Source organism: Caproiciproducens puteiluti, from assembly GCF_052442865.1.
In the GTDB taxonomy this organism is placed as follows: Bacteria; Bacillota; Clostridia; order Oscillospirales; family Acutalibacteraceae; genus Caproiciproducens.
In genome coordinates this window covers 572,667-630,337 of sequence record NZ_CP194790.1, presented here as the reverse complement: position 1 = coordinate 630,337, position 57,671 = coordinate 572,667, and the positions used below count along the sequence as shown (strand labels likewise).

The 57,671-nt window shown below is 47.4% G+C and carries 52 protein-coding genes and 1 pseudogene (1 of these 53 only partly in view); 16 read left to right on the top strand and 37 right to left on the bottom strand.

The features are described 5' to 3' along the window. From ACRQU7_RS03090 to ACRQU7_RS03075, 4 genes are all read right to left on the bottom strand, one after another. Positions 1-1,556 carry the 5' portion of a sensor histidine kinase gene (locus ACRQU7_RS03090; RefSeq protein ID WP_444643608.1) on the bottom strand. 199 nt of this gene lie to the left of the window's left edge, so only the first 1,556 of its 1,755 coding nucleotides appear in the window; the start codon lies at positions 1,554-1,556; its stop codon lies off the left edge, out of view. 339 nt (positions 1,557-1,895) lie between these two features. Continuing rightward, entirely contained in the window at positions 1,896-3,311 is a 1,416-nt protein-coding gene (locus tag ACRQU7_RS03085; RefSeq protein WP_444643606.1) for a phosphoglucomutase/phosphomannomutase family protein, read from the bottom strand. Positions 3,312-3,370: 59 nt separating this feature from the next. Continuing rightward, entirely contained in the window at positions 3,371-5,767 is a 2,397-nt protein-coding gene (locus tag ACRQU7_RS03080; protein WP_444643604.1) for a GH36-type glycosyl hydrolase domain-containing protein, read from the bottom strand. Between the two features lie 257 nt (positions 5,768-6,024). Beyond that, entirely contained in the window at positions 6,025-6,996 is a 972-nt protein-coding gene (locus ACRQU7_RS03075; RefSeq protein ID WP_444643602.1) for a carbohydrate kinase family protein, read from the bottom strand. A 162-nt stretch (positions 6,997-7,158) separates the two neighbouring features. Between ACRQU7_RS03075 and ACRQU7_RS03070 the strand changes: the two genes are divergently transcribed. After that, on the top strand, positions 7,159-8,109 hold the full coding sequence (locus ACRQU7_RS03070) for a 2-hydroxyacid dehydrogenase (RefSeq protein ID WP_444643600.1): 951 nt from the start codon (positions 7,159-7,161) through the stop codon (positions 8,107-8,109). Between the two features lie 165 nt (positions 8,110-8,274). Here the strand turns inward: ACRQU7_RS03070 and ACRQU7_RS03065 are convergent, their stop codons facing one another. The 7 genes from ACRQU7_RS03065 to ACRQU7_RS03035 form a co-directional block, all read right to left on the bottom strand. Next, positions 8,275-8,625, bottom strand: coding sequence for a DUF2200 domain-containing protein (locus tag ACRQU7_RS03065; RefSeq protein ID WP_444643598.1), 351 nt, complete (start codon positions 8,623-8,625; stop codon positions 8,275-8,277). Further along, positions 8,622-9,041, bottom strand: a complete 420-nt coding sequence (locus ACRQU7_RS03060) for an iron chaperone (RefSeq protein WP_444643596.1) — start codon at positions 9,039-9,041, stop codon at positions 8,622-8,624. The genes ACRQU7_RS03065 and ACRQU7_RS03060 overlap by 4 nt, the downstream gene beginning before the upstream one ends. 186 nt (positions 9,042-9,227) lie before the next feature. Further along, positions 9,228-9,989, bottom strand: coding sequence for an MBL fold metallo-hydrolase (locus tag ACRQU7_RS03055; RefSeq protein WP_141827080.1), 762 nt, complete (start codon positions 9,987-9,989; stop codon positions 9,228-9,230). A gap of 47 nt (positions 9,990-10,036) precedes the next feature. Then, positions 10,037-10,732, bottom strand: a complete 696-nt coding sequence (locus ACRQU7_RS03050; protein ID WP_444643593.1) for an alpha/beta hydrolase — start codon at positions 10,730-10,732, stop codon at positions 10,037-10,039. An 81-nt stretch (positions 10,733-10,813) separates the two neighbouring features. Continuing rightward, positions 10,814-11,416, bottom strand: a complete 603-nt coding sequence (locus tag ACRQU7_RS03045) for a class I SAM-dependent methyltransferase (protein WP_444643591.1) — start codon at positions 11,414-11,416, stop codon at positions 10,814-10,816. A gap of 69 nt (positions 11,417-11,485) precedes the next feature. Then, on the bottom strand, positions 11,486-11,671 hold the full coding sequence (locus ACRQU7_RS03040; RefSeq protein ID WP_038322440.1) for a hypothetical protein: 186 nt from the start codon (positions 11,669-11,671) through the stop codon (positions 11,486-11,488). A gap of 162 nt (positions 11,672-11,833) precedes the next feature. Then, positions 11,834-12,388, bottom strand: coding sequence for a TetR/AcrR family transcriptional regulator (locus ACRQU7_RS03035; RefSeq protein ID WP_444643589.1), 555 nt, complete (start codon positions 12,386-12,388; stop codon positions 11,834-11,836). 159 nt (positions 12,389-12,547) lie between these two features. Between ACRQU7_RS03035 and ACRQU7_RS03030 the strand changes: the two genes are divergently transcribed. Then, positions 12,548-13,480 (top strand): ketopantoate reductase family protein, encoded by a 933-nt coding sequence (locus tag ACRQU7_RS03030; RefSeq protein ID WP_444643587.1) that lies wholly within the window; start codon positions 12,548-12,550, stop codon positions 13,478-13,480. Between the two features lie 286 nt (positions 13,481-13,766). On the opposite strand, the gene ACRQU7_RS03025 is transcribed toward ACRQU7_RS03030, so the two are convergent. From ACRQU7_RS03025 to ACRQU7_RS02960, 14 genes and pseudogenes are all read right to left on the bottom strand, one after another. After that, positions 13,767-14,093: a hypothetical protein gene (locus ACRQU7_RS03025; protein ID WP_339060199.1), complete on the bottom strand. Its 327-nt coding sequence runs from the start codon at positions 14,091-14,093 to the stop codon at positions 13,767-13,769. Next, positions 14,080-14,784 carry a helix-turn-helix domain-containing protein gene (locus tag ACRQU7_RS03020; RefSeq protein ID WP_444643584.1) on the bottom strand — a complete coding sequence of 235 codons (705 nt, stop codon included), beginning with the start codon at positions 14,782-14,784 and terminating at the stop codon, positions 14,080-14,082. Before ACRQU7_RS03020 ends, ACRQU7_RS03025 begins: the two co-directional genes overlap by 14 nt. A 230-nt stretch (positions 14,785-15,014) precedes the next feature. Then, the gene (locus tag ACRQU7_RS03015; RefSeq protein ID WP_444643582.1) at positions 15,015-17,144 is read right to left on the bottom strand and encodes a hypothetical protein; all 2,130 of its coding nucleotides are present in this window, start codon (positions 17,142-17,144) and stop codon (positions 15,015-15,017) included. Next, entirely contained in the window at positions 17,141-17,581 is a 441-nt protein-coding gene (locus ACRQU7_RS03010) for a phage holin family protein (protein WP_444643580.1), read from the bottom strand. Before ACRQU7_RS03010 ends, ACRQU7_RS03015 begins: the two co-directional genes overlap by 4 nt. A gap of 80 nt (positions 17,582-17,661) precedes the next feature. Then, positions 17,662-20,133 (bottom strand): hypothetical protein, encoded by a 2,472-nt coding sequence (locus ACRQU7_RS03005; protein WP_444643578.1) that lies wholly within the window; start codon positions 20,131-20,133, stop codon positions 17,662-17,664. An 11-nt stretch (positions 20,134-20,144) separates the two neighbouring features. Beyond that, positions 20,145-20,648 carry a hypothetical protein gene (locus ACRQU7_RS03000; protein ID WP_444643576.1) on the bottom strand — a complete coding sequence of 168 codons (504 nt, stop codon included), beginning with the start codon at positions 20,646-20,648 and terminating at the stop codon, positions 20,145-20,147. A gap of 18 nt (positions 20,649-20,666) precedes the next feature. Beyond that, complete coding sequence (locus tag ACRQU7_RS02995; RefSeq protein WP_444643574.1) at positions 20,667-22,400, bottom strand: siphovirus ReqiPepy6 Gp37-like family protein; 1,734 nt, start codon at positions 22,398-22,400, stop codon at positions 20,667-20,669. A 130-nt stretch (positions 22,401-22,530) separates the two neighbouring features. Beyond that, positions 22,531-23,772 carry a site-specific DNA-methyltransferase gene (locus ACRQU7_RS02990; RefSeq protein WP_444643572.1) on the bottom strand — a complete coding sequence of 414 codons (1,242 nt, stop codon included), beginning with the start codon at positions 23,770-23,772 and terminating at the stop codon, positions 22,531-22,533. Beyond that, on the bottom strand, positions 23,747-24,925 hold the full coding sequence (gene metK, locus ACRQU7_RS02985; protein WP_444643570.1) for a methionine adenosyltransferase: 1,179 nt from the start codon (positions 24,923-24,925) through the stop codon (positions 23,747-23,749). Before metK ends, ACRQU7_RS02990 begins: the two co-directional genes overlap by 26 nt. An 18-nt stretch (positions 24,926-24,943) precedes the next feature. After that, positions 24,944-25,495 (bottom strand): P27 family phage terminase small subunit, encoded by a 552-nt coding sequence (locus ACRQU7_RS02980; protein ID WP_444643568.1) that lies wholly within the window; start codon positions 25,493-25,495, stop codon positions 24,944-24,946. A gap of 95 nt (positions 25,496-25,590) precedes the next feature. Beyond that, entirely contained in the window at positions 25,591-25,959 is a 369-nt protein-coding gene (locus ACRQU7_RS02975) for an HNH endonuclease (protein ID WP_444643566.1), read from the bottom strand. A 119-nt stretch (positions 25,960-26,078) separates the two neighbouring features. Further along, positions 26,079-26,495: a hypothetical protein gene (locus tag ACRQU7_RS02970; protein ID WP_073587013.1), complete on the bottom strand. Its 417-nt coding sequence runs from the start codon at positions 26,493-26,495 to the stop codon at positions 26,079-26,081. Then, the gene (locus ACRQU7_RS02965) at positions 26,492-26,719 is read right to left on the bottom strand and encodes a hypothetical protein (RefSeq protein WP_444643564.1); all 228 of its coding nucleotides are present in this window, start codon (positions 26,717-26,719) and stop codon (positions 26,492-26,494) included. Before ACRQU7_RS02965 ends, ACRQU7_RS02970 begins: the two co-directional genes overlap by 4 nt. Before the next feature lie 45 nt (positions 26,720-26,764). Then, a pseudogene (locus tag ACRQU7_RS02960) lies at positions 26,765-27,265 on the bottom strand (helicase-related protein); the annotation flags it as partial. Between ACRQU7_RS02960 and ACRQU7_RS02955 the strand changes: the two are divergent. The 6 genes from ACRQU7_RS02955 (at position 27,230) to ACRQU7_RS02930 (ending at position 34,541) form a co-directional block, all read left to right on the top strand. Then, positions 27,230-28,216, top strand: coding sequence for a DUF2800 domain-containing protein (locus ACRQU7_RS02955; RefSeq protein WP_444643562.1), 987 nt, complete (start codon positions 27,230-27,232; stop codon positions 28,214-28,216). The pseudogene ACRQU7_RS02960 and the gene ACRQU7_RS02955 sit on opposite strands and share 36 nt — an antisense overlap. Before the next feature lie 14 nt (positions 28,217-28,230). Then, positions 28,231-28,794 (top strand): DUF2815 family protein, encoded by a 564-nt coding sequence (locus ACRQU7_RS02950; protein ID WP_444643560.1) that lies wholly within the window; start codon positions 28,231-28,233, stop codon positions 28,792-28,794. A 70-nt stretch (positions 28,795-28,864) separates the two neighbouring features. After that, on the top strand, positions 28,865-29,017 hold the full coding sequence (locus ACRQU7_RS02945; RefSeq protein WP_444643558.1) for a hypothetical protein: 153 nt from the start codon (positions 28,865-28,867) through the stop codon (positions 29,015-29,017). A 65-nt stretch (positions 29,018-29,082) separates the two neighbouring features. After that, entirely contained in the window at positions 29,083-31,065 is a 1,983-nt protein-coding gene (locus tag ACRQU7_RS02940; protein WP_444645491.1) for a DNA polymerase, read from the top strand. Between the two features lie 84 nt (positions 31,066-31,149). Then, positions 31,150-33,201 (top strand): DNA methyltransferase, encoded by a 2,052-nt coding sequence (locus tag ACRQU7_RS02935; protein WP_444643556.1) that lies wholly within the window; start codon positions 31,150-31,152, stop codon positions 33,199-33,201. Next, positions 33,198-34,541 carry a DNA methyltransferase gene (locus tag ACRQU7_RS02930; protein WP_444643554.1) on the top strand — a complete coding sequence of 448 codons (1,344 nt, stop codon included), beginning with the start codon at positions 33,198-33,200 and terminating at the stop codon, positions 34,539-34,541. Before ACRQU7_RS02935 ends, ACRQU7_RS02930 begins: the two co-directional genes overlap by 4 nt. 37 nt (positions 34,542-34,578) lie before the next feature. On the opposite strand, the gene ACRQU7_RS02925 is transcribed toward ACRQU7_RS02930, so the two are convergent. From ACRQU7_RS02925 to ACRQU7_RS02915, 3 genes are read right to left on the bottom strand one after another with little or no spacing between them, the layout of a single operon-like run. Continuing rightward, entirely contained in the window at positions 34,579-37,413 is a 2,835-nt protein-coding gene (locus ACRQU7_RS02925) for a DEAD/DEAH box helicase family protein (RefSeq protein ID WP_444643549.1), read from the bottom strand. Continuing rightward, positions 37,403-38,656: an ImmA/IrrE family metallo-endopeptidase gene (locus tag ACRQU7_RS02920; protein WP_444643547.1), complete on the bottom strand. Its 1,254-nt coding sequence runs from the start codon at positions 38,654-38,656 to the stop codon at positions 37,403-37,405. The genes ACRQU7_RS02925 and ACRQU7_RS02920 overlap by 11 nt, the downstream gene beginning before the upstream one ends. A 12-nt stretch (positions 38,657-38,668) precedes the next feature. Beyond that, positions 38,669-39,058 (bottom strand): helix-turn-helix domain-containing protein, encoded by a 390-nt coding sequence (locus ACRQU7_RS02915; RefSeq protein ID WP_444643545.1) that lies wholly within the window; start codon positions 39,056-39,058, stop codon positions 38,669-38,671. A 731-nt stretch (positions 39,059-39,789) separates the two neighbouring features. Here ACRQU7_RS02915 and ACRQU7_RS02910 point away from each other — a divergent pair. Further along, the gene (locus ACRQU7_RS02910) at positions 39,790-40,377 is read left to right on the top strand and encodes an RNA polymerase sigma factor (RefSeq protein ID WP_444643543.1); all 588 of its coding nucleotides are present in this window, start codon (positions 39,790-39,792) and stop codon (positions 40,375-40,377) included. A gap of 254 nt (positions 40,378-40,631) precedes the next feature. Here the strand turns inward: ACRQU7_RS02910 and rlmD are convergent, their stop codons facing one another. Then, complete coding sequence (gene rlmD / locus ACRQU7_RS02905; protein ID WP_444643541.1) at positions 40,632-41,999, bottom strand: 23S rRNA (uracil(1939)-C(5))-methyltransferase RlmD; 1,368 nt, start codon at positions 41,997-41,999, stop codon at positions 40,632-40,634. A 466-nt stretch (positions 42,000-42,465) separates the two neighbouring features. Between rlmD and ACRQU7_RS02900 the strand changes: the two genes are divergently transcribed. The 6 genes from ACRQU7_RS02900 to ACRQU7_RS02875 all read left to right on the top strand — a co-directional run bounded on the left by ACRQU7_RS02900 (position 42,466) and on the right by ACRQU7_RS02875 (position 50,220). Beyond that, positions 42,466-43,848: a TrpB-like pyridoxal phosphate-dependent enzyme gene (locus tag ACRQU7_RS02900; protein WP_444643539.1), complete on the top strand. Its 1,383-nt coding sequence runs from the start codon at positions 42,466-42,468 to the stop codon at positions 43,846-43,848. Positions 43,849-44,248: 400 nt separating this feature from the next. Then, positions 44,249-45,358 carry a hypothetical protein gene (locus ACRQU7_RS02895; RefSeq protein WP_444643537.1) on the top strand — a complete coding sequence of 370 codons (1,110 nt, stop codon included), beginning with the start codon at positions 44,249-44,251 and terminating at the stop codon, positions 45,356-45,358. Positions 45,359-45,432: 74 nt separating this feature from the next. Beyond that, on the top strand, positions 45,433-46,101 hold the full coding sequence (locus ACRQU7_RS02890) for an acyltransferase (protein WP_444643535.1): 669 nt from the start codon (positions 45,433-45,435) through the stop codon (positions 46,099-46,101). A 77-nt stretch (positions 46,102-46,178) separates the two neighbouring features. Further along, complete coding sequence (locus ACRQU7_RS02885; RefSeq protein ID WP_141827074.1) at positions 46,179-47,033, top strand: pyridoxamine kinase; 855 nt, start codon at positions 46,179-46,181, stop codon at positions 47,031-47,033. A 125-nt stretch (positions 47,034-47,158) separates the two neighbouring features. Beyond that, positions 47,159-48,835: an FtsW/RodA/SpoVE family cell cycle protein gene (locus ACRQU7_RS02880; RefSeq protein WP_444643533.1), complete on the top strand. Its 1,677-nt coding sequence runs from the start codon at positions 47,159-47,161 to the stop codon at positions 48,833-48,835. Beyond that, positions 48,835-50,220 carry a penicillin-binding transpeptidase domain-containing protein gene (locus tag ACRQU7_RS02875; protein WP_444643531.1) on the top strand — a complete coding sequence of 462 codons (1,386 nt, stop codon included), beginning with the start codon at positions 48,835-48,837 and terminating at the stop codon, positions 50,218-50,220. The genes ACRQU7_RS02880 and ACRQU7_RS02875 overlap by 1 nt, the downstream gene beginning before the upstream one ends. Positions 50,221-50,243: 23 nt before the next feature. On the opposite strand, the gene ACRQU7_RS02870 is transcribed toward ACRQU7_RS02875, so the two are convergent. The 4 genes from ACRQU7_RS02870 to ACRQU7_RS02855 all read right to left on the bottom strand — a co-directional run bounded on the left by ACRQU7_RS02870 (position 50,244) and on the right by ACRQU7_RS02855 (position 53,375). After that, on the bottom strand, positions 50,244-51,080 hold the full coding sequence (locus ACRQU7_RS02870) for an FUSC family protein (RefSeq protein ID WP_141827072.1): 837 nt from the start codon (positions 51,078-51,080) through the stop codon (positions 50,244-50,246). A gap of 3 nt (positions 51,081-51,083) precedes the next feature. Then, entirely contained in the window at positions 51,084-51,758 is a 675-nt protein-coding gene (locus ACRQU7_RS02865) for an HAD family hydrolase (protein WP_444643528.1), read from the bottom strand. A gap of 164 nt (positions 51,759-51,922) precedes the next feature. Beyond that, positions 51,923-52,360, bottom strand: a complete 438-nt coding sequence (locus ACRQU7_RS02860; protein ID WP_243122564.1) for a hypothetical protein — start codon at positions 52,358-52,360, stop codon at positions 51,923-51,925. 271 nt (positions 52,361-52,631) lie between these two features. After that, on the bottom strand, positions 52,632-53,375 hold the full coding sequence (locus ACRQU7_RS02855) for a M23 family metallopeptidase (protein WP_141827069.1): 744 nt from the start codon (positions 53,373-53,375) through the stop codon (positions 52,632-52,634). 338 nt (positions 53,376-53,713) lie between these two features. On the opposite strand from ACRQU7_RS02855, the gene lexA reads away from it, so the two are divergent. Beyond that, entirely contained in the window at positions 53,714-54,295 is a 582-nt protein-coding gene (gene lexA / locus ACRQU7_RS02850) for a transcriptional repressor LexA (RefSeq protein ID WP_444643525.1), read from the top strand. 81 nt (positions 54,296-54,376) lie between these two features. On the opposite strand, the gene ACRQU7_RS02845 is transcribed toward lexA, so the two are convergent. From ACRQU7_RS02845 to ACRQU7_RS02830, 4 genes are all read right to left on the bottom strand, one after another. Then, positions 54,377-55,147, bottom strand: a complete 771-nt coding sequence (locus tag ACRQU7_RS02845) for a GNAT family N-acetyltransferase (RefSeq protein ID WP_444643523.1) — start codon at positions 55,145-55,147, stop codon at positions 54,377-54,379. Continuing rightward, positions 55,122-55,736, bottom strand: coding sequence for a cyclase family protein (locus ACRQU7_RS02840; protein WP_444643521.1), 615 nt, complete (start codon positions 55,734-55,736; stop codon positions 55,122-55,124). The genes ACRQU7_RS02845 and ACRQU7_RS02840 overlap by 26 nt, the downstream gene beginning before the upstream one ends. Before the next feature lie 16 nt (positions 55,737-55,752). Beyond that, positions 55,753-56,442, bottom strand: a complete 690-nt coding sequence (locus ACRQU7_RS02835; protein ID WP_444643519.1) for a 5'-methylthioadenosine/adenosylhomocysteine nucleosidase — start codon at positions 56,440-56,442, stop codon at positions 55,753-55,755. Positions 56,443-56,511: 69 nt separating this feature from the next. Further along, positions 56,512-57,129, bottom strand: a complete 618-nt coding sequence (locus tag ACRQU7_RS02830; protein ID WP_444643517.1) for an HAD family hydrolase — start codon at positions 57,127-57,129, stop codon at positions 56,512-56,514. Positions 57,130-57,671 lie beyond the last annotated feature (542 nt).

The following is a 57,671-nucleotide window of genomic DNA, read 5'->3' as shown; positions in this document are numbered from 1 at the left end:
TCCGGCGACATCGCGCCGTCGTTCTCCACCTCAAGGATCAGGTTGTCTGCTTCGCGGAAAATACGGATGACGATGACTCCCTTCTGCTGCGGCTGGATTCCATGCTCGACAGCGTTTTCGATAATCGGCTGCATAATCAAACGCGGCGCGTACAAGTCCAAAAGAGAAGGATCGATTTCTTTTCTTACGGTCAGCCGTTTCCCGAGCCGTTCCGAAATGATGTACAGATACGCGTCCACATACATCATTTCTTCGGAAACATGGACAACCGGCCTGCCTTTGCGGTCTATTGCGGCGTCAAGCATGGTGGAGAGCGCTTCAATCATACGGGAAACCTTGACATTATCGGAGAGCCTTGCCTCCCAATTGATAATTTCCAGCGTGTTGTTCAGAAAATGCGGATTGATCTGCGATTGAAGCGCCATGATACGGGCGTCGCGAAGAGCCAGCTCTTCCCTGTAAATCCGGTCGAACTGATACTTCAGCTTGGACGACATGCTGTTGAACGCATCCGTCAGGTACTGAAATTCGATACTGCGGGAGTCGCCCGAAACCTGAACGCCGAAATTGCCCTCTTCTATATTTCCCGCTTCCACGATCAGCCGGTCGATCGGGCGTGACACGTTCCGGGTAAAAAACCAGATTACAAGAGCAAGCAGCGGAACAATCAGAATTCCCATCCATACGAGGACGATTTTAAATCGGTTCAGCTCTGCCGCAAGGGGAGAAATGTCCACCGCGATTACATAGGAAATCCGGTACACTCCGGTCCGGTTCATTCCGTAAAGGTAGGTACGGTCTCCAATGCTCCGGAACGTCTGGCTGTTTGCCTTAAACGCGATCCCCAGCCGCTGGGGCGAGAGCTGTTCTCCGTTCAGCACGACCGGCGTGTCGTTGAGCCAGATTGTCGTGTCCTTTCCCCAGACAATATTCTTGATACCGGCAAACATGCCCGCGGTATCCAACTGCATCGTCAGCACCGCATAGGGTTTATAATCCCCGTCAAGGATATTTCTGACCATATAAGTCCTTCCGTCGGCGTTGATGAAACCAATATCGCTTCCCAGCGTTTCCGACAATTCGCGCACCTGCTGATGCGCGTGATTTCTGTATTCCTGTACGGCGGAGGTTGCGTTGTAGGTTGCGTTAAACGTGTAATAAACGTTGTCGGGCTGCCCGCAGAAATACAGTGCCGTAATGAGAAATTTATCGTCGTATTTGTACTGCTGCGATAAAAACGCCGTGACCCGGTCGTACAGCTCATTGGCGTCCCCTGTCCGATTGAAACTGCCGTATGCGTTTTTAACCGCCGGGTTGTAGGACGCATACCTTGAGGAAGAAATGGCGGAATCGAGCTGATTGACCGCGATTTTCAGGGAATTATTAGCGGAAGTCGTAATGGTTTCCGTAATCTGGTCATTGATATTGTGCGTAATATAATACCCGGTTGCACCGCTGATGAGAGCAATCGGCAAAATCCAGCATGCTATAATGATACAGACCAGTCCCCACTTGAGAGAGAATTGCTGAGAATTCCTCTTCGTCTTCATTTTCATAGCCTTTCTCCGCTTCCATAAACTCAAAATACAGCATTTCCAGTTGATTCTGCAACAAGGCTGCGTCACTCCCCCGCCTTCGGCGGTCTCGCAAACTGAAATGGAATTGCTGTAGATTTCCTTTTGCGAATATAATTCCGTATGTCCAATTATAACATAGTCCCTTCCAAAAGGGCAGGCGCAATTTCAATCCTTCCGGCGCACCGGGCGCGCCTTCTCCCCCATGGAAGGAGGCAAAGGGTGCGGAAAGCAAACCGCTTTGCAATTTTGCGGCTGCGCGGCTTTGCCGTCAGTTTAAAGAAGGCAGCCGCGAATTCCGGCTGCCTTCTTCAGGAGTAGTTATGAAAGAGAAAGGAATTGTTTGAAAACATCGCTGGTTTCCCGCGCGGCCTGGAGGGTAGGCATCTCGCAAAAAATCCGCAGCAGCGGCTCCGTACCGGAAAAGCGCGCAATAATCCAGCCCTGATTTTTAAAATAAACCTTACAGCCGTCCATATAGGACACCTTTTCGATTTCGTACGGAAAATCCGGCAGCAGCTTATCCTGAAGCAGGATCTCTGTTATTTTATCTTTTCCTTCCTGTGAAAACCGAAAGTCGCACTCGTCCATTTCGCAGCTCCCGTATTGATCGGTAATCTCATTGTATATTTCCGACAGCCTGCGGCCCGTGGTCGCGATCATTTCCACCAACAGCGCGGCCGCATAAATGCCGTCCTTGCCCTGAATATGTCCGCGCACGGTAAGCCCGCCGGAGGATTCCCCCCCGATAATCGCGTTTGTTTCCGCCATTTTTGAGGAAACATATTTAAATCCCACCGGAACCTCATAACAGGTTTCCCCAAAATCCTCGGCAATGCGGTCAAGCAGATGGGTTGTGGCAATGTTTCTCACCGCCGCCCCGTGCCATCCTTTGAACTTCATCAGGTAATAATAAAGCATGGTCAGTATTTTGTTCGGATGCAGGAACTCGGCCCTGTCGTTGATCACACCGAGTCTGTCCGCATCGCCGTCGGTTGCGATTCCAATGTCGCAGTGATTCTCCTCGACATAATTCATCAGCCCGGCAAGCGTTTTGCTGTTCGGCGCGGGCAGCCTGCCCCCGAACAGCGCATCGTGCCGCTCGTGGATGACATCCACATTGCACCGGGCCGTGAGCAGAATGGTTTGCAGTGCCGTTTTACTGACCCCATACATCGGGTCAAGTACGATTTTGAGGCCGCGGCTCCGGATCGCGTCCATGTTAATGGAACGGATAATGCTGTCAATATATTGATTTATCGGATCGATCAGCTCAATTCTGCCGCTCCTTACCCCGTCTTCAAACGGTATCCGCCTGATCTGAGCCGGGTCGATGTCCTTCATGTACTGTTCCAGTTCCCCTGTCAGAATTTCGTCGGCATCCCGCCCGTCCTTCATGAAAACCTTGATCCCATTGTAAATGGCAGGATTATGGCTGGCGGTGACCGCCATGCCGTATGGCAGTCCATAATACTGCACCGCAAACATAATCAATGGAGTGGGCGATTCCCTGTCAATCAGCCGACAGGGGATTCCCTCCCCCGCCATCACCTCCGCCGCCCATTTGGCCGCCTCTTCCGACAGGAACCTCCGGTCGTATCCGATTACGAATCCATTTGCTGTTTTCTCCTGAGCTTTCAGCTTTCCGGCGATCGCAGCCGTTAACAGCTGGACGTTGGCTTTGGTAAATTCCTCGCCGATGACTGCGCGCCATCCGCCTGTTCCAAATTTTATCATATCTTCACCGCACTTTTCTCCGTACACAAAACCGCTCTGCACGGCGAGCGCCGACTCCCTTATCCCATCACAACGTTCACCCGGTGCCGTGTTCCCGCCTTCTGTACCGGAATCCCGCCGGAAACGGTTTTTCCGTCCAGTTCCATTGTTTTCACTCCCTTGCTGACGCCGTGCGGATTCTCAACATGGATTTCATAGACAGCGCCACGCCAGACGCGGGTAACATCGAAGCTGCTCCAATTCTTTGGAATGCATGGGTCGACAATCAGGCGGTCGAAATCCGGTCTTATCCCAAGAAGGTAACGGGTTGCGGCAAAATACGCCCAGCCGCCCGAGCCGGTCATGAACGGGTGCCTTGCCCGTCCGAAAGCGGTATGGTCTTTTCCCATTACGAACTGGCAGTAAGAGTAGGGCTCCGACTGCCGGACTTCTATTTCATCATTCTGGTTATAGGGAAGCAGGGCGTTGTAAAATTTCATGGCCCGGTCGCCCCGCCCAAGAGTCGCCTCGGCGCACCATGCCCACGGATTCGGATGACTGAAAATCGAACCGTTTTCCTTAACGCCGGGATACACCCGCGTGACAAACCCGATTTCGTCGTCACTCTTTGTATAGGACGGCGCATTGAGCATCAGTCCATATTGCGTATAGAGGTATTTGTCGACAGAATCCATCGCCCTGACCGCGCGGTCACGGTCGGCCACGCCGGAAAAAACCGCCCAGGTGTTGGACTCGATATGTACCTTGCCTTCCCGATCGTTATGGGTACCGATTTTCCTGCCGTTGGCGGTAATCCCGCGGATATACCACTCCCCGTCCCACAGGTTATCGTTGCATGCCTTTTTCACCTTTTCGGCCATCTTTTCATATTTTTCTGCTTCCTCGTTTTTTCCGATAAACCGGGACAAATGAAGAAAATGTTGGATAGCCCAGTAGTGCAGGAACGAGACCATTGCACTTTCCCCGCCGCCTAAATTCAGGCAGTCATTCCAGTCGGCGCGAAGCCCCTTGCAAATGCCGGTGGAGCCAACCTGTTTGTCGGAAAAGTCAAGAATCCGCATCATGTGCTGATAGACCGTATCCTCTCCGCCGTCGGCGTAGCTAACCGTTTCCTCCAGAAGGGAAGCTTCCCCTGTTTCCTTAACGTATTCGCTGATTGCGGCAATCAGCCACAGTGCGTCGTCAGAGCAGGCGTCCTTGATCCCGTGAATCATTTCCTCCCTGCTGGGAGTGGGAACCACGGTGGGGGATTGGAAGCTTTGCTGTTTTCCCCGGAGCTCGGGGTCAAACCACTCCGGCTGGAACAGGTGCAGCCCGTAGCCCTGCTGTGTAAGGCCCCTGCAAAGCTCGATAATACGCTTCCTGCACTTTTCCGGATTGGAGGACGCGATGGTCATCGCGTCCTGGGAAGTATCGCGGAAGCCCAGGCCGGTTCTGCCGCCCACTTCAATAAACGAGGCGAACCGTGAAAACAGAATGTTGATTTCGGACTGATACAGGTTCCAGATATTCAACGAAGTGTTCATTCCCTGATTTGGGGTGCTGACCTGCAGCTTCCCGAGCTTTTCCTGCCAGAAAGCCGCGAGGTCAGAAAACGCTTTGTCCACATTGGCCGGATCGGAATATTTTCTCCTTACAGGGACAGCCGCTTCCCGTTTTCCGTCCCCCAGCAGAAAGGTAAGCCGAACCTCCTCCCCCGGCTGCAAAACGAGCTTTTTTTGCAGAACGGCACAGTGGTTGCCTGTTTTTTCAAAGCTGCCGGAGCATTCCCCTTTTTCGACCGCAACCGGGTTGCTTTCGTCGCGGTAAGCGCCCAAAAAGCAATCGCGCAGGCAGTCGAACCCATCCGGTTCAAAGCTGGAGGTAAACCACTGGTACCCCGATTCTTCATAATAGAGGTCATATTCAATGATGCCGTCGGCATAGCTGGAGCCCGAGGCATACAGGCTCATCTGAAAATTCTGATTGTCCATATCGATCTGGTGGAACGAAAACTCAAGGTAAGAGTAAACGCTGAGGCGGCGCGGCCGGGCCCCGTCGTTTTTCAGCGCCACATCCCACAACTCGACCGGCTCGTTCAGAGGAATAAACACCGTCTGGCAGGCGGAAATGTCCTGATAATCACAGCGGTATTTCGAGTAGGAAAGCCCGTGCCTGCATTCATATTTCGCTTTGGTCAGGTCCTTCGCGACAGGCTGCCACGAAATGCTCCAATACTCGCCGGTCTCGTCGTCACGGAGATACACATAATGGCCGGGACGGCTGACCGGCGCATTCGGGCGGAAACGCGTAATGCGGTGGTACTGCGGAGATTGATAAAAAACATAACCGTCCGCGGTTTGGCTGAGAACAGCGCACATATCGTTTACACCGATATAATTTGTCCAGGGAACCGGTGTGTTTACGCGATCAATGACATATTCTTTCTTTTCATCATCAAAATAGCCGTATCTCATTCTCCCAATTCTCCTCCGGTTTTCATTCTGAATCAATTATAAAGCAGATCCGGAACTGAATAAATAACAGATGTTGTACTTAATTGTATATTCTTGTGTAGCTTCGCAGAGAGCGGAGCAGGCGCCTCCACACTTGCCCAATCATCTGCCGAAGCACAGCAATATGAAAAGACGCCGGCTGGGCCGGCGTCTTTTCATGATTCAGTTATTCTAAGAAAAAGAGCGTAAAAGCAAAATTGCTTTTACGCTCTCAGGGTTTATTCATCGTTATTCCTTTTTCGGTTGAGAAAATCCCTGACCATATCGATTGTGGGCATCGCCGGTATTCCTCCGCGCTTTTGAACGCACAGCGAGGCGACCGCGTTGGCAAATCCGGTAAAATCCCGGAGCTGTGCTTCACCAAGCTCACCGGGGCGAAGCCCGCTCAAAGCCAGCTTATAGAGGAAACCGCCCCAGAAAGCGTCCCCCGCGCTTGTGGTGTCAACCACCGGAACATCGGGAACAGGAACGAGCGCAGACGCTCCTCTCACTGCGGCATAGGCGCCGTTGCTGCCAAGCGTGACCACCGCACAGGAGACTCCCTTTTGAAAAAGGTACCCGGCGGCGGCCTCGGAAGAAGACTCGCCTGTGATCAGCCCGATTTCCTCGTCGCTGATTTTTACAATGTCCGCAAAAGGAAGGACGCTCTGCATGATTCCGGCGGCTTCGTCCTCGCTTTTCCAGAGCGGCGCACGGTAATTCGGGTCGTAAGAAAGAATGGCCCCCGCCTTTTTCGCGGCCTTAACCGCTTCTATTGTCGCGGAACGCGACGGCTCATCGGTCAGTGAGAGGGATCCGAAGTGGAAAATCCTGCACCCCTCTGTCAGCTCACGCTTAACCTCGCACGCTGAAAGGCAGGTATCCGCGCCGGGCTTGCGTGCAAACGAGAATTTGCGCTCGCCTGTTTCTGACAGCTCAACAAACGCAAGCGTCGTAAACACATTCTCCGCGCTGATCAGCCCGCTGGTGTCGACACCCTTTTCTTCAAGCGCCCTGCGCAGGTAATCTCCGTGCATATCCTTGCCCACCTTGCCGATAAACGAAGTGCTCAAGCCTAAGTTCGAAGCGGCACAGAGCACGTTCGCGGGCGCACCGCCGGGGTTTTGCTCAAACAGGCGCATCCCGTTTTCGCTTTTGCCGTGGTATGTAAAGTCAATCAGCAGTTCGCCCAACGCGACTAAATCAAACATTCGCTCACTCCCCGAGAAAAATTAATCCTTCTTTTTTACTCATAAGCGCTGTTCAACAGGATTATGAGTATATTAAGAATGATGATTGTAATGCCTGATGAAAAACGCTACAATATGGATATGAGGAATTAAAAAATCAAATTATATAAAGGAGAAAAAATTATGAAGGACAGAACTGTGGTATTGAATGCCGGTCTGGTAAATTATGATGGAAACATTGACTACTCACAAATTGCATCTGAAGTCGTAATCTATGATGAAACGCCCGAAGATAAAATTTTGGAGCGGGTTGACGGTTTTACCATTGTTGTAACGAAAGAAATGAAAGTCAGCGGCGACATTATCAGAAAATTCCCTGACAGTGTAAAAATGATCTGTGAAGCCGGGACCGGATATAATAATATCAATTTGGATGCGGTCCATGAAAAGAGGATCCTATTATGCAACATTCCCGCTTACAGCAGTGAAAGAGTGGCACACACGGCAATCCTTTTGATTTTAAACTTAGCAAGCTCCATGCAGAAACAGATTCGTATGCTTTCGCAGGGAAATCATGATAATTTCCATAAGCACTTAATGGTAGACCATGTAGAAGTAAACGGTAAAACACTGGGAGTGATCGGCTATGGCAATATCGCAAAAGAAATCATCAAAGTTGCACAAGCACTCGGAATGAAAATTTCAGTATCTACCCGAACCCCCAGAGCGGATACAGAGAAAATTCACTTTACAACCAATGAAGAGGTTTTTAAGCAAAGCGATTTTATTTCTCTGAATTGTCCTTTGAACGAATCAACAAGGCATATGATCAATAAAGAGACATTGGCCATGATGAAGCCAACCGCATATTTAATCAATACTGCACGGGGAGCCCTGATTGATGAAAAAGCATTGATCGGCGCATTGCAGAATAATGCAATTGCAGGTGCGGGACTGGATGTTCAGGAAGTCGAGCCATTAGATGATGCAAGTCCCTTGTATACAATGGAGAATGTGATCATCACTCCGCACATGGGGTGGCGGGGACTAGAAACAAGACAGCGCTTAATATCATTGATCCGGGATAATATCCGTGCTTTTTCTAAAGGGCAGCCCATTAACAGAGTAGATTAAACGAGATCATAACAATACCGTATCGTTATAGCGCAGAGCTTCCGAAAATTCTGTAATATCACCACTGATACTGGACTGGAGATGGACCGGCATTCCTCTGAACAGGTCAGGGTATTGTGCAGGTCCATGTCCTATCATCTGCGCTGTCATGGAAACTAGACACCCTCAACTCCTCAAAACCTTCTCCATGGGTTTCCCTTTTGCCAGTTCATCCACCAGTTTATCTAACCAGCGTATCTTCTGCATAAGCGGGTCTTCGATTTCCTCTACGCGAATGCCGCAGACTACGCCCGTGATTTTATGGGCGTTTGGGTTGATTTGCGGAGCTTCGGCAAAGAATGTTTCGTAATCGCTATTTTTCACAATCTGTGCTTGCAAGCCATGCTCGTCATACCCCGTCAGCCATTGAACGACGGTATCGACTTCCGCTTTGGTGCGCCCTTTGCGCTCCGCCTTCTGGACAAGCAGCGGGTAGACGCTCGAAAACGCCATCTTGAACACGCGCTCGTTTGTCATAAGGTGTCACTCCCTTTCTCTTTCCGCTTTACTCTCCATCGCACGATGTCGGTGATGAGTTCATAATCGATCGGCTTGTCGAGCGGAAGCTGAATCGTCCCTTTACTGGTCTTATATCCTGCGAGCTGCTCTGCAAACTCAGCAGTAGCCTCGCCGCCGGGGTATAGCCCAATATGTTTTTTGAACGCCGCAAAGTGGATAAGGTTCTCACCCTGCCAAAACGTCGGCATCTGCCACGAGATTTTCTCTGTGGCTTGGGGCGCGGCGGCGCGGATGGTTTCGCGGATTTTTTGCAACAGGGGCTGCACATCTTCCCGCTGTGCGGCGATGTATTCGCCAATGCTGTTCGGTTTCACGCAAAAGTGATCTTGTTCCGTGTTTTTGAACTCACGGCCGCATTTCGGGCATTTCCACATTTAACCCACGCTCCTTGTTATTTTATCACTGATGCCTATTGGATACGAACCCATCGGTGACTCATCAATAGCATAGCGACTAGGAATCCTGCCAAAACGGTGAATACCACGGCAAATACATTGATAATCTTATTTGTTTTTCCTTTCAGGACCTTGGACAGCAAGTGCCGTGAACCCTGACACCCACTACAGCCATACCGACCAGTCACCGTAATCAAATGTTCCGCTCCCGTGGTGGAGTTTGCCATCCGCCTTTAGCTGTCTGAAAGTATCACGCATCTGTATTAAAATTTCGGGTTGTATATCCAAGCTGTGATGTGCGGGAAATACTTGCTTTACCGGCAAAACGGATATTTTTTCCAGAGAATCCAGATAAGCCGCCGGGTCCGTGGACGGATAGTATGCAAATAAGGTGCCTTTATAAACCAAATCGCCGGTAAACAAATACCCGCGCTCCTTTTCCCAGAAACACATGTGTCCCGGAGAATGCCCCGGCGTATGCAACACATCAACCACGCGGCCCCCAATGTCAATCTTATTGCCATCATATAATGCCCTTGTAGGCGTTCCCTGAAAAAACTTATAATTCTTTACGTCGTAACCATCCGGTAAATCACATCGGTCAACCACCATATTCCGAATCGTATCCATCGTCAGAGGAAATTCACCGGACAGCCAATTCAGTTCTGCTGCATGGGCATAAAAATCCGGATAGTATTTGTGTCCTCCAATGTGATCCCAATGAATGTGGGTTGCCACGGCAGTCACGGGTTTATCCGTCAGTTTTTCTACCTTTTCAGAAATATTACAAATACCAAGCCCGGTGTCAATCAGCAGACTTCGTTCCGTACCGTTCAGAAGGTAGCAGTGCGTTTCCTCCCAATGCCTGTATTCGCTGATGATATACGTATCCGCATCAAGTCGGTCTATTGTAAACCAATCACTCATAAATAATTCTCCCGGTTAGAACGCTGCCGCCTGTTATCGGACGAAAATCAACAGTTCTCCTGCTCCCATTTATTTAAAAAGGCCAGCTGATCCTTGTCATGAAACCAATGCTCTCCGTTTTCCATAACTGTCAATCCGCAGTGGAAATGCTCAACGAATCCATCCACTATATAACGTTCCGTCAGATTGTCTTTACTTCCATAGAGCACTTTGGTATCGCTGTCCCATACTGGAACGGGGTTCTGTTTTGCATAGAGATAATATTCCCATGACAAAGTCTGCCCAAAGTTTGTCGGTATGATCTTTTTCGCTTCCAATTCGTCCTTTGTTACTCCGGCCCATTGCATCATGTTTTCAATAAGATGAACCATATCAAGAATCGGGGAAACGAACAGACTCTTTTCGATATGTTTGTCCTGAAAGGCAAGCATACTAAACCAGGCCCCGATACTGGTTGCCCTGAGGGCCATGCGCTTCCAGCGAGAATTCATATAGTCCGCTGTTTTCTGCAGCTCCGGCACTATCATCCAGGGATAGAAGCGACCAGTCTCATTTTTTCGTTCCCCATGCTCCGGCAGGTCGATGCTCAGAACCTGCCAGCCGCTTTCCGATACAATCCCGGCAAAGCTTTCAGCCTCTTCCTTGTTGCCGTTCTGCCCATGGACGAACAGATAGGCCTTATCAGATTTTTCACCATAAATGATTGACGGAATGCCGGCAATCAGAATTCGTTCCTGCTTCATCTTCTAAATCACTACCTTTTATATTCTACCTGTTCGGACGATAATAATGCCCAGTGAAGCTTGAGGGCTTTGGCGAATACTCTATTTCTGAGAATCAAGAATAAACAGAGATGCATCGCACCCCATGAATATTTTGCTTCCAGTATAAAAAGTTTTCGAGTGAATCTCCCTGTAGCCTATTTTTGTCATCCTTTCAGTTAACTCTATTTGATCAAATCCGTTATGAACCATATCCGAAACTATTTCTTTATTTTTATCAAAATCCACGATTAACAAATGTCCGCTTTCTTTTAGGACCTCGTATAATCTTGATAAAACCAATTCAATATCATGAATATGGAGTAAAACCTGAGCCATAAAAATATAATCAGCACGTAAACCCGGAAGACGATCTTTTTCAAAGTCAAAGCATAATGCAGCTGCGTTCTGCACATCAGAACCAGCAATTTTTTGTTTTATCTGACCGATCATGTTTTGCGATGCATCCAGAAACAGGATCGACTTAAAATCATCCAGCAAATTCATACCGACAAGACCGGTTCCACACCCAAAATCAATCGCATCTTTACTTTTGGCATCAACTAAACATGCTCGAATGGCTTCTGATGATGCCTTTGCAATTTGGGCTCTTTCAGGAGTATCATATCTATCAGCGATCATTTCAAACTTATCCGTATTGCCCATATTTCCTCTCCAATCCCGCTTATATTCGTTCCAGCAAGCAAACGGTCTCTGTATCTGTATGCTCATCTGCTAATCATCACTTTTTTCAATAACAATATACGCTTGGCCTGTGATTACGCTTTCACCTAAAGCACATGCCGATATATGCTTAACTTTCCATCCTTCTTCCAAATACTTGTTTACCATATCCAACCCATCATCTTCTTTTGCACCTATCATTTTTCCATTACTTCGAACCCATATAACTTTTTCCATTTTAAGTTCTCCTTTTTACATAATTATGACACGTCTGGTATCTCCTTGGCGGAAGCCTATATTTCGGATAAAGTCGCCTGGATAGGCCTTTTTTAGTCGATCAGGCACCTACTTTTGCATTACAATTCAAGTTAATAGTAAAAATATTATCAGCAAATTAGGTTAGCGTGATACAAGGTGCTTGGTGTATGGTTCTAACAAAAACATAAGCTGCTCAGTAATTTCCTGAACATTGCAGGGCATAGAATTATTGATCCACCATTCCAATACGCCAATAAACCCGGACGTCAAAAAATGAGTGGTTACATCATTTGAAAATGCGTGGTTTTCTGACTTTATACCGATAACCTCGGTAACTGTTTGCGCAATAACGGCATATAAGCGGCCGCGGAAAAATCCAAATCCCTCATTGCTAAGAAGCAATTTGTATATTGTAAAATTTTTCTCCAAATATTCAAACATTCTTTGAATTGCACTTGCGTCTAGCCTGGTATCAGCACTATTGGCACAGTGATTTAATAGCAGCTCAACGTATGTTTCAATGCACTTGTCAAGCAAATCGAATTTATCCGCGTAATGCAGATAAACAGTCCCTCGGTTTATGTTTGCGCGTTCGGCAATGTCATTGATGGTTATTTTCTCAAATCCTTTTTCAGCCAAAAGGTCGATGAAGGTACTCATAATCAACTGCCTTGTTTTTTGTATTCTTCTATCCAAAAAGTTTTCCTCCCGATATTCAACAAATTAGCACAATGTGTTGAGTTCTCAACAGTTGAAACAATTGTAACTATTGAAGTCTTATCCACAAATCAGTATGCTAAGAATATCAAACACTCGTTGAGAAGTCAACACATGATTATTATGGAGGAATCTTTAATGAAAATACTATTTTTTGGTCGAGGTGTTATAGGAACGCAGTACGCCTGGGCGTTTGAAAATGCGGGACATACCGTTGAGTTTTATGTTCGTGAAGGCAGAAAGGCACAATATGGCTCACATGTAAACTTAGAAATATGGGATGCAAGGCGAAGCAAGAAAGACCGGCTGGTCAAAGAAAAATGGCCTATTGTAACACATGAAGAAATAAGCAAAAATCACGACTATGACCTCATCTTTATGAGCGTCAACCCCGAGCAGGTATCAAGTGCGGTAAAATACCTTGCGCCGCGAGTTGGAAATGCGACTGTTCTTTTTTTCAATAACTTTTGGCAAGACCCTCAATCGGCTGTTCAGCCGATTCCGCTCAGCCAAATTGTTTATGGCTTCCCAGGCGCCGGGGGCGGGTTTGAAGGAAACACGCTTTACGGCGGGCTTTACAGGACGGTTCAGTTTGGAACATTTGAACCCGAGCCTACCAAAAGGGATCTAGAGGTTCGTAGGCTTTTTGTTGGGGCAGGCTTCAAGATAATGGTTCAAAAGGATGTAAAAAGTTGGCTCTGGAATCACTTCGCGTTCAACGCTGCAATGGAAGTCGAAGTATTAAAAAGCGGCAGTTTTGAAAAAGTAATTTCCTCACGCGAAGCGCTTGACGGATTAGGGCGGAACTTAAAAGAAATGATCCCTGTTTTGAAAGCAAAGGGCTCAAAACTTGATTTTTTGACAAAAGTGTTGAGCGGACTGCCGCCGAAAGTCGTTGGTTTTCTCATGAGCCACGTTGTTTTTTCTCCGAAAAGCATGCCCTATGCGCTTGTGGCGCATAACCACTTTAAAGTTGGCTATGCTGTGCAGGAAATTATTACAGATGCCAGAAAGTACGGAATAAAGGCGCCACGGCTTTACGATGTAGAAAGCTTCATTACGGAACAATGACGAAAGGACCTCCTATCGTAGAATAGTAACTATGCCAGGAGGTCCTATTAAACTCCTTTATTTTCAACGCTTGACATACGTTCAAGCAAGCAGCAACATTCTGTATGGCCCGAGTTGCCATTATTGATGTCTGCGTTCTTGGGAACAGGTCAACCGTTTTTTAGAGTTTTTGCGGTATGTGGGAACATATCAACGGTTTTGCGGTTCTTGGGAACATATCCACTACCTACATTAGCATAGTTAAACTGGATGTTCTTTTCAGCATAAGCACATTCAAAACACCTCGCTATTTCTTCGGCTTGAATTTTGCGCTATACTCCTTAGCATCTTCGTCATCTGTCAACCATCCGTATTTTTGTAGAAATTCCAACTTACGCTCATCAGTATCGTAGTGCTCTTCTGTTCTTTTCCCAGGCACCCTTTCATTTTCTTTCCCGTTAAAAAAACGACTTGATTCACCCTCCCTATAAGAAACCGGCTCTCCGTCTTTTATATACTTACCGCAATAAACGTCCTTATATCCGCTGTAGGTTTTTTCGTCACCAACCATACCGTCTAATAATCCACTTGCCAACTTTGCAAGCAATCCTTTTTCTTCATTAGTTTTCCCCATGACAATCCTCCATTACATGAATTTCAATATGCTCTGAATCATAAGCACCTAGCGGATACTCTCTTATCCAACCCTCAACTTGGAGTACCTTACCGCATTTTTCGCAATTATAACTGCCCTCAGAATTAAAGCTGTACACAATATCCGCTCCCATATCATCATCAAATCTACTATCGTTTGATGTTTCATCCCAGAGGTAGTCCTCCAAATCAACTTTCTGCTCTGCGCTACAATGAGGGCATTTAACTGTGCGCATAAGTGTGACGGGGCGATAGCCATACATGTCATCAACATCCATAAATGTCTCGCCTGCCTGCTCTCTCTTCTGTATTTCGTACCAGAAATAGTTTGTCGACATAGAGTCATACTCCACATCATTTTCTAACAGCTCTTCAGAAAGAAGTAACGAACCACGCTTTCTTTTCATTTCCTCCTCTATTATAAGCCTGCGTTCGGTGATTGCTTCTAGGAGCGTCAACTCACCATCCTGTACCTTCTTGATATCTCCACAAGTTAACCCAGACTTTGTGAGGACGATCAGCTTTTTAAGTGTCGCAACATCCCTCTCCGTATATTCAGCGTTCTTACTATCATTGATTGCTATTTCAGGGACAAATACTCCATGCTTCTTGAAATATTTAATTCTGTCCCTGTTGATTCCTAGTTTTTTTGTAACTTCTTTGGCCTGCATTATTTGCGCCACCACCTTTCAAGAAGTATGATACACTACAGGGACAATGTCCCCGTCAAGTGTGTTTTTGCAAAATAATAATAAATTATTTCCTAAAGGCCCTTTATCTCATAAAATTCTGATTTATTACTCTGTTTATTATTTTTCATTGCCACAGTAGTATATTTTACTCAGTCTTTTCAAATGTTCCTACTGTGTGTCACACTAATGGTAAATGGGATCACATTACACTAATCTTTACAAATAATAATGGTTCCTTCCATGGCATAATAATTCAATGTTACCTGAGGGTAATCTTTTACAAAATTAAAAATGTACCTATGGTATTCATCAATACCACATGGATGAACTTCAAAAATTCTATAGAATTCATTTGTCTCTAATCCGTTTTTAAGTTCTGCATACCCCACTATGCCATCTTCTTCGCTACCTTTTTTCCTAATAAAAATCTTTTTAATTCTAAAATCAAAGCTATATATCTCATCATTTGGTTTCACTAACAACGGCAATACCTTTATTTTATTAGGTAGCTCACTTATATCATTTTGTACATCAATAAAGAATGATATATATTCAACAGCTTTGGATTGAGCATTCTCTTTCATAACTTGTTTAAAACTGATGTTTTGGATTCTTTGACTATTATTAAGACAGTTTGGCAATTGATCTTTAACCTCTGTAAGAATCTCTTCTGCCTTTTGTTGTACATAATCATTTACTTCTTTAACCTTATTCAAAGCATTTACCTGTGGATAGGATATCCCATCATATATGAATTCTTTAATTAAAAATTCATCATTTGAACCTATGATAAAGCTAGTCTTTACCGTAACAAGAATTGTCTTAATATGCTTAATATAGTTGTCAAATGCTTGTAAATATAAAAAAGTTTGATTAACTTTATTTGCATCCAGCAATGTTTTTAGATTGGCAAATGATGAAATTGCATCTAGCTTACTGTTTACCTTTCTTATTAGCTGTCTGTCCATTATCTCGAAGGACTCATCACCAAACAAAGCAGCATTAATAATTTGAAACATAATATCCACGCTCATTCTTGCATAGTGAAAGAACTCTACTATACTGATATACAGCCCATAACCAGAAGGCACTCGGCTTTGACGAATTTGAATATGAATGTGCAACCCAGCGTTTGAACTATCTGCACCGATAGGCGTGCTGCGTGAGATTCTGGTAAAGTTCACTTCATCATTTGAGATATATAAGTCTAGTTCTTTTTCACTTGTATCCGATTGGCGGCAAAGGGTAACCAAATGACAATCATAAGCCGTCGGATAAAGCAATCCGCCCTGTCCGCCTATAACCACACTACCAATGGGCAATAATGTGTGCAAAGGTCCTCGGACACTATTAATACCGCCCGCGCCGGTAGCATTACCGCTCAACACATATCTCAAATAGCTTGCTCTGGTGAATGCGTTGATAGTAGCTGTTGCAGTAGAGGTAAGGGCTAATGGTGTAGTAGCATTTTCTGTTCTTTCCAATATGAATAGACTCTCACCAGACGGAATAGTAACATCACCAATGGAGAAAATCTGACTCGTCCAATAGGCTGTACAAGTCGGGTTTGATGATGTTCCTGACCCATAAGCAATGTTTGCTACATCTTGGATACCCCTTATAGCTTCGGCAAGTTTCTTGACGGTGTTGCGAAGGGTGCCCTGGATTAACACTTGCACATTGTTTGCGGCAGGGCTACCCAAAGCCGTAACAAAGGTATATGTTACCGTGCCGATTACTACGTTGTTGCCATTCGTGATGCCATTAAATGTGATGGCCGCTCTTCGGCTTATCATATCCGGTGCTGTGGCAGTTTCTATTGGATGCGAATGGTTCAGGAGAACCCCAGTCCGCATATACAGATTGTCGCGCGTATCTTCGACCAAGTCGTGTGTAGTGTTTAACAGATTATAAGTAAGATTTAGCAGATTATTTATCTCATCAATATCCAGTTCAGCTAAGGCAGAAAGCACCTGATTGAGCCATTCCTGTGCTGGCGGCTCGGGTGGTTCAGCTATACCGTCTGCAAGGGCCTCCTCGACGATGGTCAGTATCCGAACGCTTTTTCCAACCACATCGCCATAAGTAACTCTTATCTCCAGCTGACCGACACCGACCAGCAGTGTATCCGTTGCGCTGGGCGACCATGTAAGGACTCCATCTGCATAGGTAGTGATCACAGGGTATGCAATACCATCGGGTCTTTTGTATATAGCATTTAGGGCAGCTCCGGGGTAGGTGCCATCCAACAAACTGGAAACGTCAAACTCAAGGTGGCGAAAGTAGTGTTCCCCGCGTCTACCGATGAACACTGTTGCTGCTTTAGTTAAATCAATCATATTCCATCACCTGACTTAGGGGGCTCATCATCACGCCCATGTAGCTGTTTTAGAACCTCCTTGAGTTTTTCAGGTATTGGTAGCCCAATATGTCCTGCATTCTCTAGAATAGACACACCTTCATTGCTCAAGTAGAAGAAAATTACTGCTGTCCGAAGGACACCACCATTGTCCCCAGCACTACCCAGTATCTGCGTATCAAGGATATGCGCTACACCCACCAATGTAAAAATAAGCACCTTTTTGAAGATGCCTATCGCGCCGATTTCACTGGACAGCTTTTTATCTACAATGGCACAGAGCACTCCGGTCACATAATCTATGGCGACAAATGCTATGAGCGCATAAAGGAACCCGTCCATCCCACCGAGAAACCACCCGAGAAAAGCACCGACAGCCACAAAAGCTAGTTGTATCCAATTCCAAATCTCTTTCATTTGAAATACCTCCGTTTCATGAATTTGTGTATAGAAAAACGCTCCCGCATATTACGAGAGCGCTATTGGTTGTATTGTGTCTAAAGCTCCAAGATCAGGTCTTGAATCTGTTGCATCACATCCGCTTTTGGTCGCCCAGTTCCAATGGGCAACCAGGTTATGGGCGGGATATCAAAAGTAGACGAGGAATCAAAGCTGTTCACTATTGTAATAACCGACTCGATGGCTTTTCTAAGCTCTGTGATGTGGAAAGGCCAGTTTTTGATGGTGCTCTTTCCAGCAAGAATCTCCTCACTCCAAGTCACCTGAGACAGATTGTAATAGCTACGTACTGTATTTACAGCAGTTCGGAGCATCTGGATATGAATTGCCTTTACATGTGTTTCGTTCGCAGTGATCGTCTCAAATGGCGGTGGCAATACAGTAAAAGTGCGTACAACCTCCGGACTTGACGACTCTATATCACTATCAATGCAGCGGACGGTCACAGTATGGTTCCCTGCGGCCAGCGCTGCCGATTGATACACCGTTTTTACACCATTGCCCAGATAGCCGCTTACGGAAAACATCTCAGGGTTATCTACGCTGTTAATCCAAATACCCGCGTCGATTTTTACTTCTACAATCTGCGTCTGACCGTCCGGCTCAATACCCGTTGTTATCATGAAACGCGGGGTGGTATTGTAACTGGAGCTGCCAGATACGGGACATATGATTGCTGGGGCAGTCGGTGGACTGTTTTTCTTTACTGTGCCGCTGACTACATAGGCAGAAACTGCATCCAATGTATCGGTTACGCTGATACGGTAGCGGGTATACATTCCAGCTATCTGAGAAGCGTTCGCTATATATGTCCCAGAGGTTGCACTTGTAACGACGATTGTCAGAGCCTCATATGCCGACCAGTTAATCCCGTCCGTTGAAGTTGAACGCTGAATGACATACTGTTTGATAGCACTGGTTCCGGGTATCGTTCCGCTCCATGTAAGAGTTACGGTGCTGGATTCATAAATGGCAGGAGCGGCGGTAAAGGAAGTCGGTGGCGTAGGCAGTGTATTTCTGCGTACTGTGTTGCTGGAAACAGTCCAATCTGAGTAGAAACTCTCACCAGCTGCGCCACGTGTTCTTACCCTGAATCGGCGATAATTCCCGCGTGTAGTCGGTGGACTGACGATTACACTGCCGCTTGTCGCTGAAGTAAACACCGTAGCCAGTGCTGTCCATGCTCCCCATGTGCTGTTATCTGTCGAATCACTATATTGTATCTCATAGGATGTGATGGCATTTCCCGCACCACCGGCTGCTCCGCTCCATGAAAGGGTTACGTTTCCTTCGGTCAACGTTGCATTTACTGAGCAAGCGGTCGGCGCTACGCAGGCAGTAATATCGCAGTAGATGCTGTTACTGACAACCTCTGAAGAATACACATCAAGAGTATCTATCGTCCAAATGCCGAATTGAGTATAGGTTCCTGGAATTCTTGATACATTTGGGTTGTAACTACCGCCGCTTGCCGAGAGTGTCAGAGTGGTAAGAACGTTCCATGAACTCCAGGTACTGTTATCCGTAGATGTTCTGCTGGCAATCTGGTATCCCTTGATGGCACTGGTTCCACCGGAAGCTCCGCTCCATGTCAGCGTAATGGTTTCGTCGCTATAGTTTGAGGGTGAAGCGACTGCAGTGGTTGCCGGACTTGGTACCGTATTTCTACGGACGGAATTCGTCGAAACCTTCCAGCCCGAATAATAGCTTGCTCCTGCAGTACCACGTGTTCGTACCTGAAACCTACGATAATTACCTCGCGTCGAAGGCGGTTCAACAGAAGCGCTGCCGCTAGTGGCAGTTGTGGTTACCGTGGTCAGAGCTGTCCATGCTCCCCATGTGACATTGTCGGCGGAATCACTGTATTGTATCTCATAGGAAGATATTGAGTTATTTATACCGCCCGATGCACCACTCCATGACAGAGTAACGTTGCCTTCCGAGAGGGTTGCATTTAACGAGCAGGAAGTTGGAGCACTGCAAGCGGTTGTACGGCTTGCCCAGTTAATAGTCAGTACAATCTGGCTTAAGTTGTCCCTTGCACCAAAGCCCATGTAGTTTAAGGTGCTGGAGCCTGCATCCATGAATAGGCAGTTGCTGGCACCACTACCGATGGAATCTATGAGCGCGGTAGAAATGGCGATATCTTTTGCGCCTTGTCCAGCTGAAACGGTGTAGTTATACCCAGAGGTAACCTTCGTGGGCCTGCTCCCGGACACACTGGTGCTGGAACCGGGTGCTGGCATGCCAGAAGCATTACCTGCATACAGCGTCATGGTTCTGGCGGAGCCCCAGTCACCCGCAGCTATTCTGACAAGGTGAATGCTGGCCGATGTTGGATAATAGTTTGCGTAAGTATTCCGGATGCTGGCAAGGTCAAACAGCATAGCGCCCACGTTCTCATAATTGTTAGCATCAGGATAAACCCCTTGCCGAACATAATCTGTTACACCTGCGATCCAGCTACCATTACGCCATGTACACGCATTAGTTGCCTGATAAGTTGCCATAGAAATTCACCTCACTCATATACCGCCGAAACCAGCGAATTCACCAACCCACAAAGGTCGGTATTCAGACGGGTGTCAGTAATGTTATTTGCGACTATTGATGTAGCAGCTGTAGGTATAAGCACATCTGCAATACCAAGTTCATAGATGTCGCTGGTTCTTGTTAGAGCAGGTGCCACTGGCGTTGCAGCGGGAGTACCAGTAACAACGGCAAGTTGAATGCTACGGCTGATCTGACTTAAACGGACTACAATCCGGTCAATGCGGGGATTGCTTCCGTTTGCAGTTGTCAGTGGTATATTTAAGACATCTGTATTCTCATAACGGTATCCGTTAATCCATGCGCTTCCTGCAGCCACATTCACAGCCAAGCCAATTGCTGGCGACACCTGTAGATTTGTTGCTGCCATATAAAAAACACCGTTGGAGACGAGGCTTCCGAAATATGCCGCAAAGTCCGTTGCATCGTAGACTCTGTCTCCATCCGATGAGTTGAAAAATCCGCTTTTCTCCATACACTATTTTCCTCCTTATTAAACAGTTTTCGTATACTCTATAACCACATAACCTGTATATGTTGTCCGGTCATTGCCGGGTTCGACAACGACATTGGTTGTATCCATATACAGACCGATTTGCGAGGCGAAGTTGTTGTAACGAGCAAGTGGCAGCGGTAAGAATACGGTTCCGTTTGTCGCAAAGCCTGTTAAACTTACAACAGTGCTGAGGTTTGATATGCCATGAGCTACGCTTTTCGGTGTCGTATTAGTAAGTGACCCAAGATTCACGTGCTTTCGATAAATCGTCTTACCATCAATCCATAAACGCCCTGTGTTTTGTTCTGTCGTAGAGTAGTCAGTAAACGCAGATGAAATTTTAGAAGCGGTAATTGTACGATCTGCGATCTTTACGCCAGTGACTGCGCCGTTTGCAAGCCTAGTCGTAGTTATTGGTTCATTATTGATGTTGAGCCAGTTCGCCTGCCCAGATAGGTTATTAAATACAAAAACAGAAATCACATAAAACGTCATAGTGTCCCTACTGATAAAGAAACCCATTGCGCGCTGATAGCCATAGCCCGTGTTATCTCCATTATGCTTTGTTAAAAAGACGTGTCCATTTTCACTTGGCTGGTCGCTGAACTTGTTACCACTGTACGAGGTGAAGTATAAGGTATCTCCCGGTACCATGTTGTACAAGGCATACTGACCGACCGATATGGTACCCGCACCTACAAAAATTTCGAGTGCAGGAAGTTTCCCAAACAAGTTGTTGAAGGTATCCGCGACGTCATCACCCTGAATTTTCGGGTCCACCTGCGTCAAGTCACCCAGTGTTCCTTCCACGACGCTTAGGGCTTCGGCAACTTCTGATATGCCGGTAGGGGCCAATAGTGCTGTTTTAACCTCGCTCATATCGGATCGGACTTTCTGCGCTATAGTTAGCTCAGCCTTTCCAAACACTACGCTGATACTCTGCCCATCCGCGTCATATGTTTCTTCGATCTCGGTGATTCGCGTAGTCATGGATACGCCCCATGCCTTAGAGATTACTTTGACGGTCTGCCCAAGGTCGAAGTCTATCTTGTAGGTCAAGTTGCCATGTGGATTGACCGATGTGTCAAACGTATATCGTATTGCCTGCTCATTCAGCTTACTCTGACCTCGAAAAGTCAGAGTATTGACGTAATCTGTTCCAAAGTCCTCAGCCCGTAGGTCTTTGGCATCCACGAAGATTTCGCGGCGAGTCTCCCCAGAACCGCTTGTGATGGCGACAAATGTACGGTCTGCGCCTTCACCCTCGCCACCGATGAGTGCAGTATTAGCGTAATCCGCTACACTCTCTGTATATATCTGTTCAGTCAGATTCTCGTACTCCTTTGAGAATACCGCCAGGGAGTTAGCTCCGCTATAAAGCGTCACTGTAAAAATACCTGTGGCAGGAGTGAACACAGTCTTAATGCCAATATCCGAAGCGACGCAAAGTTCGTATGGAATTTGAACATCCTCTGGTACAGGTTCTGCTTCCGTGAGTGGAGTGTCGTATTCTTCTGTAATAGCTTTGAAGTCGTGCAATCCCTGCAGGTCAGCAACCAGTCCGGGATTGTCATCTCCTCTGAGTATCCCGTTCTTGTCAATATGGTAGCCGCCTACCTCGTATGCGAAGGTTGGTGCACCGAGGTAATTTGTCGGAGCATTTAGTTCCTGGCTGATTGCGCCTACCAGTGATTTTCGTTTTGCGCCTGTTACATTATAATTAATCTGCATTTTTTATACCGCCTTTCTTTTTCGGTACTACATATATCACTCTGAACGCTGTAAATAGCAAGTTGTTTCGAGCATATTTCTGTAGGGAAACTGTTCCGATTGATCGGCGGTATAAAGTATGGATTGGAGTTTACTCCTCAGCATTTACTTCCTGCAGATCACAATACTTATACTCGGTACCATCTCTCAAAAGAAATACACCTTCTGCGTTTCCGGCTTGCTCGATATACCTTTTTACAATCACGTCGCAGTACTTTTCATCCAGTTCAATGGTGTAGCAGATACGATCTGTCTGATCGCATGCAATAAGAGTACTTCCCGAACCACCGAAAGGATCGAGCACGATGCAGTTGGTCAGGCTTGAGTTAAGAATCGGGTATGCTACCAGTGCCACAGGCTTCATGGTGGGATGGTCACCACTCTTCTTCGGCTTCTCAAATTCCCAGATGGTGGTCTGCTTACGATCGGCATACCAGTTGTGCTTTCCAGACTTCTTCCATCCGAAAAGAACAGGCTCATGCTGCCATTGATAAGGTGAGCGGCCGAGAACAAGAGACTGCTTTTTCCAGATGCAAGTACCGGAAAGGTAGAAACCTGCTTCCAAGAATGCTTTTCTGAAATTTAGACCTTCAGTATCTGCATGGAACACATAAATAGAAGCATCCTTAGCCATTGCCACTTCGGTGTTCTTAAACGCCTCAAGCAGAAAAATGTAGAATGCTTCATTTCCCATATTATCGTTTTTGATTTTACCTGCCGAACCTTCATAGTTGACGTTGTACGGAGGGTCGGTTACAACAAGATTTGCGAGTTTCCCATCCATCAGTAGTGTAAAAGTGTCAGCCTTAGTGGAGTCACCGCAGACGAGCCTGTGCTGCCCGAGCTTCCAGACATCGCCTTGCTTGGTGAGTGCAGGCTTTTGTAGTTCAGCATCCACATCGAAGTCATCATCATGAATACCGTCCTTGAGCGAATCCTTAAACAACGCATCAAGTTCAGCAGGCTCAAAGCCTGTGAGGGACACGTCAAAATCCGCGCCCTGCAAATCTGCAATGATGAGAGCCAACTTATCCTTATCCCAATCACCGCTGATTTTATTGAGGGCGATGTTGAGGGCCTTTTCTTTTTCCTCATCCATCTCAATAACCACACACTCGACTTCGGTGATGCCCATATCAAGCAGCACCTTCAAACGCTGGTGGCCACCGACAACATGAGATGTGGTCTTATTCCATATAACAGGTTCTACATAACCGAACTGCTCGATGGAGCGTTTCAGCTTTTCGTATTCCGGGTCACCGGGTTTCAAGTCTTTACGAGGATTGTAGTCGGCTGGAATCAATAGCTCAGTTTTCAGTTTTTCTATCTGCATACTTCTCAGCCGCCTTTCTTAAATTTGTGTACATGTTTACATCCTCCCACGGGAACAGACAGGAATTGAAATGACCATAAACCGCCGTATCGGAGTAGATGGAATTACGCAACCTTAGTTTTTCGATGATTGCAGCTGGTCGGAGGTTAAACACATCCTGCACAATATTGGCAAGCTGCTCATCGATGAGTTTGCTAGTACCAAAGGAAGTAACGTCGACAGCCACAGGGTTTGCCTTACCAATGGCATAAGAAAGAGCGACCTCGCATTTCTCTGCAAGACCGCTCCATACGATGTTCTTAGCAATGTATCTCGCCATATATGCGCCGCTTCGGTCAACCTTGGTCGGGTCTTTGCCGCAAAGGGCACCGCCACCGTGGGATGCAAGGCCGCCATAAGTATCAACCATGATTTTTCTGCCGGTTAAACCTGTATCAGCAGCGGGACCGCCTTCAACAAATCTCCCGGAGGGGTTAATAAGAATTTCGGTATCATCATCAAACGGAAAATCCTCAAAGCACTGCCAAAGTACATTGCTCCGGATATCCGATTTCAATTCTTCCTGAGTCTTGCTCTTATCATGCTGGGCTGAAACTACAATGGCTTTCACACGCTTGGGCTTGCCATCCTCATATTCCACAGTAACCTGTGCTTTGCCGTCAGGCAGAATACCCTTAATGAGTTTTCCTTTGCGGCAGTTGTCAATGCGTTTTACAATGCGATGGGAAAGCACCAGTGGGAGGGGCAGGTTCTCACGGGTTTCATTGGTTGCGTAACCATAAACCGTGCCTTGGTCACCGGCTCCTACAGAACCGTATGGGTCATTGATACCATTTCTTGCTTCAAGCGCATTATCTACACCCGCCGCAATGTCTGCACTTTGCTGGTGTACAAAAATAAATACTGTGAACTTCCACGGATTGTATCCGACCTCACGAAGTACATTTTTTACGATGAAGCGTATGTCTACTTTACCGCTGCAGGTGATTTCGCCCGCCACGATAATTTTACCTTTGGTCGCCATGACCTCACAGGCCACACGAGAAGCTTTGTCTTTACGAAGACAAGCATCCAAAATATTGTCAGCAATGAGATCACAGAGTTTATCCGGATGTCCCATGCAGACACTTTCCGCTGTTTTATAAGTAATCATATTTTTCTCCTATCTGATTTATTTTCCTCGCCTTGCCTTGAGCAGACGTTCCATTACATCGTCCTGCGGGCTAGCGCCACTGTATTCACCTGTACAGTTTTCTTTGACAATCTGGAAAATCTCCACCCACAGCCGATTGGTTTGGTTCATGTAATTCTGACCCATTGCCACATAAGGACTTTGAATAGCATTACCCGTAGTTGGGTGCTTTGCTAAAAAGCCATATTCAGTGACAGCTTCCTCACATTGAATCCAACGAGCCACGCTCATGGCGTAGCGTTCCAACAACTGCGGCGATACGAGAACAGCACATCCGCGTTCGTTCAGCCACTGCCATGTATTTCTGTAGATTTCTCCTGCAACCAGTGCCTTGCCGTCTTTTTGTATAGCTTCGAGCATTTTATTTGGCTCGGGCATTTCAAGTCCTGTGAGGTCTGCCGTATCCTTAAATTCCATCACCGTCAGTTTTCTACCTCCTGGATTGCCTTCGGCGATTTTGTCAGCCAGGGGCTTCTTTTTCGCACCTGCACCTACACGAGCGCCGCCTCGATTTGTACCGTCTTTCGCCATATTTTCACCTCACTTCGCAGGGTTGGGGCTATTCCCTCGTTTGAAACCGCGTTTTTTAACACGAAGCCCCACGCCGCTGTCCGCTTTAAAAAGTTTTAGAGATTTGACCGCCCCCACCGGTCACCGCTCTCAGCAGTTATTCTGGAGTGGCAGGATTTACAAAGGGCCATGAGATTGCTCTTCTCGTTGCCACCGCCTTTGGAAAGCGGAAGGATGTGGTGTACCTCTTCGGCAGGAGTGAGCTTACCTTGCTTGTCACATTCCTCACAGATAGGATGCGACTTGATGTAGCGGTCACGGATACGCTTCCAAGCACGACCATATCGTTTGTTGGAAGCAGGGTCACGTTCGTACTGGTTGTAATGTTTGTCCATTGCTTTTTGATGTTCGGCACAGTATTGCTCACGTTCAGCAAGCCGACCGCAGCCGGGGTAAGCACAAGGACGCTTAGGTTTGTAGGGCATTGGGTCACCTCACTTTCAGGGCATAACAAAAGCCACCGCAGATCTCTCCACGATGGCCTTTGAATTCTATTTCTCTATTGTAATAGTAACACATGAACCACACTGACAAACAGTGACATTCACTGACTTGTTTCAGGAAGTTTAATCAGTGAGGTGGCAACATCGTGCAGTCGATAAACGTGGCGCACATTATAACCCAGGTCCACTGCAATTTGTTCCCACGATTTAAAGCATAGGTATCTTAGCTCCAGGAGTGTCTGGCACTCCAAACTGTCCACCGCTTTTATGACTCCTATTATTTCACCCTTTAAATCCACAAGGCGATCAATGTCTCTGTTGATTTCGTTCTGAAGATCAATGATTTTACAAATAGCGTCCGCCATCATAGATGTACCATGATTCGGATTACGTGGCATCCCTGTTAGCGTGGTCGTGCATTTGGTTGCCAGATCATTCAACGAAGCAACCTGCTCCAGCTTGCTGTTGATACGCTGGTCCAAACGATAGGCTTGGGACAGATATTCTTTAGCAGTCATAGGCAAGCCACCTCCAGTTTTTCTCGTATCTTGCGCATTAAGAGGGTACCGTCTAGATCAGTCAACATCTGATACCAGTTGGAACAGAAGAAGCGCTCAATAGATTTAACTTCAGCTTTGTAGTCATTTTTCTCTGGGTGACGGTCCAAACGCTGCAAGGCTTCCCGGTAATCCTTGACTGCCTGTACTATAATCGCATTCGCTAAACTTTCATATGGTTCCATATCGCACCTCCAAGTTTTTGTTTCTCGGATTGGCACGGATTGTCTCTATTTGACTCTCATTTGCAGATCAGCTTTGACAGCTTCGATAAGCGCCGATTGGCTTTTGTCCTTTAAGGAAAGAGCCCTCAAGATACGCTCATCAATAGTGCCTTTGGTAACGATGTGCTGCACCACAACCGTTTCAGCTGTTTGGCCCTGACGCCAGAGCCTAGCATTTGTCTGTTGATATAACTCTAATGACCAGGTAAGACCGAACCACACAATACAAGAGCCACCAGCTTGAAGATTTAAGCCATGTCCTGCAGATGCCGGATGAATTAAACCGACTGGTATTTCCTTGTTGTTCCACCTTCTAATACTTTCAGCGGTATCCAGCTTAGAAAATGGAACCTTTATGTTATGAAGCTTTTCTACGATTCTTTCGTAGTCGTGCTTATACCAATAGGCCACAAGTATCGGCTTTCCGGCAGCTGCTTCAATAATATCCTCCAATGCATCCAATTTCTGATTATGAATGACCTGGGCTTCACCGCTATCGTTATAAATACAAAGGACCCGACCGAATCTTTAAGCTTCTACGATGAGGAAATGAACAGCCACGCTGAATACTACGCAGCCTTTGTAATTGAACAGCTTGAGAAAGCAAGAGAAACCTGTGCTGATCCTCAGATACTTATTGAGCAGAAACTCGACTTCTCGAAATATGTCCCAGAAGGCTATGGCCATGTTGACTGTTTGATTATATCAGACGGCACTCTTACCGTAATTGACTACAAATACGGACTTGGAATCAAGGTATCAGCGGAAAGAAATCCACAAATGTTCTGCTATGCACTTGGAGGCTTGGCTCTTTTCGATGGCATTTACGACATCGACAATATCCACTTGATCATCTATCAGCCTCGTAGGAAAAACATTAGCGAATACAGCATCTCTAAGAGCGAACTAATCAAGTGGGCTGAGGAAGTATTGGCTCCTACTGCACAGCTTGCTATCAAGGGCGAGGGCGAATACAAGGCTGGCGAGCACTGCCAGTTCTGTAAGGCTAAAGCAACCTGCAGGAAGCGTGCTGAATACAATCTGGAGCTCGCAAAGTACGACTTTGAGGTACCTGCCACTCTCGATAACGATGAAATCGCAGCAATCCTTACAAAAGCAGATGAGCTGGTATCTTGGGCCAATGATGTCAAGGAATATGCTCTGAAGGAAGCTCTGAACGGTACCAAGTTTGAAGGCTTTAGGTTAGTCGCCGGTCGTTCCAACAGAAAGTTCACCGATGAAGCTGCGGTAGCTGATGTTGTTATTGCAGCCGGTAAAGACCCGTATGAGAAGAAACTGCTCGGCATCACAGCCATGACAGCACTTCTCGGCAAGAAAACATTTGAAGATATTCTCGGTGGGCTAACCTTTAAGCCGCCTGGGAAACCGGTCCTTGTTACCGCTGATGACAAAAGACCTGTATACAACTCAGCATTTGAAGATTTTGATGAAAATTAAGGAGGAAATAAATCATGACAAAGACAGTTAATCCGTTAAAAGTAGTTACTGGCCCTGATACCCGTTGGAGCTATGTGAATGCATGGGAGCCTAAATCCATAAATGGTGGCACCCCTAAGTACAGTGTATCTCTCATTATTCCTAAGTCCGACACGAAGACCATCGAAAAGATCAAAGCCGCAATAGAAGCAGCTTATCACGAAGGCGAAAGCAAACTCAAAGGTAATGGTCGTACTGTACCTCCTCTTGCAGCCCTTAAGACTCCTCTTCGCGATGGCGATGTAGAACGTCCGGATGATCCCGCTTATGCAAACGCCTACTTTATGAATGCCAACAACAGCTCTGCGCCTGGCATCGTAGATGCAGACCGTCAGCCTATCATCGAGCGTTCTGAGATTTATTCCGGTGTTTATGGTCGTGCCAGTGTAAATTTTTACGCATTCAACACCAATGGAAATAAGGGTATCGCTTGTTCCCTTAATAACCTTCAGAAGATCCGTGATGGTGAGCATCTTGGCGGTAAGTCTAATGCCGAAGACGACTTCGCTACTGAGGATGATGAAGACTTCCTTTCCTAAACAGTAACTGACAATCCGGGTGGTAGGAAAACCTGCCACCTTAGACAATCAAAGAAATGAGGTAAATCATATGGAAACTATTCTTGTTATTGAACTTATTACTTTATACGGCGTGTTTATCATCGGAGCCCTATTCTGGGTCGTAACTGAAATTAATGACGCCATCAAAAAGCACAAGAAAGAAAAAGCAAAGAAAAACTTTGATCCACTTGAAAAGTTTTAATTGCTTGGGCGGTGGCACTCCTGCTGCCGCCCTTATTCTTTTGAAAGGAGGATGTTATGGAAGATATAAAAACACTTTCTCTTGACCTTGAAACTTACTCGGATGTGGACCTTGGTAAGTGTGGCGTCTATCGCTATGCAGAATCTCCGAGCTTTGAAGTCCTCCTGTTTGGTTACGCAATTAATGGCGGTGAGGTACACGTTATTGACCTCGCCTTGGGTGAGAAAATCCCAGAAGATATATTAAATGCATTAGCCGATGATTGTATAACTAAATGGGCCTTTAATGCTTCATTCGAACGTGTCTGTTTATCATATTGGCTTCGTAAGCACTACCCGGATAAGTTTAGCAGCTATAGCATTCCTGAAGACACTGTTGGAGGTTACCTTGATCCATCTTCTTGGCGCTGCAGCATGATATGGTCTGCTTATATGGGCTTACCACTTTCACTTGAAGGTGTAGGCGCAGTTCTTAAACTCGGTGAACAGAAGTTAAAAGAAGGCAAAGATCTAATCAAATATTTCTGCGTTCCATGCAAACCCACCAAAGTAAATGGTGGCCGTACTCGTAACCTGCCTGCACATGATATGGAAAAATGGTCCTTATTTAAAAAATACAATATCCGAGATGTTGAGGCGGAACAGGCAGTTAAGAAGCGACTAGAAAGCTATCCAGTACCTGAGTTTATATGGGATGAATACCATCTGGATCAAGAAATTAATGACAGAGGCATCCTGCTTGATATGGGCATCGTTAAAAATGCCATCATCTTTGATGAGAAATCCAAAGAAGAACTTACTGCTGCAATGAAGGAGCTTACCAACCTCGATAACCCAAACAGCGTTGTCCAGGTAAAACAGTGGCTTTCTGATAATGGTGTTGAGACCGAGTCGCTTGGCAAAAAGAATGTCGCAGCACTTATAAAGACTTCGCCGGAGGATCAACGGGACGTACTTCTACTTCGTCAGCAGCTTGCAAAAAGTAGCGTTAAAAAGTATCAGGCCATGCAGAACACCGTCTGCTTAGATGGAAGGGCTCGCGGCATGTTCCAATATTATGGTGCTTCACGTTCGGGTCGCTGGGCAGGCAGGCATATACAATTGCAGAACCTTCCTCAGAACCATATCCCTGATTTGGAAGATGCACGATACCTTGTTAAGCTCGGAGATTATGATGCTGTAAAACTTCTTTATGAAGATGTGCCGGATACACTTTCTCAGCTTATCCGAACCTCTTTTATTCCAAGGTCAGGATACAAATATATTGTGTGCGACTTTAGTGCTATCGAGGCTAGGGTTCTGTCCTTCTTAGCCGGGGAGCAATGGAGATTAGATGTCTTTGAAAGCAATGGTGATATCTACTGCGCTTCCGCTTCTGCTATGTTCCATGTACCGGTTGAGAAGCATGGTCTAAATAGCCACCTCCGGCAAAAAGGGAAAGTCGCAGAATTAGCACTTGGATACGGCGGCAGTGTTGGAGCTCTTAAGGCTATGGGAGCATTGGAAATGGGCCTTACTGAAGAAGAATTGCAGCCGCTGGTTGATTCTTGGAGAGCGTCAAACCCAAAGATCACAAAGCTGTGGTGGGATGTTGACAGAAATGTTAAAGAAGCAGTTCGTTTAAGAACACATACCAAAACACATGGCATTAATTTCTGCTACCAGAAGGGTATGCTTTTTATTGAGCTTCCTTCCGGCAGGAGGCTGTCCTATGTAAAGCCTAAAATCGAACAGAACCAGTTCGGTGGTGAGTCTGTCACCTACGAGGGAACCGGCAACACTAAGAAGTGGGAACGAATCGAAAGTTATGGGCCGAAGTTTACGGAAAATGTTGTCCAGGCAATCAGCAGGGATATCTTGGCCTACGCTATGAAGACACTTTGCCATTACTTTATCTGCGGTCACGTCCATGACGAGCTAATTATTGAATGCAGCATAGATGTTTCCCTTAAAGAAGTTTGTGAGCAGATGGGAAGAACGCCACCCTGGATGAAAGGCTTAGCGCTTAGAGCCGATGGCTATGAGACAATGTTTTATAAGAAAGATTAAAATATTAACTAGCCTGTTAAGAACGATATTTGTTGCTATTATTCGCGATTGGGTATATAATAACCAGGAAAGGTGGTGGCCAATATGGGATACATGTCTGCTAAAACGGCATCAGAACTCTGGGGACTAACTAAAAGACGCGTGCTTGTCCTTTGCAAAGAAGGACGTGTTCCTGGCGCAGAATTAGTTGGGTCAACTTGGGTAATCCCGGACGATGCTATTAAGCCGGAAGATGGCCGATCTCTTCGCTACCAGACAGAAAGGAAAACTATCATGGAGATCTTACCATTAAAAATATCAATAAAAGCCGAACGCCACACCGCTCAATACCAAATGCATAAGTATTTTGCAAGGAGGCCTTATAACGTTTTTAGGCATATAATCAAACACTACACCAATAAAGGAGACATTATACTCGATTGCTTTTGCGGTGGTGGTGTTACAATCTTTGAATCCGCTGCGCTCGGCAGAAAGCCCATAGGTATCGATATCAATCCTCTGGCTACTTTCATAACTCGCATGCAGATGTTCAATGGTGAAATTGGAGAACTCAAAGATTTTTACCGACGTTTTTTGCTCACATTAGAAAAGAAGTATGCAGATTGGTACACTGTAAAATTCGACGATGACCAAGGAATCGCTTTATGGATCGAATGGGTCTATACAGTAAAATGTCCTGAGTGTGGTTCTATCATTGAGCTTCTCGAGATTAATAAAGCTACAAATGGCGTTTATTATTGTCCAAATAAAAAATGTACTGGACACAAAAATGGAGTCAAGCGCGTGTTGTGTGCTCCGGAAAGTAGCCGTCCAGTTCGCGTGAATTATAAATCTTCGAAAACAAAGAAAACCCGCATACGCGAGCTTACAATGGATAATCTTCCAACGCTTGAGAAGTACAATTTTGAACACATCATCGAGACGCTTCCTTATAAACCAGAATTTAAAATCCCCGATGATTGGGACCGTCAATACGAGGATAAGCTTCAAGAAAAAGGAGTAATTAGGTATAGCGATTTTTTTACGGATCGCAACTATACTCTTAACTGCTTGATTTTTAATGAAATCATGCAACTCAAAGGCAAAACAGGTTCACAACTTAACGAGTATATTTACTTCCTTTTCAGCTCATCTCTTCGTTATACAAATAAAATGACAAGAGTTACTGATAATTGGGAAGGCGGGAAGCCAACCGCTATGGATAAACATGCTTTTTGGCTCCCTAATCAATATGTTGAAACTAACATACTGGACGTACTATCGCAAAGAGCAAAGGCGATAATACGGGGCTGTGAATATTCTGCAAATAACATCCCTACTGATGTAGTCGAAGTAAATAATTTTGAGGACATGAAGCTGCATAACAGCTATATGGTTCTAAATCAAAGTGCTTCTGACATTCCTATCCCTGATGAATCGGTCGATGTAATTATCACTGATCCTCCTTACGGTAGTAATGTCCAATACGCAGAACTGTCCACTATATGGAATGCTTGGTATGCAATTTATAACAAACTTGATAGCTTTATCTACAAAGATGAGGAAGCTGTTGTAAACAGGAAGAGCAATTTTGAGGGTTCTAAGACGGTAGACGATTATGAGGAACTCCTATATGGAGTTTATTTAGAAGGTGCGAGAACATTAAAGCCGGGTGGCTACCTTGTTTTCACTTTTAACAACAAAAATATAAAGGTTTGGGTAGCTATGCTCAAGGCAGTTGCGAGGGCTGGGTTCTACTTGCCCGAAGACGGTATTTTGTTTCAAGATTATATTGAAGCCTATAAAAATACTGCTCACCTGCGCTTTTCGGGTAACATTCAAGGTGACTTCATATATTCATTCAGAAAAGGAACCACAGAAATTGACGTCGATGGTTCTAAAGGGTTTTCAGTCATTATTAGGGAGTCAATTGATGAAACTATAAAGAAGCTATTTAGACGTCGAAAATCATACAGTACACCTGAACTTTATCAAAAGGTACTAACAAATATGACCAATAAATTGATGCAATATATTCTTTGGTGCATGACTTCCGGCACAGAAATAGAGGATATTTCTTCATTCTCTAATGACTATCTGGAGAATCAACTTAAGGAAACCCTTGTGTGCGAGGACGGGATCTGGAGGAAAGGGTGATTTATATAAAAGAACTTCTAAAAACCACAAAAATATATAATTCTGAAGAATTGCAGTCTTTTCTGCTTTCTTTAGAATCTAAGTACAAAATAGAAACAGCACAGGAGAAATACCACAATCTAGTTAACTTCTCCACTAATGCGACCGTACCTTATCATCAATGGTTTAAGTATAGAGAAGGTTTTGCAAGTGAACTAATTACGGAGCTAATCAATATGTCAGGGGCCAAAAAGGATGAATACATAATTGATCCATTCTGCGGTTCTGGAACGACAAACGTTGTAGCTGTCTTAAATGGTTTTAACTCAATAGGCCTCGATGTAAATCCAATGTCCGCATTCATTACAGATGCAAAAATCGCTCATTATGCAGATGTAGATATCAAGCAAGTTCTTTCGCTACTTGATGAGGCCCTCTCTTCTCAGGAAACTGTCACAAAGGCAGGATATGAAGATGTACGAAAATATTTTAAACCAGGACACTTCAATGAACTTGTGCGGATAAAGACATACATCGATACTATTTCTGAGTCTAAAGCAAAAGCCATCTTGTTTGCAGCGTATCTTTCCATTATTATGGAATGTTCAGAAAGAAAGCGCGACGGAAACGGATTAAAAGTTCAGGCCTCGAAGGTCGACAGTGTTGCTCAGTTCTTTAGTGACAAGGTCAACCTAATCATCGAGGATGTAAAGATTATCCAGCCATTCCCTGGCACAAAAGGATTAGGGCTTTATGGTACTGCCTATAATCTTTATGATGAATTTTTGAAATATGGTCCGGACATTAAGGCTGGTGCAATTATCTTCTCGCCACCATATGCAAATTCATTTGATTACTTTGAGTCCTACAAACTTGAACTCGTAATGGGCGATTTTGCCAACGGGATGAACGGCATCAATGAATTAAGAAAACATGCTGTCCGATCCTTTATAGGAGGAGAGACCCAAGATACTTGTGATAAATATGTAGACTTAATTGCAAAAGAAATCGAAGATGCTATCCCAGAAAAGGAAAAAGAAACTGGCAAGAAAGACACGCGAACTCGAAAAGTTCCTAATATGATCAGAGCATACTTCTCTGATATGCATGAGATAATACGACAATGTTCTCTTTGTCTAGAATCCGGAAAAAAGACCTACATCGTTGTTGGCCAGTCTGCCTATGTGGGAAAGATTGTACCTACCGATTTACTACTTGCTTACTTTGGCGAGCAGGAAAACTTCCGAGTTGGAAGGATCATAGAATGCCGCAAAGCCAGGACTTCCACGCAGCAGCTTAACAAATATCCATTCCTGAAAACTACGTTGAGGGAAAGTATTATTGAACTTATTAAAAATTAAAAAATGCGGAGGGCCATCAAAGCTCTCCGCATTTTTATTAATATGCTTTGTATTGAGTATAGTTTCGTCTCAGCGAGTCAAGAGGACACGATTCGATCTCGGATGATTTATTAAGCTCCTCTTCAATCAAGTCCGCTCCATTTGGAAAAAGAGCTATAACATCCTTTGGTGAATTGGCATCAAAAATTTCATCCCACGACAGAAGGTGTTTCTTGATGTAGTTGAACTGGTTATACACTGTTGTCCTTGAAGTCCAAATATCTTCGAAGGTAAGCGTTGTGTCAAACTTGGAGTTCAGGGAATCCAAGACGATACGCTTATTTGCTTCATTCAGAATATCTATATTGGGATATGTGTCCCTTAAATATTGAACTCTTTCAATGGCATCTTCTTCTCCTCTTGTTCCAAAGTGCCTACCGATATAAAGTGAATAAACAAATTCAAATTTAGTGATATGACCAAGCTTTGCAATAACGCGAAGCGCCATCCTGTAAGGAAATTTCGGAATGCGTGTTATCGCATCAAGCTCATAGTATTTGAGCATTTGTTCTCTGAAAATATCAATGTACAAATCTCTGTATTCAAACATGGCTTTGCCTATGTCCGTTACATAGAACTTTAAGTCTCTTTCTTCGAGGGCACCTATTTTAACGCAATGAGAAACATTGTTGTGATCGATAGTAATGGACTCCCGAGGCAAACCAATGGCAAAGTTAGCATACTTCTCTAATGTAGGAATGACAAGATTATTATAGTACGCATCTACTGTATAGTCACCAACAGTCCTGAAAGTTCTCTTAGTACCAGATGTTCTTGAGGCACGAGTTACAATAAACTCCTTAGCAATGTTACTAGGATCTTTATTTACCTCTGCGATGCGTAGGCTAAGGCTTTCTGAGAAATCATCAATGTTAAGCTGTTCAGAAAGCTCAACAATAATAGGCGCATCAGGGTCCGTGCCACCCTTTCCTTTACCCTTGGCTGCACGCAGGTTTAATTTATCGATATAGTCCGCAAGAATGCGGTCCTGGTCGCGCAATGCCTGGATTACAGAATGAAGGGTGCTAAACTCCTTCGGGTCAATATCCTCGAACTTGGCTACACTATCAGAGATAACCATCGGGATGATGATGTAAGACACCTTGTCCGGCTTGTTTTTATCCTTCCTCAAAGAACGACCAACAGCCTGAATAATATCGACGATGGAATTCTTAGGTTCCGCAAAATAGACAGCATCAATAATCGGAACATCAACACCTTCGGTCAAACAGCGGGCATTAGAAATAACACCATAAGGAGCTTTGATAAAAGCATCAAATATTTCCTTGCGAGCCCCCGCAGACATAGTACCATTAATGTGACCGGTATATACATCAGCAAACTCGATGTCTTCTGAAATATCAGAAACAACTTCAGAAATTGGTGCGCCATTTGTCGGGTTTATGAATTCTTTTGCCATCTCAATATTACGGTGATAAGAGATTACTTTATTAATGCCAATATCGTCCATTGTCTTTGCGAGAAGCACCTGCTTGAATAATGTTTGCGCATCAACCTGATGATCCCCCAAGCTAATAATCTGGTTGTCCTGTATGATTTTCTTTAGCTCACTCTCATTCATGCAGCAGAGAACAATCTTATAATCACTTATAATGCCTTGATCAATAGCGTCCCGAAAAGGAAGTGCAGTAAACGTTGTACCATACTGCTCAATGTTATCCATTGAGAACACCTCGTAGTTTAGCTGCTTCGCTCGGCCAACAATATGAGGATTTACAAATCTCTCTGTTGCCGTCATATACAAACGTTTTTTGCAAGGAATAAACTCATCGTTCATACCATAAACGAACATTTGAGAATCTTTATTTCCTGCAGTTCTGTGCGCTTCATCAAAGAAGGCAATATCAAATGAAAAACCAGCACAACTTTGAAGAGCAAGCACAACAGCATCAAGGGACTGATAGGTCGAGAAAATAACTTTATCTTTTTCAGTCGGATGATCTATAAAGCTCTTAATTTTATCATAATCAGTTGTAACTGGAACATCTATATACGAGATGTCTGCAACGAAATCATCCTCGTTACCCATTTGAGCTACCGTTTCATCACTGCAAACACATAAATAGCTAAAAGGCTTTGACGCTTGAGGCATCCAGGATTCCAAGGTCTGTTTAATAAGAGCAAGGTTAGGTGCTACAAATAAGACGACATGACAATCGAGACTTTCTTTAATCCAAAGGGCTGTCAAAGTCTTACCTGTACCACATGCCGCAAGGAGCTTACCTCTGTCAGCATTTAAGAACCCATCCAATACCTCATCGATCATCTTATCTTGGTGAGGAAGCGGCTCATACTTTTGTTTCTTACTTGTGGTATCTCCAGTGTTAGCAAAGTTATACAACCACGAAAAAAAGTCCACATCTAATGCTGTAAGGCTATCCCTAAGGATCATAAACTGGTCCTTTTTCTTGTAGGATTGTTTAGGTAATGTATAACAGTTGGCAAAGATACATCTTTCTGTGGTATGCTCAGATTCAGCCCAGAACGAAGTAAGATCATCGTATGAAGGTGCTTCCTGGGCATTACGGAACTTAACTTGATAGGCTACCGATGAACCATCTTCTTTAATAATAAGCCCATCTACCCCACTGTCCTTCTTTTCCAATTTGAATTTAACCTTATACTCGTCGGGGATGTCTGGCCCCATGAAAAGTTCTTTTACTTGATAAATGTCCTTGAAGTAGGTGAAATAAGCAAAGGCGAACTGTTCAAAAGCATCACCTTTTTCTTTCATTATTTCAATTGCCTCGATGTCCTGTTCAACTTCATCCCAGCAGGTAAACTGCTTTTTGAAAATCTTATTAAACGTCATACATAAAACCTCCATTTTCTATATTTATCGATATTACATCCATCCCGCAATACCTAAGCATTGACTCCCGTATGTACGCTTCAGGAAGTTCATCAATGTTCGCATACACTACAAGATCACCATACTCGACGGTTGCCACCGAGTCTTTAAGTATTATGTAAAGATTAACGTTTTCCTTCGGTAAAATCCGATGAACCCAGAAATGCCAATCAACGGAGACAGGCACTCCATCAATATGTTTATAAAAAAGGTCCTGCTCAATATCTGCATTGTAGTTATCTACCCGCCATTCAGTAATAACGCCACTGCTATAGTATGTAGTCACTTCGCCACAATAGGGGCAATAACGAGCAAATCCCGGAAGCAGCCATTTATGCTCCGGATTTGTACATTTATTATACAATGATTGCCCGCAATTTGGACACTCTACCCTGCCGCCTCTTAAGACGGCATTTTTACATTTTGGGCAATATAGTAATCTCCCATTATGCGTCTGTGGTGGTGAGCCATACAACTTAGGGTGATCGTAAAGGCTCCTATGAATTTTCTCCCCGCATACCTGGCAGTGGTTCTCATTACCGCTTAATGCTACGCCACACAAAGGACAAGTATTTTTTCTGACCCTCTTCAAGTAACTAGCTGAGTAAATAAATTTATGGAACTTTCTCAAAACAGCATTTTTATCAGCTTCGCTTACATTTAAGTCAAGATTGATGTCGCTCACCGTAATATCTGCAGCAGACTCTGAAATGTCGCAGACTGTTTGAATGTATTGTGCTTCAAACAAATCAATGTCGCGCAAAACCGGTGTTGGCGCAAGAACTTCCGCGGCAAACATCTCGGCCTCACGTTCCAACGTATGGTACTCAGAGCTTCTCTCAATACTGAAGGAATCCGGTTGTTCATAATCAGTTAGATGATTAAGAACAATGTGCCCAAGTTCATGGGCTTTCGTAAACCTAATTTTTTGAGGTATTCTACCTTGCGTCTTGTACAAAGTTATGAACTTATCTGCGTAATAACAAGTAAGCGCTTCTGCTGAGTCGTTCTGCCAAAACTCTATAGGAATTGACATTCCCACTTGTTGTTCAGCAGTTTCAGCTGGCATTAGTAGCCAGCCGTTGTCTTCAAATAGACTATCAACGTCAATAGGTAACTCATCCTGCTTAGAAGCTAACATAAAAGTTCGAGCTGCTTTTTTGACAAAGTTCCGTCTTGGTTTATCCGGAACTGGTTTTAACATAGTACCTCCTAACTATTTTTCGTTTTCGCTTTTTTGTTCCTGCGTTTTTAACAGGGTATCTAAGAAGATTGCCATCTGGTCCATTGTTTCCTTTGGCGCATCTTTAGCTCGATACAGTACTTTAATTAGGTCACCCGATTTTGAAAGTCCCGCCAATAGCTCAGAACTACTATCTTTGGCTGAAGACACAAGATCCTCTGGATTGTCTGTTTTCTGTAATAAATCAGACGAAGTCAAACCAAAGGCAGTGGCAATCTTCTCAACAGTATCGAGTGAAGGGTTCTTTGTACCATTCTCCAAATCACTCAATGTCGTTTTAGAAAGGCCTGTGTTCTGCGCTAATTCACGTAGTGACATATTACTCTGCTTGCGCAAGGACTTAACTTTCTCTCCTATATTCATTGTTCAGTCCTCCTTTTGTATATATTATAACCGCTTTGTCCGCAAAAGTAAACCCTTTTATAAATTTATTTCAACTATTGCGGACAAATCGAACCAGTATTATTGACACTTGTCCGCTAATATGGTACAATTAGGTAAAATAAATGGAAAGGAGATCCAAAATGGCTTACGTTGATATTCGATGCCAGGAACCCAAATGCGACCATGGCAAAAAACATTGCTGTTTTGGCGAACTGGATACAAGTCATCTAGCTGGTGGACGGATTGTTGAACGTCACAAGTGTAAAGCAAACGGCAAAAAGCTCATTTATATTAAGATTCCATCTGGCAACAAGTATTTGAGGCCACCTTCGACCACAACTTAATAGCTCTTTACTCGCAGGAAAGCCACGTTGATGCGCTATGCTGCAGATTATGACCATTTCTTGGTCTTATCTGTACAAAGCATCGACGTGGCTTTTTGTATTAATTTTTCTGAAATCATCCGGGTAGCTCCCGTTTGATATAAAGGTCCGCCAAGACCTTAAACTAGCAGAACATCTTAAGTCCTGAAGGGCGCGCGACTTTAGGCGAGGATACATACTGATTCTTCAACACTTAATAAAAGTTGTTGAAAAGAAGTAAGGTCCCCGTCCGATTTGTTACGCCCTTTTTGCTTAACATTTCGCCGCCCTTATAAGTGTTGTCTCCTCGCCATGTTCAAACCCCAGGCAGATGACGGAGACAAACACATGTCAAAGAATAACAAAAAACAGCAGTACCTTATCCCTATGGAAGTAACACCAGAGACAATCAGAGATTTCGGCATAAAAAAAGAAGATGTGGTACCCGCAAAAATCGGAAACAAAATAGTATCAGCTATAATGATCCCTACAGATGACGAAGAACTTTATCTTACTTACATGCGTCCCATTTGGGCAGAAATGAAACGTGAAGAACGCAGTCGCCGTTGCATTGTGAGCGATGGCAAGGGAAGGCTCAAACGCTGCGAAATGGACTGTAAGGTCTGCAAGAAGATGAAGGATGGAGCTCCGCTTTCGCTTGAATCTTTCTTCGAGGAAACAGAGCTTGAATTCGAGGACCCAGCTGCTAATCAGTGCGAAATAATCCTAACAGCTATTCTCTTTGAAGATCTTCTTGAAAACCTTCGCAAGAAGGCTCCAGAGCTAGCACCAATCTTTGAAATGCTTTATGACGGAAAGTCACAGCGTACCATCGCAAACCTTATTAATAAGCCACAGTCATCGGTTAACGATATGATCAAGCGTATGAGAACAATTCTACAACAACATATTAGCAGGGATGATTTAGCAAAATAACATAAATAGGCAGTAGTTCTGTAATAGGGCTACTGCCTTTCACTATGTTCATTAAACAACAGTTCTCTAGTTTCAACCCTATGCCAAAACAGTAGTTCCCTTGTCTCGCAGGATAAAAAGCAGTTCTATAGCCTCAACCCAACAATGCTTTTTACTCCGGGCTACTGTTGAAAGATAAAAAAATAAGGTTTCCATCAATCGGTGATTGTTACCGAAAGTCTGGAAACCTTTGATTTCAAGCTATTTACAGCCTATTATTTATCTTTGCGTGACATCAACACGACCGTCTCCACATGCGCAGTTCGGGGGAACATGTCTACGGGTGTAACGGCCTTGGGCTCGTAGCCCTTCTGCGCGAAGAGCTTCAGGTCACGCGCAAGGGTGGCGGGGTCGCAGGAAACATAGACGACGCGCTGCGGTGCCATGGCGGCGACGGTATCGATCAGGGAAGCGTCACAGCCCTTGCGCGGGGGATCGAGGACCACCACGTCGGGGCGGGTCCCGCGGTTTTTCAGCATCGACGCGGCTTTCGCGGCGTCCGCACAAAGGAACTCCGCGTTGGTGATTCCGTTCAGCTCCGCGTTCTTTTTCGCGTCCTCCACCGCCTGCTCAATGATCTCCACACCGACGACATGCGCGGCGTTTTTCGCCATGGAAAGGCCGATGGTGCCGGTCCCGCAGTAAAGGTCCAGCAAAGTTTCCTTCCCGGTCAGGCCGGCATATTCGCCCGCAAGCGTATAGAGCCGCTCCGCCTGGTCACGGTTGACCTGATAAAACGACATGGGAGAAATATGGAAATGCAGACCACAGAGCGTATCCGTAATAAAATCGCTGCCCCAGACGGTACGGCATTTCTGTCCCAGGACCACATTCGTGCGTTCCCGGTTCACATTGATGATGACGCTTTTTAGGCCCGGCACCTTTTTCCTCAGCATTTCCGCCAGCTCCGGTTCAAAGTGCACCCCGTTGCCGTTGACGACCACACAGACCATCACTTCCCCTGTCGCGCCCGCGCGGCGCAGGTACAGGTGCCTCAGCCTTCCCTTGCCGGTTTCCTCGTCATAAATATCCTCTCCGCTCTGGCGCGCCCACTCCTGAAAAGCCTCCATGGCGGCGGTAAACTCATCCGGCTGCAAAAGGCACTCCGAACAATGGATGATGCGGTGGCTGTGGCTGGCGAAAAAGCCCATCCGCACCTCGTTCCCCGGGCCGCGCCCGATGGGAAGCTGCGTTTTGTTGCGGTAACGGTCAGGGTTTTCCGCGCCGACAATCGGCCGGATTTCCAGCCCATGAAAGCCGCCGATGCGCTCGAGGGCGTCCCGCACGCGCTGCTGCTTCGCCTCCAGCTCCGCCTGATAGCTGATATGGCGGTACACGCAGCCCCCGCACTGCGCAAACTGGGCGCAGTCAAGCGGAACCCGATCCTTTGAAGCGGTCACGATTTTATCGATACGGCCAAACGCATAGGTTTTTGCCGTTTTCAGTATTTTTACGCGAAGCCTGTCCCCCGCCGCCGCGAGCGGCACAAACACCGCAATGTCCCGATAGCGGCCGACGCCGTTTCCCTCCGCGGTATAGCCCGTTATTTCCATATCCACAATTTCGTTCTTTTTAATATCCATGTTCTCCCCCGTAAAATCGAATGGATTCCGCCACCCTTATTCATCCCATTATTTTAGCATTATACCCTCACAAATACAATACCGGCAAAAATCCGCGGAATTTTGAAACAATGCTTGACAAGGCGCAGATACCCGAATATAATAGTGCAAAAGATACGAAACCGATGAGTAAGAGTAGTAAACAGGCAAAGCGCCGGAAGAGAGCCGCAGGCGGTGTGATTGCGGTACGGCAGGGCCTGCCGAATGGACTTACGAGGGCAGCGCGAAAGGAAACAAGTAGCCGCTGACGGGAACTCCGCCCGTTACCAAGGGAGCGCGCATGCTGGTGCGCGGAAAAAGAGGCGCTTTCGCGCAATCTGGGTGGTACCGCAGGAGCAATCGCTCTTGTCCCTAAGTTTTAGGGGCAAGAGCGATTTTTTATACTCTTTTTCGTCCATACTATTTTTGATCTGAAAGGAGAATCATCATGAAAAACATCCCGCACAGAATGATCTTATCCGAGGAGCAGATGCCCACGCAATGGTACAATCTTCGCGCGGACATGAAATCCCTGCCGGACCCGATGCTGAACCCCGGCACCTTAAAGTCCATCCGCACCGAGGAGCTTTACCCCATTTTCTGCGAGGATCTGGCAAAGCAGGAAATGGACAGCACCACCCCCTATATCGATATTCCGGAAGAGATTCTGGATGTTTACAGGGCGTACCGTCCCTCCCCGCTCAACAGGGCCTATGCGCTTGAAAAATATCTGGATACGCCGGCGAAAATCTATTATAAATTTGAGGGCGGCAACACCTCCGGCAGCCATAAGCTCAATTCCGCCGTGGCCCAGGTTTACTACGCGAAGAAGCAGGGTCTGACCGGCCTGACGACCGAAACGGGCGCCGGCCAGTGGGGTACCGCGCTGGCGGAAGCGTGCGCCTATTTCGGAATCGATCTGGACGTCTTCATGGTAAAGGCCTCCTTTCAGCAGAAGCCGTACCGCAAGGCGATTATCCAGACCTTCGGCGCCAACGTGGTCGCCAGTCCCAGCTCCACCACTCAGGTCGGCCGAGCCATTCTTGAAATGGACCCTGATACGACCGGCAGCCTCGGCTGCGCGATCTCGGAGGCGATCGAAAAGGCTACGACGACATCCAACTGCCGCTATGTCCTGGGCTCGGTGCTGAACCAGGTGCTGCTGCACCAGTCGATCATCGGCCTGGAATCCAAAAAGGCAATGGAGCTGCTCGGCGAATACCCGGATATCGTCATCGGCTGCGCGGGCGGCGGTTCCAACCTCGGTGGGCTGATCGCGCCGTTCATGCAGGATAAGCTGCTCGGCAGAAAGAACCCGTATTTTATCGCCGTGGAGCCCGCCTCCTGCCCCTCCCTGACCCGGGGCCGCTATGCCTACGATTTCTGTGACACCGGCAAGGTCACCCCGCTGGCGAAAATGTATACGCTAGGCAGCGGCTTCATCCCCTCGCCGAACCATGCGGGCGGCCTGCGCTACCACGGCATGTCTCCGATCATCTCCAAGCTGTACCACGACGGCTACCTCGACGAGGCGCGCTCCGCGGAACAGACCAAGGTATTTGACGCCGCCGTACAGTTCGCCAAGCTGGAGACCATTCTGCCCGCCCCGGAAAGCGCGCACGCCATCCGCTGCGCGATGGACGAAGCCGTCAAATGCAGAAAGACCGGCGAGGAAAAAACCATCCTGTTCGGACTGACCGGAACCGGCTATTTCGACATGGCCGCGTACACCGCTTATCTGGAGCACACCATGACGGATTACATCCCAACGGACGCGGATCTGCAGCCCGGATTCGATTCTCTGCCGAAGATTCCCGGCGTCCAGGATTAGTCAAATAACGGTCATAAAAATTCCGCATGATGCTTTTTCGATAATTAACGAAAATTTATCGTCAATAATAACTAAATTGCACCAACAAAAAACTACGTTTTATACAATAAAGAGATTCTTGACAAATCGATTGTGAAGTGATTGACACTTGGAAACACGGGTACTATAATAAAATCACGGAACTAAGAAATGGGACCGTATCCGATCTGATTACAAGACTGTGGCAAAGATTTGTCACGACCTTTTCAATACAACTCCTCCCCAAAAACAGGAACCGGTGCACGCCGGTTCCTGTTTTATTTTTATACGGATTCGTTGAAAAAATTTCACATTATTCCTCCCCTTCTTCCATATTTTGTATAATGCTGTTATGAAATTAAATGTCGAGGAGTGTAGAAATATGGGAGACCGCCGAAAAAAACGTCTTATGCTCTGCATCATATGCGTGTGCGCCGCGGCTCTGATGCCGATGATCGCCGCCCTGTCCTGCTACGCGGAGGATTATCCCGACATCAGTACAATCGATTCCGACCTGTATTATCCGGACAACCAGCGGTTTTTCCGCAGGCCGGAAACAGGCTTCGTATTGATCAGCTCCTACGCCTCCTCCACCCGTGCCGCGCTCCTTGACAGCAACGGGGACCTTGATTACAGCTCTGTTCGGGTACCGACCACTATTAAATTCGTATATGAAGCCGCCTGTCTGTCCGGAAATTACCTGTATCTTGCCGGAATGTCCCCCAGTGTCGCGAACTGCGCGGTAATCGGGCGTCTTGATTTAAACAACGGCAAATGTATTGTCAACAATATTCTGAATGTCAGCTGTGACTTTTCACGGGATTTCAGCGCGGACGCGCAGGGAAGGGTAACGCTTGTCACTGTCCCCTGCGGTGAGCAGCCGGACGCAGGCACGCCGGCGTCCTTCTTTCTGTTTAACGGCCGTAACGATGAAACCATCACCGCCGAGCCCCCCGACCCGGAATCCAGCTCTCCTTCTTCCGAAGCGCCGGACTCTTCGGCGCCGCAATCCGGCGCCCCGGACCCCGTCAGCTCTTCGCCGTCCTCCTCCCCTTCCGATGAAATTCCCGTCAGCCTCCCGCCCGTCATGGAAAATTACGATTTCCCCGGCCCGGTAACGCTGGAAGCCCTTCAAAGCGAGATAGCCGAAATCAATCCGGACCAGAGTCTTCGCGTTTTTACGGCGGACAAAAAAGAAATAAAAAGTGGAAATATCGGCACGGGCCAGACCATCGTCACCATGCAGGGCGACAAAACGGCCGGCGCCTACATCGCGGTCATCCCCGGCGATCTGGACGGCTCCGGGACCGTGACGGACTACGACTGCCGCCTGCTGTACGAATACTTTACCCAAACGGGCGCGGGGGATACGCCGTCCCTCTCCGGGCCGTATCTGGAAGCGGCAAAGATCAGCGACGGAAGCGGCGCGGACAGAAGCGGGCGCAGCCTGCAGACCGGCGACCTGCTGAAAATAAAAAAGCTCATAAAATGACCTTCTATGATTGACCTGGCGGTGAAATGAAAATATAATGGATTTATTAAACAGAAACGAAGGAGCATTTTAGAATGACTGACAAAGTATCCATTCATTGTCTGTATGATCTGACCCACACCGCCGCGGCCCCGCTGCTTAGCAAACTGACTTACCCCTGGGAAGCGCTTCCGGAAATCAGCGAGTTTATCTTAAAGCTGGGACCGACGCTTCCGGCTGAGGAATACGATCGGCGCGGCGAGAACGTATGGATTGCGAAAACCGCAAGGGTATTTGATTCCGCCTATATCAACGGACCAGCGATTATCGGGCCGAACACCGAGGTGAGGCAGTGCGCGTTTATCCGCGGCAGCGCCCTTGTGGGCGCCGGATGCGTCGTGGGCAACTCCACGGAGCTGAAAAACGTCATCCTGTTCGACAGCGTTCAGGTTCCCCACTACAACTATGTGGGCGACTCCATTCTCGGCTACAAATCCCACATGGGCGCGGGCTCCATTACCTCCAACATCAAATCGGACAAAACGCTCGTGGTCATCAGCGCGGACGGCGACCGCATCGAAACCGGGCTGAAAAAGATCGGCGCGATGCTGGGCGACCGCGTGGAAGTCGGCTGCAACTCCGTCCTGAACCCCGGCACCGTCGTGGGTAAGGACAGCACCGTCTACCCGCTTTCCATGGTGCGCGGCTTCATTCCCGCAAGGAGCATTTACAAGCATGCGGGCGAGGTTGCCAATAAAATTTAATGCTGTGATTTTCTGCGGCTTTACATTTTTCACCCCGGATTTCCATATGATTAATGTAATACTTGTGAGGTGATCGAATGAACAAACAAAAAAGAATCGCAGCGATTCACGATATCTCCGGATTCGGGAAATGTTCCCTTACGGTTGCACTTCCTATTCTTTCCGCCGCGGGAATCGAAGTCTGCCCCGTCCCGACCGCCGTGCTTTCCTCCCATACGGGGGATCTGGAGGGTTTTACCTACCGCGACCTGACGGACGATATGCCCGGGTTCAAAAAGCAGTGGGAACAGCTTGGCCTGAGCTTTGAGGCGCTTTACAGCGGCTTTTTGGGATCGTATGAACAGATTTCGATCGTATCGGATTTTTTCGATACTTTCAAAACGGAGAATACCTTTATTATGGTTGATCCCGTGATGGCGGACGGCGGCGAGCTGTACCGGACCATTACCCCCAAAATGGCCGAGGGAATGGTGAACCTGTGCAGAAAGGCCGACCTGATCGTGCCGAATTTCACGGAAGCGGCGTTTCTGCTGGGCGAAAAGTACCGCGAAGGCCCCTACACGCGCGATTACGTTGAAAACCTGCTGCGGCGTCTGAGCGGACTGGGCCCGCGTCAGGTCGTCATCACCGGGGTCTGGTTCAGCCCGGACCTTCTGGGCGCGGCGGGGTACAACCGGAACACGGACGCGGTCAGCTACGCGTTCTCGCAAAAGATCAGGGGAAATTACTACGGTACGGGGGATATCTTTGCCAGCGCGCTTTTGTCCGGGCTTCTGAACGGCATGGAGCTGGATATCGCCCTGCAGACTGCGGTCGACTTTACCGCCGGATGCATCCGGCGCACAAGGGAAGCCGGAACCGACCCGCGGTACGGCGTCCACTTTGAAGCGGGGCTTCTGAAATTCATGCGGGAACTGGGGATAACGGAATAACTGAGAAACGGCGGAGGGAACGGTGTGTTCCCTCCGTTTACTTTGCCGGTAAATAATTGTATAATAGAAAAGGAAATACTATCCTCAGGCGGATATTTCCCCGCCAACCGGAAGGAGGCGTTTTTTTGGCGCTGAACAATCCTGTTATTCAAAACATCATCAATTTGGTGCTATATATTTTCAGAATCCTTGTACCGCTGATTTCCATACTCGTGATCAGCAAATGCTTTACGTCCATGAAACGCGGGCGCAGGAAAGAAGACCCCGTTGTGATTCTGGAGGACATGGTATCCCACGAAGTCATCCCCGTGCTGTACTGGGAAAATTCGCTCGGGCGCAGCAAAAGCTGCGACATTGTTCTGCACGACCCCACCGTCAGCCGCGACCACGCGGTGCTGATGCGCCGGGAAAGCGGCTGGATCGTCACCGACACCGGCTCGAAATCCGGCACCTTTGTCAACGGCACAAAGGTGAAGGACCGGATGCAGATCCTGCCGGGTGATTCCATCGCCATGGGCTCCACCGCGCTGATGCTGAAGCGGACAAGCGATATCAAAAACAGCAAGCAGACGAAGCGTAAGGTACGGCACGCCGCGTCCCCCGCCGGGCTGCTGACCGCCACAACCCTGATCCAGTTGCTCCTGTGCGTACAGGCGTGCTTCGGGGGCGGGAAATTCAGTTACCTGCCCGCTGTGCCGTTCGGCGCGATCTTCGCAATGGAATGGCTGCTGTACCTGTTTTCCATGAAGGGGCTGGGGCACGTCAGCTTCGAGCTGGAAACCATCGCGTTTCTGCTGAGCGGAATCGGCATCCTTTTGATCTCCGGCACCGGCGTGAAAAACACCTATGTGCAGCTCGGCGCGCTCTTCGGGGGCGTCCTTCTGTTCTGCATCATGATCTGGTTCCTCAGCGATCTTGACCGGGTGATGCGCTGGCGTCTGGCAATCGGGATCTTTGCCGTCCTGCTTTTTGCCGCCAACCTTGTGCTGGCCCGCGAACACAACGGCGCCCGCAACTGGATCAGCCTGGGCCCCGTCAGCGTACAGCCGTCGGAGTTTATTAAAATCGCCTTTATCTTTGTCGGCACCTCCACGCTGGACAGGCTGCAGACGGCAAAGAACCTGACGGGATTTATCGGGTTTTCCGCCGTATGCATGGGCGCGCTGTTCCTGATGCGCGATTTCGGCACCGCCTGTGTCTTTTTCGTGACCTTTCTCATTATTGCCTTTATGCGTTCCGGAAGCGTGCGCACTATCGCGCTGATCTGCGCGGTCGCGGTGTTCGGCGCTTTCCTGATCTTAAAATTCAAGCCCTATGTCGCGCAGCGGTTCGAGGCATGGCGGCACGTCTGGGAGCATGTGAACGAATCCGGCTACCAGCAGACGCGCGTGCTGAGCTACTCCGCGAGCGGCGGACTGTTCGGGCTGGGGATCGGGAACGGCTCGCTGAAAAGCGTGTTCGCTTCCACCAGCGACCTGGTGTTCGGCATGGTCTGTGAGGAGCTGGGCCTGCTGCTGGCAATTGTGATTGTGCTGACGCTTGCGTTTCTGATGTTCTACGCCCGTTCGGACGTTACGCGCAGCCGTTCCACCTTCTATTCCATATCGTCGTGCGCGGCGGGCGGCATGCTTCTGTTCCAGACCTGCCTGAACGTCTTCGGCGCGACGGACGTACTTCCCATGACCGGCGTCACCCTGCCCTTTATCAGTCTGGGCGGCTCCAGTATGGTGGCGGTCTGGGGACTGCTCGCCTTCATCAAGGCGAGCGACGAGCGCACCTACGCGGCAAGGAGGAAAAGCTGATGAAAACGACAGGCTCCCGTTCCTTAATCCTGTATATCCTGGGCATGGCGTTCTTGTTCGGCCTCGGCGTATTTTTGTACGGGTTCGCCACGGAGGGCGGCAGCTGGGCCATGCAGCCGTTCAACAAGCATCTGACGACCGGCGGCCAGCTCGCCAACAGCGGAAAAATCCTTGACCGGAACAACGTCGTGCTTGCCAAAAGCGAAAACGGCAAGCGGGTATACAACAGCGACGAAACCGTCCGCCGCGCGATGCTGCACACCGTAGGCGACAGCAACGGCTATATTTCCACCGGAATCCAGTACAACTACCGTTCCGAGCTTTCGGGGTACAATCCCATCACCGGACTGGCTTCCCCCACGGGGAAAAGCGGGGGCAGCGACATTAAGCTGACGCTGGACAGCGCGCTGTGCAAGCTCGCGCTTCAAAAGCTGGGCAGCAGCAGCGGCGCGGTCGTCCTTTACAACTACAAGACCGGCGAAATGCTCTGTTCGGTCAGCACGCCGAATTTCGACCCCTCCAATCCCCCAAAGGACCTGAATACGGACAAAACGGGAAAATACAACGGGGTCTATCTTGACCGCGTGCTCTCCTCCACCTATACCCCCGGCTCGATCTTCAAGGTGGTGACTTCCGCCGCCGCGATTGAAAACATTCCCGATCTGGACAGCCGCACCTGGGAATGCAACGGCAGCATTACCATTAACGGCAATAAAATCACCGATGTCGCTTCCTACGGCACCCTCAGCTTTAAAAACGCGCTGGCGAAATCCTCCAACGTGGCGTTCGCACAGATCGCCGTTGAGCTTGGCGCGGACAAAATGACCGAGATGGCAAACTCCATGGGCTTTAACCGCAGCTTCGACCTGGACGGCATCTCCACCAGCAAAAGCGTTTATAAGGTGGACGGCGCCGCGGCCAATGAGCTGGGCTGGTCGGGCGTAGGGCAATACACCGACCTGACCAATCCCTTCCACATGATGGTGATGATGGGCGCGATTGCCAACGACGGCGTACCGGTCAAGCCTTATCTTATCAGCGGCATTACGGCTCCGTTCGGCCTGACCGTCCGCAGCGGGCATACCTGGACGGGGGACCGGCTTCTGAAAGCCGCCACCGCGGAAAAGCTGAAAGAATATATGCGCTACAACGTTTCAAGCTATTACGGCGACGGCCTGTTCCCCGGCCTTGCCGTCTGCGCCAAAACCGGCACGGCGGAGGTGGGCGGCGGGAAAAAACCGAACGGCTGGATGGTCGGCTTTTCCTCGAACGAGAAAACGCCGCTTGCGTTCGCGGTCGTAGTGGAAAATTCCAGAAGCGGCATCAGTTCCGCCGGGCAGATCGCTTCCGCCCTGATGTCCGCCGCAGCCAAAACAATCAAATAAGCAAAAAAAATGACCTTCACAGGTCATTTTTTATTGGCTTCCTCCGTTTCGGAAAGCGCGTGTTCGTAAAGCTTTTGCATCCTGTCCATATGGTAGCGGTAAACAATCTCCGTTTCACCGCCGGGTTTTACGGAATCTTCCGTCAGCTCCATCACTTCCAGCGCCTTCAGCTCGTCCAGTATCATCTCATAAGTGGAGATTTTGCAGGAAATGCCGAAAACCTCGTCGTCGTTCCAGCGCAGGAATTTTGCCTGAGCAATGTACATTTTGACATTGTAGCTCAGCTTCTGGATCGCGCTGTCCACCGCAAAGGTATCGATCTGCCAGAACGAGGCGGCGCTCTCCATCGCCTGGTCCACCTGACTGCGCAGATGGACAAAGGATTTCTTGATTTCTTCGGCGTAGTTGGGCGGCATAATCACCAGATTGACAAGAATGGCGATCACAATGCCGATCGCGCTGCCCGCAATACAGGAAAGGGCGGTGCCGATGCGGAACATCATGGCAGCGAACACAAAGCAGGACAGGGTGGCCGCGCCATACAGCTTAAACAGATGGCAGAGATACAGCGTAAGGATAATCCCCACTCCGCACAGCCCGGCGTTCCCGGGCGAGAGCATGACAAAGCCATAGCCGACCGCCGCGCCGATCAGCACGCCGATCAGCTTGTTCTTCCCCATTTTGATGGAAGCATCGATGGATTTTCCCATCGTCATGACGGCGGCAATGACCGCGAAAAAGGGCTCGTCCAGCTTTAAAAGGGCGGAAATCACCACACAAAGGGTAACGGCGATCCCCGTTTTTACCACCCGGAAGCCAAGCCGGTTCTCGGTCTTAAGAAGGTTTAACAGCCACTTCATCAATCACCTCATGCAGCCAGCAACAATCTCATAAATTTGTTCCGGTCTCTCTACGATATATTTCGCATTGTTTTCTCTCAGTTCCTTCTCGGACCGGAACCCCCAAAGGACACCCGCCGTATCCATTCCCGCGGCAGCGCCGGTTTTCATATCCGTGTTTGTATCCCCGATGTAGAGGATGTCCTCCGGGCTGACGGCAAGCCCGTCCGCAATGAGCAGCGCGCCCTCCGGGGAAGGCTTGCGGGCCACCTCCGGCCGCTGTCCGTAGCACAGGTCAAAGGTTCCCTGCGGGAACAGCGCGTCGATAATCGCCGTGGTGCAGTTGTGCGGCTTATTGGAAAGCACCGCCATGCGGATTCCCTTCGCTTTCAGTTTTTTCAGCGTATCCTGCACCCCGCTGTAATTCGTGACAAGACAAGTAGGATCGTTTTCATACAGTTCATCGTAAATCTGCCTCATTGTGCGGACGTCGTCTTCCGTATATCCCTGCGCGCCCGGCGCAGTGTCAAGCATGGCGTGCATCAGCCTGTCCGTTCCGTTCCCGACGAGATACTTGTATTTTTCCACCTCAATCGGCCTGTATCCGCACCGCTCCATCGCGGTGTTGGCAAAATTGGCAATGGAAGCGAGCGTATTGGCCAGCGTTCCGTCCAAATCAAAAATACATGCCTTATACAAACAATCACCCTGCAATTCAAAATAACAAATGTATTTATAATAATAAACATTTTTGTAACAATTTGCAAGTCCTTTCTGCCCCTTACAGCCGTTCAGTACCGAAACAAGGGCGGCAAACATAGAAAAAGGGCGCCGGAGTGTAATCCCCGGCGCCCGGCTATGTACTAATTCTGGACTGCCAGTTTAACAGTCTGCTGTTTTTTTCCCGATGGACAAATATTATAAATCGTTCCGTCTTTTGCCACCATTGAGATCGGAATTTTGGGCAAAAGCTTGTGGATCATTTCTACAAATCCGTTGACCGGTGCCTCCGCCATTCCCGTTACAACATGGATCGCACCGATTTGTTTTACAAACCCTACCGCGATCAAGGCCGCTTCGTCGTTAAAATAAACGGTCATTTCCGCCTGTGCGTCACGCGCCGTCTGACGCAGATATTCGAGCTCTTCACAGCTGGTCTCAAATCCCGCAGAGGTTGGTTGCACGCAGAGTACCTGTAAAGAAGAGGAACTCTCTTCGGCAATTTTTTTGCCGGCCCGAATCAGTCTGTCACAGTCACGCTGACCCGTAACGCATACGAGGGTTGTGTTCCTGTCTTTCAATACTGTGCCTCCCTTCCGAATTACGTATTTTCCAACCATACTCAGTATAGTTTGATTTTCTTGCCGTTGTGGTAACAGAAAGTGTATAAATCATTAACAAAGTGTTAAATAAAAATTCGACATTTTTTGTAGGATCCACCACTTTCGGTCTTATTATAGCACAGAAAGCCGGATTTCACAAATAAAAAAACGGAGATCACAAAAAAGCTGCAGAACCATTCATTCTGCAGCTGTGATTTTGCCCCTAATCGTTTACAGTGTCGGGGGCGAGTTATTTAATAATGGAAAGCGGGTCGATATATTTTCCACCCTTTTTCATTGATAAATGCAGATGAGATGCGTCGGCGCTTTCACACGGAACCGTTCCGACCGTTCCGACCTGCTGACCCTGTTTGACGGCCGCTCCCTTTTTGACGCTCGCCGCTGCCAAACCGCAGTAATAGGTTTCGTAATCTCCGTGCTGAATCACAGCCGTCAGCCCGTAAAGGTCGTCCGTATAGACATTCTTTACCGTGCCGTTCGCGACCGCCTTGACGGCGGTTCCTTCCTTAGCGGAAAAGTCGGTGCCGTTGTGCACACGCCAGTCCTTCATCGTATTTGAGAAAATGGGATTTTCTCCGCTGAATTTCAGCGTGACGTTTTTCTCGACCGGGCTGGCAAAGGTCAGAACGCTGGCTGCGGTCTGCTTGGCCGGTACGGCGGACGACGGCGGAGCAGACGGCGCCTGGGACGGAGCCTTAGACGGCTCTTCCTTTGCCGGTTCCGACTGGGCGGGCTCTTCTGCGGAAGAAGTTTCGTCTCCCGTATAGACCTTGATTCCGCTTACCGTTTCATTCGTATGCTGCACCTGTGCGCTGCTTGTCGCCCCTTCGTCGGGAGAAGCATAGTTGACCACGCTGTCGTAAGTGGTCCAAGCCGCAACACCAACCGCAATCAGGCACACGCCAAGCGCGATATAAAATCCCTTGGAGTTATTCTTTTGTGATTTGTTGTTTAGCAGATGTAAATTACTCATTCGTGCCACCTCCGAATATATTTTGGCCATAAATCAAACGTTATATTCGGGGGATAACATTTTTATCATAAAAATAAAAAAAGAAAAAAGACCTAATCCATTTCGACCAGGTCCTTTTTCATTAGCTTGAGGGGTATATTGAGGAGGGTAGAACATGTATCAAGTAATGGTGCGGCTCCATATCCTTGATTACGTCTATATTATATCGCATGGCGGGATTCAGTTGTTACATAGCTATGAATATCTTATGAATTTTTAATATTCCAAACATTTGTTTGATTTTTTTCAAAAATGTGCTATAATATTTGCAGAAGCCAAATACACGGGAGGGCTGCGGAATGTTAACCAAAAGCCAGCAAAAAGTATATGACTATTTAAAAAGCCGGGCCGAAAACGGGCTTCCGCCCACTGTGCGCGAAATCTGCAGCGCAACCGGGCTGAAGTCGACCTCCAGCGTACACGCTCACCTGAAAACGTTGGAACGCGCCGGGTATATCAGCCGTGACGCGGGCCTGAACCGCGCAATTCACCTTGCGGGGGAACAAAGCACCATACAGGTCCCCATCGTGGGAAAGGTCGCCGCCGGCCAGCCGATTCTGGCTGTCGAAGAGGTGGAGGGCTATGTCCCCTTCTCACCCGCCCGTCACAGCGATGAAGAATATTTTGCGCTGAATGTCCGAGGGGAAAGCATGAAGGACTCCGGGATTCTGAACGGCGATATTGTCGTCGCTCTGAAAACGCCGACCGCGCTCGACGGGGAAATCGTGGTTGCCCTGATCGAAGACGAGGCTACGGTGAAGCGTCTGTTCCGCGAAAAGGACAGGATCCGCCTTCAGCCGGAAAATCCGGATTACCAGCCGATCTACACGAAAGACGTTTTGATCCTCGGGAAAGTCGTCGCGGTGTTCCGGTATTATTAAATTTGATACGGTCAAAGGCGGGAAATTTTTACAATTTCCCGCCTTTGCTATTTGCGAACGAAAATTTTAAACAAAAAACCGTCAATCTATAATATCCACACAATTGTCCGTCCGCTTTACTCTGAACCAATAGTGGTAAAGCACATGGAAGCCTAATTTCTGATACAGGCTGATAGCCTTGTGATTTTCACAACTCACCTGTAAATATGCTTCCATTCCATTCGCAGCTTTACCGGCCTGTAAAATAGTCCTGCAAATACGCGTACCGAATCCCAATCGGCGATGGTTTTCATCCACCCGTATATCATACAATCCGATAGAACCGCCGTCGAGGACGCCCAAACCGCATCCAACCACCCTTTTATCTTGCCTAACCTTTACGCAAACAGTCCTGCCCGCAATCTTCCTTAAAATCTTTTTTTGGATGTTCTGCATGGCCTTATGGTGTATATCAGAAAAACAGACAGCCGCATTCAGCCATTCCTCATCTATTTTTTCTGATACCTCCACACCGTTCAAGCAATGTGCGTCAGAGTCCGGTGGTATCGCAGCGCTCATAAGGTCCACGCTTTTCGCTATGGAGAAACCTCGTTGTTCCAAGATTCCGTCCAAATCCCGTGTGTTTTCCGTCATTTTAAAGACCGCCGGCAAGCCTTTTGCAGCATATTTTTGTTCGCATAGCTTGATTTTATTTTCCAGATTGATTTCCGACGGATAAAGAGGGCAAATACAGTTCGCCCGATAACTAAACCCATCCGAAAAGCGTAAAACCCAACCGTCAAACAGTTCCGTCTGTAAAGCTGGAAAAGCATTAACAGTCAGTTCTTCAAATTTCCGAATCTGTGGATTCATAAAAACAATCGCCTTCATTCTCAAGCAGGACGGCCCTTACCGGAGAAGCCTCCGCTCCGCCCAGGCGGAGCGGCAGGGCGATCAGCCGGTAGTCGCCGGGCTCCGCCGCGGAGAGGTCCAGCCCCTCCAGAACCAGTACGCCCGCCCCCAGCAGCTCTTTGTGCGCGGGAAAGGAGTCGTCCTCTTCCGTTTCGATGCTGAGCGCATCCGTTCCCACGAGGGTAACGCCTGCGGCCGTCAGCGCGAAGGCGGCGCTTTGGGACAGGAATGCCTGCCCCTTGAACAGAATCATTTTCTGAGCATGCGGCACGATATTGTCAATATCGGAGCCGGTAATGATACCGCTTGCCTCTGCAACGGTACAGGGGCCTGTCAGCCGCGCCAAATCGAGCTGGTCGACCGTCTCGCCGTCCTCAATGAAATGGCGCGGTGCGTCAACGTGGGTGGCGCTGTGGCATCCCGTGTAAAAACCTGAAAGATTGCAGACGTCCCCCAGCTCCATCCGGCGCACGGGGTCCCGGTAAGGCTCCGGATCCCCCGGATAAACCGGTGCGGAAAAAAGCTCACGCGACACGTCGATGATCTTCATGTCTTACACCTCTTTTTCAGATGGAGGGTAATATTTTTGTGATAAGCTCCGCGGTTTTATGCGCGGAGGAAATAGCAAAAGCGGCAAAATCGATATTGGCCGCCTCATTGGCATTATCCGAGATGGCGCGGATGACCACGAAATCCACATGGTTTATGTAGCATACCTGCGCGATGCTCCCGCCTTCCATTTCGCACGCGGAAGCTTGAAAGTCCCGGGCGATTTCCCGCAGCTTTTCCCCGCTGCTGATAAACTGGTCCCCGGTGGCGATCACCCCGACATGCACGCCCTGACCGTAAATCTGCTTCGCGGTGGAAACCACCAGATCAACCAGCCTTGCGCTGGCGGGAACGGTGACGATATTCAGTCCGCTGATCAGGCCCTTTTCATCCCCAATAGCGGTGGTATCCATGTCGTGCTGCACCAGCCCGCTTGATACGACGATATCGCCGATATGGATGTTTGCGCCGATACCGCCCGCAACGCCGACATTGATAACCGCGCTGGGATGATAATTCAAAATCATGGTCTGCGTGCAGACCGCCGCCGCAACTTTTCCAACGCCGCATTTGGCAACAACACAGTCGATATTCTCTATTCTCCCGATATAGTAAACCACCGAACTGACTGTCTGCGTACTTTTATCCGTCATGACCGCGATTAAATTTTCCACTTCTACCGACATTGCCCCGATGATTCCAATCATACCCGCACCTCAACGCTTTCCTTAAACTTTAAGCCATACTGCATAGGGAATCTGTTCCCTTCATTTTTCTTATAAAGATAATACATCTTCCGGCTTCTCCAGGGCATATTCCGGAGAAATGCCCTCCGGAGCGCGGCAGCCCCACAAAGCCAAAGCAAAGTCCACACCCGCCCCGTGCGCGCATCTGCAGTCATAAGCGGAGTCCCCGATATACAGCACATTTTCCTTACTCGCACCGGACAGCTCCATATATCTGAGCATCGGCGCCGGATCGGGCTTGTGTCCGGATGAATCCTCCGCACAGAGAATGTGTTCAAAATAATGATCCAGCCCGAAAGAAGAAACAACCGTCGCGTACTCTTCCCTCGTCCGGGACGTAATAATGCCCATTTGAATCCCATTTTTTTTCAGCTGTAAAAGCGTTGAAGGGATTTCTTTGAATGGTTTTATGGAATAGGAAAACTCCAGTTCATATTCTCCCCATATGCGGAAAGCCTCTTCGAGCGGCTCAACCTTCATTCTGGCCAACGTGTCATGCCCTGGGATTCCAAGGGAAAACCGAAGCTCTTCCAGCGGATACATTTTCCCCTGTATGGTAAAAAGCATCTTCTGAAAGGATAAAAGCACCGCGTCCTCACTGTCAAGCAGCGTTCCGTCAACATCAAAAACGATATGAGTATATTTCATCAACCATAATACCTTTCTAAAATCATTTGATAGGTTCCAATCGCTTCCATGATTGTCACTACAGCAGAAATGTTTTTTCTGTTCTTTTTATCCTCATTATAGGGAAGCAGACCGGGTCTGTCAAGTTTTGTAAAGGCAGTATGATGATTTATAGTTAGCCTGAAAAGGCCGTCTTAACAGCAATTTTATTTCAGTTTGCAAGACAAAATAGGTTTCTCCCCCGCCTTCGACGGGGGAGAAACGCGAACATGTTGCGGAATCAACTGGAAATGCTGTTAAGATGTCTTTTAATTGTCGGCAAAGTTCTTTGACTTTCAGAATTTTTAAAAATTCCTTTGGAACTGCTGCACGGATTTTCCACAAAACCCCTTCCATCTGTTGAAAATGGAGCGGACTACAAATAGAAAAGCAATTCGCAGAATATGACTGCTCTTTCCTTCAAGAAGCCGCCCTCCTGGTTACGTTGCCATAAAAAATAGAAAATCACCCGTCTTGCGACAGGTGATTCCTTCGTCTCTCCAGGTTATGCTCGCCCCTTGATC

Bases quoted from the DNA above. Each gene is read 5' to 3' on its own strand.
- ACRQU7_RS03005 (WP_444643578.1), bottom strand. From the start codon at position 20,133: ATGGCAACTTATCAGGCAACTAATGCGTGTACATGGCGTAATGGTAGC.
- ACRQU7_RS02870 (WP_141827072.1), bottom strand. From the start codon at position 51,080: ATGAAGTGGCTGTTAAACCTTCTTAAGACCGAGAACCGGCTTGGCTTC.
- ACRQU7_RS03045 (WP_444643591.1), bottom strand. From the start codon at position 11,416: ATGGGCAATACGGATAAGTTTGAAATGATCGCTGATAGATATGATACT.
- ACRQU7_RS03010 (WP_444643580.1), bottom strand. From the start codon at position 17,581: ATGAAAGAGATTTGGAATTGGATACAACTAGCTTTTGTGGCTGTCGGT.
- lexA (WP_444643525.1), top strand. From the start codon at position 53,714: ATGTTAACCAAAAGCCAGCAAAAAGTATATGACTATTTAAAAAGCCGG.
- ACRQU7_RS02980 (WP_444643568.1), bottom strand. From the start codon at position 25,495: ATGGCGAAAGACGGTACAAATCGAGGCGGCGCTCGTGTAGGTGCAGGT.
- ACRQU7_RS03055 (WP_141827080.1), bottom strand. From the start codon at position 9,989: ATGAGTGATTGGTTTACAATAGACCGACTTGATGCGGATACGTATATC.
- ACRQU7_RS03050 (WP_444643593.1), bottom strand. From the start codon at position 10,732: ATGAAGCAGGAACGAATTCTGATTGCCGGCATTCCGTCAATCATTTAT.
- ACRQU7_RS03025 (WP_339060199.1), bottom strand. From the start codon at position 14,093: ATGGGGAAAACTAATGAAGAAAAAGGATTGCTTGCAAAGTTGGCAAGT.
- ACRQU7_RS03000 (WP_444643576.1), bottom strand. From the start codon at position 20,648: ATGGAGAAAAGCGGATTTTTCAACTCATCGGATGGAGACAGAGTCTAC.
- ACRQU7_RS02950 (WP_444643560.1), top strand. From the start codon at position 28,231: ATGACAAAGACAGTTAATCCGTTAAAAGTAGTTACTGGCCCTGATACC.
- ACRQU7_RS02995 (WP_444643574.1), bottom strand. From the start codon at position 22,400: ATGCAGATTAATTATAATGTAACAGGCGCAAAACGAAAATCACTGGTA.
- ACRQU7_RS03030 (WP_444643587.1), top strand. From the start codon at position 12,548: ATGAAAATACTATTTTTTGGTCGAGGTGTTATAGGAACGCAGTACGCC.
- ACRQU7_RS02955 (WP_444643562.1), top strand. From the start codon at position 27,230: ATGAATGACCTGGGCTTCACCGCTATCGTTATAAATACAAAGGACCCG.
- ACRQU7_RS02885 (WP_141827074.1), top strand. From the start codon at position 46,179: ATGAACAAACAAAAAAGAATCGCAGCGATTCACGATATCTCCGGATTC.
- ACRQU7_RS02875 (WP_444643531.1), top strand. From the start codon at position 48,835: ATGAAAACGACAGGCTCCCGTTCCTTAATCCTGTATATCCTGGGCATG.
- ACRQU7_RS02890 (WP_444643535.1), top strand. From the start codon at position 45,433: ATGACTGACAAAGTATCCATTCATTGTCTGTATGATCTGACCCACACC.
- ACRQU7_RS02855 (WP_141827069.1), bottom strand. From the start codon at position 53,375: ATGAGTAATTTACATCTGCTAAACAACAAATCACAAAAGAATAACTCC.
- ACRQU7_RS02910 (WP_444643543.1), top strand. From the start codon at position 39,790: ATGTCAAAGAATAACAAAAAACAGCAGTACCTTATCCCTATGGAAGTA.
- ACRQU7_RS02835 (WP_444643519.1), bottom strand. From the start codon at position 56,442: ATGATTGGAATCATCGGGGCAATGTCGGTAGAAGTGGAAAATTTAATC.
- ACRQU7_RS02830 (WP_444643517.1), bottom strand. From the start codon at position 57,129: ATGAAATATACTCATATCGTTTTTGATGTTGACGGAACGCTGCTTGAC.
- ACRQU7_RS02990 (WP_444643572.1), bottom strand. From the start codon at position 23,772: ATGCAGATAGAAAAACTGAAAACTGAGCTATTGATTCCAGCCGACTAC.
- ACRQU7_RS02965 (WP_444643564.1), bottom strand. From the start codon at position 26,719: ATGGAACCATATGAAAGTTTAGCGAATGCGATTATAGTACAGGCAGTC.
- ACRQU7_RS03085 (WP_444643606.1), bottom strand. From the start codon at position 3,311: ATGATAAAATTTGGAACAGGCGGATGGCGCGCAGTCATCGGCGAGGAA.
- ACRQU7_RS03040 (WP_038322440.1), bottom strand. From the start codon at position 11,671: ATGGAAAAAGTTATATGGGTTCGAAGTAATGGAAAAATGATAGGTGCA.
- ACRQU7_RS03060 (WP_444643596.1), bottom strand. From the start codon at position 9,041: ATGTGGAAATGCCCGAAATGCGGCCGTGAGTTCAAAAACACGGAACAA.
- ACRQU7_RS02840 (WP_444643521.1), bottom strand. From the start codon at position 55,736: ATGAAGATCATCGACGTGTCGCGTGAGCTTTTTTCCGCACCGGTTTAT.
- ACRQU7_RS02900 (WP_444643539.1), top strand. From the start codon at position 42,466: ATGAAAAACATCCCGCACAGAATGATCTTATCCGAGGAGCAGATGCCC.
- ACRQU7_RS02925 (WP_444643549.1), bottom strand. From the start codon at position 37,413: ATGACGTTTAATAAGATTTTCAAAAAGCAGTTTACCTGCTGGGATGAA.
- ACRQU7_RS02845 (WP_444643523.1), bottom strand. From the start codon at position 55,147: ATGAATCCACAGATTCGGAAATTTGAAGAACTGACTGTTAATGCTTTT.
- ACRQU7_RS03080 (WP_444643604.1), bottom strand. From the start codon at position 5,767: ATGAGATACGGCTATTTTGATGATGAAAAGAAAGAATATGTCATTGAT.
- ACRQU7_RS03020 (WP_444643584.1), bottom strand. From the start codon at position 14,784: ATGCAGGCCAAAGAAGTTACAAAAAAACTAGGAATCAACAGGGACAGA.
- ACRQU7_RS03065 (WP_444643598.1), bottom strand. From the start codon at position 8,625: ATGACAAACGAGCGCGTGTTCAAGATGGCGTTTTCGAGCGTCTACCCG.
- ACRQU7_RS03015 (WP_444643582.1), bottom strand. From the start codon at position 17,144: ATGATTGATTTAACTAAAGCAGCAACAGTGTTCATCGGTAGACGCGGG.
- ACRQU7_RS02970 (WP_073587013.1), bottom strand. From the start codon at position 26,495: ATGACTGCTAAAGAATATCTGTCCCAAGCCTATCGTTTGGACCAGCGT.
- ACRQU7_RS02975 (WP_444643566.1), bottom strand. From the start codon at position 25,959: ATGCCCTACAAACCTAAGCGTCCTTGTGCTTACCCCGGCTGCGGTCGG.
- ACRQU7_RS02945 (WP_444643558.1), top strand. From the start codon at position 28,865: ATGGAAACTATTCTTGTTATTGAACTTATTACTTTATACGGCGTGTTT.
- ACRQU7_RS02935 (WP_444643556.1), top strand. From the start codon at position 31,150: ATGGGATACATGTCTGCTAAAACGGCATCAGAACTCTGGGGACTAACT.
- ACRQU7_RS02895 (WP_444643537.1), top strand. From the start codon at position 44,249: ATGGGAGACCGCCGAAAAAAACGTCTTATGCTCTGCATCATATGCGTG.
- ACRQU7_RS02920 (WP_444643547.1), bottom strand. From the start codon at position 38,656: ATGTTAAAACCAGTTCCGGATAAACCAAGACGGAACTTTGTCAAAAAA.
- rlmD (WP_444643541.1), bottom strand. From the start codon at position 41,999: ATGGATATTAAAAAGAACGAAATTGTGGATATGGAAATAACGGGCTAT.
- ACRQU7_RS02915 (WP_444643545.1), bottom strand. From the start codon at position 39,058: ATGAATATAGGAGAGAAAGTTAAGTCCTTGCGCAAGCAGAGTAATATG.
- metK (WP_444643570.1), bottom strand. From the start codon at position 24,925: ATGATTACTTATAAAACAGCGGAAAGTGTCTGCATGGGACATCCGGAT.
- ACRQU7_RS03075 (WP_444643602.1), bottom strand. From the start codon at position 6,996: ATGTTTGATTTAGTCGCGTTGGGCGAACTGCTGATTGACTTTACATAC.
- ACRQU7_RS03070 (WP_444643600.1), top strand. From the start codon at position 7,159: ATGAAGGACAGAACTGTGGTATTGAATGCCGGTCTGGTAAATTATGAT.